The organism is Blastococcus sp. SYSU D00669 (genome assembly GCF_054050715.1).
Window position 1 is genome coordinate 1 of sequence record NZ_JBJGZV010000011.1, and the last position, 56,888, is coordinate 56,888.

55 protein-coding genes and 2 pseudogenes (1 of these 57 running past the window's edge) are annotated in these 56,888 nt (G+C 74.8%); 41 read left to right on the top strand and 16 right to left on the bottom strand.

The annotated features are described in order from the left end of the window. Positions 1-331 (top strand): hypothetical protein (locus tag ACI8AF_RS09790; protein ID WP_456539504.1); only part of this gene is annotated, 331 nt, incomplete at its 5' end. Positions 332-334: 3 nt separating this feature from the next. On the opposite strand, the gene ACI8AF_RS09795 is transcribed toward ACI8AF_RS09790, so the two are convergent. Then, positions 335-481 (bottom strand): hypothetical protein, encoded by a 147-nt coding sequence (locus ACI8AF_RS09795; protein ID WP_456539505.1) that lies wholly within the window; start codon positions 479-481, stop codon positions 335-337. Between the two features lie 137 nt (positions 482-618). Here ACI8AF_RS09795 and ACI8AF_RS09800 point away from each other — a divergent pair, with 137 nt between their 5' ends. From ACI8AF_RS09800 to ACI8AF_RS09810, 3 genes are all read left to right on the top strand, one after another. Further along, positions 619-1,158 carry a putative immunity protein gene (locus tag ACI8AF_RS09800; protein WP_456539506.1) on the top strand — a complete coding sequence of 180 codons (540 nt, stop codon included), beginning with the start codon at positions 619-621 and terminating at the stop codon, positions 1,156-1,158. A gap of 154 nt (positions 1,159-1,312) precedes the next feature. After that, a complete protein-coding gene (locus ACI8AF_RS09805; RefSeq protein ID WP_456539507.1) occupies positions 1,313-2,632 on the top strand; it encodes a C40 family peptidase in 1,320 nt (439 codons plus the stop codon). 71 nt (positions 2,633-2,703) lie between these two features. Next, the gene (locus ACI8AF_RS09810; protein ID WP_456539508.1) at positions 2,704-3,735 is read left to right on the top strand and encodes a hypothetical protein; all 1,032 of its coding nucleotides are present in this window, start codon (positions 2,704-2,706) and stop codon (positions 3,733-3,735) included. Positions 3,736-3,739: 4 nt separating this feature from the next. On the opposite strand, the gene ACI8AF_RS09815 is transcribed toward ACI8AF_RS09810, so the two are convergent. Further along, positions 3,740-4,603, bottom strand: coding sequence for an alpha/beta fold hydrolase (locus tag ACI8AF_RS09815; protein ID WP_456539509.1), 864 nt, complete (start codon positions 4,601-4,603; stop codon positions 3,740-3,742). Between the two features lie 86 nt (positions 4,604-4,689). Here ACI8AF_RS09815 and ACI8AF_RS09820 point away from each other — a divergent pair, with 86 nt between their 5' ends. From ACI8AF_RS09820 to ACI8AF_RS09860, 9 genes and pseudogenes are all read left to right on the top strand, one after another. Further along, positions 4,690-5,787 carry a hypothetical protein gene (locus ACI8AF_RS09820; protein ID WP_456539510.1) on the top strand — a complete coding sequence of 366 codons (1,098 nt, stop codon included), beginning with the start codon at positions 4,690-4,692 and terminating at the stop codon, positions 5,785-5,787. After that, positions 5,784-6,908 (top strand): hypothetical protein, encoded by a 1,125-nt coding sequence (locus ACI8AF_RS09825; protein ID WP_456539511.1) that lies wholly within the window; start codon positions 5,784-5,786, stop codon positions 6,906-6,908. The genes ACI8AF_RS09820 and ACI8AF_RS09825 overlap by 4 nt, the downstream gene beginning before the upstream one ends. Before the next feature lie 17 nt (positions 6,909-6,925). Then, positions 6,926-7,393, top strand: a complete 468-nt coding sequence (locus ACI8AF_RS09830) for a group II truncated hemoglobin (protein ID WP_456539512.1) — start codon at positions 6,926-6,928, stop codon at positions 7,391-7,393. Between the two features lie 125 nt (positions 7,394-7,518). Beyond that, complete coding sequence (locus tag ACI8AF_RS09835; RefSeq protein WP_456539513.1) at positions 7,519-8,271, top strand: ABC transporter ATP-binding protein; 753 nt, start codon at positions 7,519-7,521, stop codon at positions 8,269-8,271. Continuing rightward, the gene (locus ACI8AF_RS09840; protein ID WP_456539514.1) at positions 8,268-9,617 is read left to right on the top strand and encodes an FtsX-like permease family protein; all 1,350 of its coding nucleotides are present in this window, start codon (positions 8,268-8,270) and stop codon (positions 9,615-9,617) included. The genes ACI8AF_RS09835 and ACI8AF_RS09840 overlap by 4 nt, the downstream gene beginning before the upstream one ends. Next, positions 9,614-10,171: pseudogene (locus ACI8AF_RS09845) on the top strand (sensor domain-containing protein); the annotation flags it as partial. The gene ACI8AF_RS09840 and the pseudogene ACI8AF_RS09845, both read left to right, overlap by 4 nt. Positions 10,172-10,217: 46 nt before the next feature. After that, positions 10,218-10,919, top strand: coding sequence for a sensor histidine kinase (locus ACI8AF_RS09850; RefSeq protein WP_456539515.1), 702 nt, complete (start codon positions 10,218-10,220; stop codon positions 10,917-10,919). Then, entirely contained in the window at positions 10,871-11,512 is a 642-nt protein-coding gene (locus tag ACI8AF_RS09855; RefSeq protein WP_456539632.1) for a LuxR C-terminal-related transcriptional regulator, read from the top strand. Before ACI8AF_RS09850 ends, ACI8AF_RS09855 begins: the two co-directional genes overlap by 49 nt. A gap of 120 nt (positions 11,513-11,632) precedes the next feature. Beyond that, positions 11,633-14,140 carry an EAL domain-containing protein gene (locus tag ACI8AF_RS09860; protein WP_456539516.1) on the top strand — a complete coding sequence of 836 codons (2,508 nt, stop codon included), beginning with the start codon at positions 11,633-11,635 and terminating at the stop codon, positions 14,138-14,140. A gap of 55 nt (positions 14,141-14,195) precedes the next feature. On the opposite strand, the gene codB is transcribed toward ACI8AF_RS09860, so the two are convergent. After that, positions 14,196-15,497 (bottom strand): cytosine permease, encoded by a 1,302-nt coding sequence (codB, locus tag ACI8AF_RS09865; protein ID WP_456539517.1) that lies wholly within the window; start codon positions 15,495-15,497, stop codon positions 14,196-14,198. After that, positions 15,494-15,979, bottom strand: coding sequence for a nucleoside deaminase (locus ACI8AF_RS09870; RefSeq protein ID WP_456539518.1), 486 nt, complete (start codon positions 15,977-15,979; stop codon positions 15,494-15,496). The genes codB and ACI8AF_RS09870 overlap by 4 nt, the downstream gene beginning before the upstream one ends. Before the next feature lie 144 nt (positions 15,980-16,123). Here ACI8AF_RS09870 and ACI8AF_RS09875 point away from each other — a divergent pair, with 144 nt between their 5' ends. The 12 genes from ACI8AF_RS09875 (at position 16,124) to ACI8AF_RS09930 (ending at position 28,208) form a co-directional block, all read left to right on the top strand. Then, positions 16,124-17,344, top strand: a complete 1,221-nt coding sequence (locus ACI8AF_RS09875; RefSeq protein WP_456539519.1) for a CpaF family protein — start codon at positions 16,124-16,126, stop codon at positions 17,342-17,344. After that, positions 17,341-18,198, top strand: a complete 858-nt coding sequence (locus ACI8AF_RS09880; protein WP_456539520.1) for a type II secretion system F family protein — start codon at positions 17,341-17,343, stop codon at positions 18,196-18,198. The genes ACI8AF_RS09875 and ACI8AF_RS09880 overlap by 4 nt, the downstream gene beginning before the upstream one ends. Next, positions 18,195-19,136, top strand: coding sequence for a type II secretion system F family protein (locus ACI8AF_RS09885; RefSeq protein WP_456539521.1), 942 nt, complete (start codon positions 18,195-18,197; stop codon positions 19,134-19,136). Before ACI8AF_RS09880 ends, ACI8AF_RS09885 begins: the two co-directional genes overlap by 4 nt. A gap of 31 nt (positions 19,137-19,167) precedes the next feature. Next, positions 19,168-19,368 (top strand): hypothetical protein, encoded by a 201-nt coding sequence (locus tag ACI8AF_RS09890; RefSeq protein WP_456539522.1) that lies wholly within the window; start codon positions 19,168-19,170, stop codon positions 19,366-19,368. Then, positions 19,361-19,771: a TadE/TadG family type IV pilus assembly protein gene (locus ACI8AF_RS09895; protein WP_456539523.1), complete on the top strand. Its 411-nt coding sequence runs from the start codon at positions 19,361-19,363 to the stop codon at positions 19,769-19,771. The genes ACI8AF_RS09890 and ACI8AF_RS09895 overlap by 8 nt, the downstream gene beginning before the upstream one ends. Beyond that, positions 19,768-20,226, top strand: coding sequence for a hypothetical protein (locus ACI8AF_RS09900; RefSeq protein ID WP_456539524.1), 459 nt, complete (start codon positions 19,768-19,770; stop codon positions 20,224-20,226). Before ACI8AF_RS09895 ends, ACI8AF_RS09900 begins: the two co-directional genes overlap by 4 nt. Before the next feature lie 61 nt (positions 20,227-20,287). After that, entirely contained in the window at positions 20,288-20,605 is a 318-nt protein-coding gene (locus tag ACI8AF_RS09905; protein WP_456539525.1) for a hypothetical protein, read from the top strand. Further along, positions 20,553-21,815 carry an RNA polymerase factor sigma-54 gene (locus tag ACI8AF_RS09910; protein ID WP_456539526.1) on the top strand — a complete coding sequence of 421 codons (1,263 nt, stop codon included), beginning with the start codon at positions 20,553-20,555 and terminating at the stop codon, positions 21,813-21,815. The genes ACI8AF_RS09905 and ACI8AF_RS09910 overlap by 53 nt, the downstream gene beginning before the upstream one ends. Positions 21,816-21,873: 58 nt before the next feature. Then, positions 21,874-23,901: a hypothetical protein gene (locus ACI8AF_RS09915; RefSeq protein WP_456539527.1), complete on the top strand. Its 2,028-nt coding sequence runs from the start codon at positions 21,874-21,876 to the stop codon at positions 23,899-23,901. Positions 23,902-23,906: 5 nt separating this feature from the next. Then, positions 23,907-25,262: a hypothetical protein gene (locus ACI8AF_RS09920; protein ID WP_456539528.1), complete on the top strand. Its 1,356-nt coding sequence runs from the start codon at positions 23,907-23,909 to the stop codon at positions 25,260-25,262. Between the two features lie 13 nt (positions 25,263-25,275). Further along, positions 25,276-27,303, top strand: a complete 2,028-nt coding sequence (locus ACI8AF_RS09925) for a hypothetical protein (protein WP_456539529.1) — start codon at positions 25,276-25,278, stop codon at positions 27,301-27,303. An 11-nt stretch (positions 27,304-27,314) separates the two neighbouring features. Further along, complete coding sequence (locus tag ACI8AF_RS09930; protein WP_456539530.1) at positions 27,315-28,208, top strand: amidohydrolase family protein; 894 nt, start codon at positions 27,315-27,317, stop codon at positions 28,206-28,208. Here ACI8AF_RS09930 and ACI8AF_RS09935 read toward each other — a convergent pair. After that, positions 28,132-29,268 carry a sigma 54-interacting transcriptional regulator gene (locus ACI8AF_RS09935; RefSeq protein WP_456539531.1) on the bottom strand — a complete coding sequence of 379 codons (1,137 nt, stop codon included), beginning with the start codon at positions 29,266-29,268 and terminating at the stop codon, positions 28,132-28,134. The two genes, ACI8AF_RS09930 and ACI8AF_RS09935, sit on opposite strands and share 77 nt — an antisense overlap. Before the next feature lie 863 nt (positions 29,269-30,131). Next, positions 30,132-31,463 (bottom strand): phage tail tip lysozyme, encoded by a 1,332-nt coding sequence (locus ACI8AF_RS09940; protein ID WP_456539532.1) that lies wholly within the window; start codon positions 31,461-31,463, stop codon positions 30,132-30,134. Between the two features lie 1,444 nt (positions 31,464-32,907). On the opposite strand from ACI8AF_RS09940, the gene ACI8AF_RS09945 reads away from it, so the two are divergent. The 4 genes from ACI8AF_RS09945 to ACI8AF_RS09960 all read left to right on the top strand — a co-directional run bounded on the left by ACI8AF_RS09945 (position 32,908) and on the right by ACI8AF_RS09960 (position 37,713). Then, positions 32,908-33,282, top strand: coding sequence for a hypothetical protein (locus ACI8AF_RS09945; RefSeq protein WP_456539533.1), 375 nt, complete (start codon positions 32,908-32,910; stop codon positions 33,280-33,282). Positions 33,283-33,421: 139 nt separating this feature from the next. Next, positions 33,422-36,265: a discoidin domain-containing protein gene (locus ACI8AF_RS09950; RefSeq protein WP_456539534.1), complete on the top strand. Its 2,844-nt coding sequence runs from the start codon at positions 33,422-33,424 to the stop codon at positions 36,263-36,265. Positions 36,266-36,349: 84 nt separating this feature from the next. Further along, the gene (locus ACI8AF_RS09955; RefSeq protein WP_456539535.1) at positions 36,350-36,904 is read left to right on the top strand and encodes a hypothetical protein; all 555 of its coding nucleotides are present in this window, start codon (positions 36,350-36,352) and stop codon (positions 36,902-36,904) included. Positions 36,905-37,077: 173 nt separating this feature from the next. Next, positions 37,078-37,713, top strand: coding sequence for a maleylpyruvate isomerase family mycothiol-dependent enzyme (locus tag ACI8AF_RS09960; protein WP_456539536.1), 636 nt, complete (start codon positions 37,078-37,080; stop codon positions 37,711-37,713). A gap of 341 nt (positions 37,714-38,054) precedes the next feature. On the opposite strand, the gene ACI8AF_RS09965 is transcribed toward ACI8AF_RS09960, so the two are convergent. Next, complete coding sequence (locus ACI8AF_RS09965; protein ID WP_456539537.1) at positions 38,055-38,696, bottom strand: QsdR family transcriptional regulator; 642 nt, start codon at positions 38,694-38,696, stop codon at positions 38,055-38,057. Between the two features lie 80 nt (positions 38,697-38,776). Between ACI8AF_RS09965 and ACI8AF_RS09970 the strand changes: the two genes are divergently transcribed. Next, the gene (locus ACI8AF_RS09970) at positions 38,777-39,883 is read left to right on the top strand and encodes an alpha/beta hydrolase fold domain-containing protein (RefSeq protein WP_456539538.1); all 1,107 of its coding nucleotides are present in this window, start codon (positions 38,777-38,779) and stop codon (positions 39,881-39,883) included. Here the strand turns inward: ACI8AF_RS09970 and ACI8AF_RS09975 are convergent. After that, positions 39,842-40,973: pseudogene (locus ACI8AF_RS09975) on the bottom strand (alpha/beta hydrolase fold domain-containing protein). The gene ACI8AF_RS09970 and the pseudogene ACI8AF_RS09975 sit on opposite strands and share 42 nt — an antisense overlap. Before the next feature lie 14 nt (positions 40,974-40,987). Between ACI8AF_RS09975 and ACI8AF_RS09980 the strand changes: the two are divergent. From ACI8AF_RS09980 to ACI8AF_RS10005, 6 genes are all read left to right on the top strand, one after another. Continuing rightward, entirely contained in the window at positions 40,988-41,656 is a 669-nt protein-coding gene (locus ACI8AF_RS09980) for a DUF4142 domain-containing protein (RefSeq protein ID WP_456539539.1), read from the top strand. Further along, a complete protein-coding gene (locus ACI8AF_RS09985) occupies positions 41,653-42,309 on the top strand; it encodes a class F sortase (RefSeq protein WP_456539540.1) in 657 nt (218 codons plus the stop codon). Before ACI8AF_RS09980 ends, ACI8AF_RS09985 begins: the two co-directional genes overlap by 4 nt. Positions 42,310-42,427: 118 nt before the next feature. After that, complete coding sequence (locus ACI8AF_RS09990; RefSeq protein WP_456539541.1) at positions 42,428-42,811, top strand: hypothetical protein; 384 nt, start codon at positions 42,428-42,430, stop codon at positions 42,809-42,811. A gap of 21 nt (positions 42,812-42,832) precedes the next feature. Next, on the top strand, positions 42,833-44,650 hold the full coding sequence (locus ACI8AF_RS09995; RefSeq protein WP_456539542.1) for a sensor histidine kinase: 1,818 nt from the start codon (positions 42,833-42,835) through the stop codon (positions 44,648-44,650). Continuing rightward, positions 44,647-45,279: a response regulator gene (locus ACI8AF_RS10000; RefSeq protein ID WP_456539543.1), complete on the top strand. Its 633-nt coding sequence runs from the start codon at positions 44,647-44,649 to the stop codon at positions 45,277-45,279. The genes ACI8AF_RS09995 and ACI8AF_RS10000 overlap by 4 nt, the downstream gene beginning before the upstream one ends. 100 nt (positions 45,280-45,379) lie before the next feature. Continuing rightward, positions 45,380-45,583, top strand: coding sequence for a hypothetical protein (locus tag ACI8AF_RS10005; RefSeq protein ID WP_456539544.1), 204 nt, complete (start codon positions 45,380-45,382; stop codon positions 45,581-45,583). Positions 45,584-45,586: 3 nt separating this feature from the next. Here the strand turns inward: ACI8AF_RS10005 and ACI8AF_RS10010 are convergent, their stop codons facing one another. From ACI8AF_RS10010 to ACI8AF_RS10045, 8 genes are all read right to left on the bottom strand, one after another. Then, a complete protein-coding gene (locus ACI8AF_RS10010) occupies positions 45,587-46,180 on the bottom strand; it encodes a hypothetical protein (RefSeq protein WP_456539545.1) in 594 nt (197 codons plus the stop codon). Between the two features lie 45 nt (positions 46,181-46,225). After that, positions 46,226-46,528 (bottom strand): hypothetical protein, encoded by a 303-nt coding sequence (locus tag ACI8AF_RS10015; RefSeq protein WP_456539546.1) that lies wholly within the window; start codon positions 46,526-46,528, stop codon positions 46,226-46,228. Positions 46,529-46,625: 97 nt separating this feature from the next. Beyond that, positions 46,626-47,261, bottom strand: coding sequence for a PilZ domain-containing protein (locus ACI8AF_RS10020; RefSeq protein ID WP_456539547.1), 636 nt, complete (start codon positions 47,259-47,261; stop codon positions 46,626-46,628). A 160-nt stretch (positions 47,262-47,421) separates the two neighbouring features. Continuing rightward, positions 47,422-48,666 carry a hypothetical protein gene (locus tag ACI8AF_RS10025; protein ID WP_456539548.1) on the bottom strand — a complete coding sequence of 415 codons (1,245 nt, stop codon included), beginning with the start codon at positions 48,664-48,666 and terminating at the stop codon, positions 47,422-47,424. 14 nt (positions 48,667-48,680) lie between these two features. Continuing rightward, positions 48,681-49,316, bottom strand: a complete 636-nt coding sequence (locus ACI8AF_RS10030) for a septum formation family protein (RefSeq protein ID WP_456539549.1) — start codon at positions 49,314-49,316, stop codon at positions 48,681-48,683. A gap of 137 nt (positions 49,317-49,453) precedes the next feature. Further along, a complete protein-coding gene (locus tag ACI8AF_RS10035) occupies positions 49,454-52,060 on the bottom strand; it encodes a LuxR C-terminal-related transcriptional regulator (protein ID WP_456539550.1) in 2,607 nt (868 codons plus the stop codon). Continuing rightward, complete coding sequence (locus ACI8AF_RS10040) at positions 52,057-52,440, bottom strand: group I truncated hemoglobin (protein ID WP_456539551.1); 384 nt, start codon at positions 52,438-52,440, stop codon at positions 52,057-52,059. The genes ACI8AF_RS10035 and ACI8AF_RS10040 overlap by 4 nt, the downstream gene beginning before the upstream one ends. Before the next feature lie 5 nt (positions 52,441-52,445). Then, positions 52,446-52,928, bottom strand: coding sequence for an SRPBCC family protein (locus ACI8AF_RS10045; protein ID WP_456539552.1), 483 nt, complete (start codon positions 52,926-52,928; stop codon positions 52,446-52,448). A gap of 81 nt (positions 52,929-53,009) precedes the next feature. On the opposite strand from ACI8AF_RS10045, the gene ACI8AF_RS10050 reads away from it, so the two are divergent. The 5 genes from ACI8AF_RS10050 to ACI8AF_RS10070 form a co-directional block, all read left to right on the top strand. Next, on the top strand, positions 53,010-53,867 hold the full coding sequence (locus ACI8AF_RS10050) for an LLM class flavin-dependent oxidoreductase (RefSeq protein WP_456539553.1): 858 nt from the start codon (positions 53,010-53,012) through the stop codon (positions 53,865-53,867). A 10-nt stretch (positions 53,868-53,877) separates the two neighbouring features. Beyond that, the gene (locus tag ACI8AF_RS10055) at positions 53,878-55,137 is read left to right on the top strand and encodes an alpha/beta hydrolase (RefSeq protein ID WP_456539554.1); all 1,260 of its coding nucleotides are present in this window, start codon (positions 53,878-53,880) and stop codon (positions 55,135-55,137) included. 10 nt (positions 55,138-55,147) lie between these two features. Further along, positions 55,148-56,017, top strand: coding sequence for an endonuclease/exonuclease/phosphatase family protein (locus tag ACI8AF_RS10060; protein ID WP_456539555.1), 870 nt, complete (start codon positions 55,148-55,150; stop codon positions 56,015-56,017). Then, positions 56,014-56,397 carry a hypothetical protein gene (locus ACI8AF_RS10065; protein ID WP_456539556.1) on the top strand — a complete coding sequence of 128 codons (384 nt, stop codon included), beginning with the start codon at positions 56,014-56,016 and terminating at the stop codon, positions 56,395-56,397. The genes ACI8AF_RS10060 and ACI8AF_RS10065 overlap by 4 nt, the downstream gene beginning before the upstream one ends. A gap of 153 nt (positions 56,398-56,550) precedes the next feature. Beyond that, positions 56,551-56,888 carry the 5' end (the start) of a putative bifunctional diguanylate cyclase/phosphodiesterase gene (locus ACI8AF_RS10070; protein WP_456539557.1) on the top strand. It continues 2,248 nt past the right edge of the window, so 338 of the gene's 2,586 nt are visible here — the first part of the coding sequence; the start codon lies at positions 56,551-56,553; the stop codon falls past the right edge of the window.

Genomic DNA, 56,888 nt, shown 5'->3' on the forward strand with positions numbered 1-56,888 from the left:
GGTCCGCGCGCTGCCGACGCGCGCGGACCGCGACAGGTACTACTGCGAGCTGGTCGCCGAGCTGTACGGCACGACGCCCGGGGATCAGCTCAGGTTCGCCGTCGGTGTGGTCTCGCAGGCGTTCGCCCTGCGCGCCGCGCTCGGCGATCCCCGCCCGCCCCTGGAGGAGGTCCCGATGCCCTCGTTCGGACGACGGTTCCGCTGCCGCGTGCTGCGCCTGCACGACTGGCGGCTGCACAGCACCGAGGACGGGAGCCGCTACCGCTCGTGCGCCGTCTGCGGCACCGACGACGCCGGCCCGCGGGGGATGACCAACACGATCGGCGCGTGAGGCCTAGGTGCGCGGCGCCTTGCGCGGGTGCAGCAGGCGCTCCACCGCCGCGGTGGCCTGCTTGTCCTCCTTGCGCGCGGCGCGCTTCTCCTTGAGCGACTTGTTGGACTTCTTCGCGGAGTGCGCGTCGTGCGGCGACTTGTCGGCCATGGCTCTCGCTCCCTCGCGGAGGGCCGGATCCGGCTTCCGGTGGCGCGCACGCTACGCCGGACCGGCCCCCACGGGGAGGGGCGGCGCCGCCCTCAGCGCACGGCGCGGCAGCCGGTGACCGCGCGAGGATGACGCCCGTGACCGACGAGCCCGCGACGTTCCCGCTCAGCACGTCCGAGCTGCGCGCGGTCGCCGGCTTCGCAGCGGCGTGCGCGCGGCCGGTCCTGGCGGTCTTCGCAGCCGCCCGCCCCGACGACCGGCGTCCGCGGGAGGCGGTCGACGCCGCGCAGGCGTTCGCCGACGGCGCCGAGCGCACCCGGGTGCTGCGCGACACCGCCTGGGCGGCGCACCGGGCGGCCCGGGAGACCCGCGACGCCGGCCTGGCCGCGGCGAGCGCCGCCGCGCGGGCGGCCGCCGATGCGGCCGGGGCGGCCTTCCTCCACCCCCTGGCGAAGGGCACCCAGGTCCGGCACGTCCTCGGGTCGGCCGCCTCCGCTGCCCGGGCGCTCGAGCTCTCGGCGGGGGGCGATCCCGCCGTCGGCGCGGATTCCCTCACGCGGTTCCGGCTGGTCGCCGGTGCGGTGGTGGTGGACGTCCTCCGGCGCTACCCGCCCGCCCCGAGCGGCGGTGGGCGGGTCGGCGAACTGCTCCGGCACCTGGACGCGGCGCTCCGCTGAATTGCACTCTCGATGAACGCGATGCCGCGGCTTGTCGACACGGCGACTTCGCGCCATTCAGAAAAAGGTTCTCAAGCATTCATCCGAACGGGTCGATCCCATTGTCGGCGCAATTCGCAGAAAGGCGGATCGCGCGCGACGGAGGGAGAGACCGGTGCGGAACGGCAACGGCAGGGGACGGCGCGGCGCGACGAGGACCGCCGGTGTGCTGGTGGCCGCTGCGCTCGGCGTCGGCCTGTCCGCCGGTGTCGCCTCCGCTGCGCCGCGCAACCCGTCCGACGGCGAGATCACCGCCGCCCGGCAGGCCGCCGACGCCGCCGCGGCGCAGATCGGCCAGCTCGCCGCCCAGGTCGCCGCCGCCGAGGCGCAGGTCGACGCCGCGCACGCGGCCGCCAACATCGCCCTCGACCAGTTCCAGGCCACGCAGGCCGAGTACGAGACGGCCCAGGCCGAGGCCGCGGCCGCCGACGCCGCCGCGCAGCAGGCGCAGACCGACCTCACCGCCGCCCGCACCGACGTCGCCGCCTTCGCCCGCGACAGCTACATGTCCGGCAGCACCAGCCCCGGGCTGATCAGCCTGCTCGACTCCGGCAGCCCGGCGCAGATGCTCGAGCGCGCCGCGCTGCTCGACGCCGCCGGCGACCACCGCAGCGACGTCCTGACCCGGGTGACCGTGGTGGAGCAGCAGGCCGCCGCGGCCGCCGGCGCCGCGCGAACCGCGCTCGCCACCGCCGACGCGCTCAAGCAGGAGGCCGAGGCGCAGCTGGCCGAGGCCACCGCGCTGGAGGCCGGTGCCCGCCGGCAGGCCGCCGCCGTGGAGGCGCAGCAGGCCCAGCTCCAGCAGCAGCTCGACGCCGCGCAGCAGACCCTCTCCACCCTGCAGGGTCAGCGCACCGCGGCCGACCAGTCCGCCCGCGACGCCGCCGCGGCCGCCGCGGCTGCCGCCGCCGCCGCTGCCGCCGCCGCGGCCGAGGAGGAGGACGACCCGGCGCCGGCGCCGTCGGGCGGCAGCGGGAACGGCTCCGGCGGCACCGGGGGCGGCTCCGGCGCGGGCGCCCCGTCGTCCTCCGCCGTCGAGACGGCGATCGCCGCCGCGTCGCGCTGGATCGGCACCCGCTACGCCTGGGGCGGCGGGTCGCTCACCGGCCCGAGCATGGGCTGGGGCGTGGATGCCGGCGTCGTCGGCTTCGACTGCTCGGGGCTGACCCGGTACGCCTACCACCAGGCCGGCATCTCCATCGCCCGCAACAGCAGCGCCCAGTACGCGAGCCTGCCCCAGGTGTCGCGCAGCCAGCTGCAGCGCGGTGACCTGGTCTTCTGGGCCACCAACACCAGCAACCCGTCGACCATCCACCACGTGGCGATCTACCTGGGCGGCAACCAGATCCTGGAGGCCCCCGAGAGCGGCAAGACCGTCCGCATCACCTCGATGCGCTGGTCGGGCTTCATCGGCGGGGCGCGCCCCAGCGCCTGACCCGGGAGCCGGCGGGAGCCGGGCATCTGGCGCCCGGCCGGTTCTCCCCTCATGCTGCGGTGGGGGTGGTCATGGGGGCGCACTCGCGGCGGCCGGCCCACCGGCGCGGTGGGCTGCTGCTCGGACTCCTGGTGGTGGTCGCCCTGTTCGTGGGCATCCGCGCCGACTCGCTCGGCGAGCCCTGCACCGGCCCGTGCGGCACGGGGGAGACCGCCGACGTCACCGCCCTGCCGACCACGCCGTCCCCGTCGCCGGCGCAGCCCGAGCCCGCGCCCGACGCCGGGCCCTCGCCCTACGCCGGGGTCGGGACGTGGCTGTCCCGCTACCGGTTCACCCGCGAGTTCGGCGGGACGGCGCCACCGGTCACCCCGGCCGACGTCGACGCGATGGCCGACGCGGGGGTGCAGACGCTCTACCTCCAGCCGGCCGCCGACGACCCGCGCTTCCCCGGCCTGCTGAGCACCGACCTGCTCGGCCAGTTCCTCGCCCGGGCGCACGAGCGCGGCATGCAGGTGGTCGCCTGGTACCTGCCGCGCTTCACCGACGTGGCCGGCGACCTGCGGCGGCTGCAGGAGATCGCCGGCTTCTCCGCCGACGGGCACGCGTTCGACGCGGTCGCGGTCGACATCGAGTTCACCGAGGGGACCGGGCTCGCCGCGCGCAACGCGGCGCTGGTCGACCTGTCCCAGCGGCTGCGCGCCCTGCTGCCCGACGCGGAGCTGGGCGCGATCGTGCTGCCGCCGGTGGTCACCGACGTGCTCAACACCGCCTACTGGCCGCAGTTCCCGTGGCAGGAGCTGCGCGACCTCTACGACGTGTGGCTGCCCATGGCGTACTGGTCGAACCGGTCGGAGGAGGGGTTCACCGATCCGCACTGGTACATCACCGAGAACATCACCCGGGTGCGCGAGCACCTCGGCGAGCCCTGCGCGGTGGTCTCGGTGATCGGCGGCTACGACGTCCAGGAGACCGCCGAGGACTACGCCGCGATGGCGCGGGCCGCGGCGGAGCAGGGCGCCGTCGGCGTCTCGATCTACGACTGGCCGACGACGCCCCCGTCCGCGTGGCCCGCGGTCAGCGGCTACGCCGCGGCGGGCTGCTGACCGCTCACCCCGCCGCCAGCACCTCGCGGAGCCGCACCGCGAACGCCTCCGGGTCGCGCTGCTGGCCGAACTCGCCGCCGAGGAAGCCGCCGTGCCCGCCGGGGAAGACCACGGCCTCCTGCCCCAGGGCCTCGGCGAGCGCGACCGACGTCCGCCCGGTGAGCAGGCCGTCGGACTCGGCGCCGACCGCGACGACGATCCGGGTCGGCGCCGCGCGCAGCGCCGCCAGGTCGGGGCGGTAGGCGGTGATCGCGTTGGAGACGCCGGACAGCAGCGGGTCCTGCCGCGAGCCGTCGTCGTCGACCGGCAGGCCGAAGGCCGCGGGGTCCGGCGCGGACGCGGCCGCGAAGTCGTCGGTGAACTCACCGCGCCACGAGGTCAGCGCGATGAACGCGGCCATGCCGGTGCCCCAGCCCTTGTCGTGGTACGCCGCCTGCACGTCGCGCTCGGCGGCGAACGCCCGGTCAGCGTCGGGCAGCAGCGCGAGCAGCGGGGGCTCGTGCGCGACGAGCGTGCTCACGTCGTCGGGGTGCGCGGTGACCAGGGCCAGCGCGCTGACCGCGCCGCCGCTGCTGGCGAACAGCTCGACCGGCCCGGCGCCGAGCGCGGCGACGACCCGGTGGACGTCGTCGGCGTTCTGCTCGGGGGTGTGCTCGGACCGGCCGTCGTGCCGGGTGCTGCGGCCCAGGCCGCGGGGGTCGTAGGTGACCACCGTGCGGTCGGGGAAGCGGGACGCCAGGCTGCCGAAGCCGGAGGCGTCCATCGGCGCGGCGATCAGCACCAGCGGCGGGCGGCCGTCGGCGGTCGGCAGCGGACCGCGGACGTCGTAGGCCAGGGTCGCCTCGGGGGTCTCGAGGGTGCTCGTCATGCACGGCAGACCCCCGGCTGACCAGGAACTCATCGCTCAAGCGACCTGCAACCGCCGCCCAAGCGCGCCGGCGCACGGTGACCGGCGTGAGCTCCCGATCGCCCGCCGCGCCGGCCCTCCTCGCCGTCGCGGCGCTGTTGTCCGCCTGCGCCCCGGCCGGTGCGGCCGCCGTCGCCGCCGTGGACGTGTCGTTCGAGCGGTTGACCTGGGCCGACGGCGTGGCCGTCGGCCCGGACGGCACGGTCGGCGTCCTGCTGCAGGGCCGGTACGACTCGGGCCTGGCGCAGGTGCGCGACGGGGCGGTGGTGCAGGAGACGTTCGTCGACGACACCGCCCACGCCGTGCAGGCGCTGCCGGACGGGTCGTTCCTCCTCGTCGCCGACGACGACAGCCAGTCCGACCTCCTCCTCGTCGTCGTCCCGCCCGCCGGCACCGCCGACGCGGACGACCCGTACGAGACCCGGCCGGTCGATCCCGACCCCGCGCTGGACGACGCGCAGCCGGTCGCGACGGCGCTCTCGCCCGACGGCCGCACGCTCTACGTCGCGTTCACCGAGCGCGACCTCGACGTCGGCTCGCTGGCCCAGGTGCTCGCCGTCGACGTCGCGACGGGGCGGGTGGTCGCCGCGCGCACCCTGGGCACGGCGACCGTCCGGCCGGTCGGCGTCGCGGCCTCCGACGACGGCGGCACCGTCACCGTCGTCCTCGAGACGGCGGACCTCACCACCCAGGTGTGGCGGCTCGGCCCGGGCCTGGACGGCGCCGACGCCCCGGATGTCGAGGTGGACGGCTACCCGGTGACCCCGCCCGCCGTCGGGCCGGACGGCGAGCTGTATCTGCTCACCGACCCCGGCGCCGAGGGCGGACCGGTGCTGGTGCGGCTCGCGGCCGGCGCGCGGACCCCGGTGGCGATCGCCGACCTGCCCGGCGGGCCGTACGACGAGCCCACGGCGCTGGCCGTCGCCGGCGACGGCGCGACCGTGCTGGTGGCCGCGCGCACCGGCGCCGGGCGCCTGCCGACCTACGCGCTGGTCGACGTCGCACACGGTGAGGTCACCGAGCCGGAGGAGCTCGGCGGGCGCGGCACCGCGCTCGCGGCGGCCGCCGACGGCCGGACGCTGTTCGTCGCCGGGGCCGCGGACGACGACGGCGAGCGGCGCGCCCAGCTGTGGAGCGTCCCGTGAAGCGGCTGCTCCTGCTCGCCGTCGTGCTCCTGACCGCCGCGTGCAGCGCCGAGGGGGAGCACGGCCTCCCCGGCGAGATCCGCTCGACCGACGTGACCGTCCCGTCCCAGCCGTGGGGCGGTGAGTGGATCACCCACGCCACCGGCATCGCCGTGCAGGAGGACGGCACCTGGGTGGTCTTCGAGAACGGCCTCGACGAGACGGCCGTCGTCCGCGTGCGCGACGGGGAGGTCGTGTCGCGGAGCCACCTGGTCGCCCACGGGCTGGCCGGCGTGGTCCGGGCGGACGGCTCGGTCGCGCTGGTGACCGCCGACCCCGACGGCACCGCGCTGCAGGTCGCCGTCGTGCCGCCGGGCGGGGACCCCGACGAGGTCGAGCCGGTGGCGACGCGGCCGGTCGACCCGCCGCTGCACCTCGAGGACGAGTACGCCGACGTGTCCGCCGTGCCGGCCCCCGACGGCCGGGACGTGATCGCGCTGCTCGACCCGGCCGACGGCGGGCCGGTGCTGGTCCGGCTCGACCCGGTCACCGGCGCGGTCGAGGACCGCCACGAGCTGGACGCGTCGCCGGCCTCCTGGGTGCTCAGCGAGGACGGCGAGGAACTGGTGCTGTTCCTCGCCGACGGCGGGGCGACGCAGGTGGTGCGGATGCCGGCCGACCTCTCCGGCGGGCCCGGCGAGCCGGTCGTGCTGCCGGGCGACGCGTGGCTGGCCACGGTGGCGCCCGACGGCACGCTGTACTTCCTGCTGGACGCGGGCGGGGGCCCGGAGCTGCACTCCCTCGCGCCGGACGCGGCGGAGTCGGAGCGGCTGGCCCGGCTGCCGGAGCCGAGCGAGGCGTACCCGCAGGGCGAGTACCGGGACCTCGCGGTCGACCCCGAGGCGGGGTTGGCGTTCCTCGTCGGCTCGGGCGGGGAGGACACCGACCGCCCGGAGCCGTTCCTGCTCGCGGTCGGCCTGGACGGCGGCGAGGTCGGCGAGCCGCAGGTGCTGGCGGGCGACGGCTCGGCGGCCGCGGCCACCGTCGTCGACGGCGCGCTGCTGGTCGTCGGCACCGGGGCGCGGGACGCCTACGAGGACGGCTACGACGCGCTGGTCTGGACCTACGCCTACCCCGCCTGACGGGCCATGCTGACCGCGTGGCGAGCGACGACCCGACCGTCTACGAGTGGGCCGGTGGCCGGCCGGCCTTCGAGCGCTGGCTGGGCCGGTTCTACGACCTGGTCGAGGCCGACGACCTGCTGGCGCCGGTGTTCCACGGCCGGGTCAGCGAGCAGCACCGGCGCGACGTCGTCACCTGGTGGTGCGAGGTGATGGGCGGGCCGGCCGAGTACACCGCCTCGCTCGGCGGCTACGAGCACATGCTCGGCAAGCACCGCGGCCTGCACATCAGCGGCGAGCAGCGGCTGCGGTTCGTCACCCTGCTGTCCCGGGCGGCCGACGACGTGGCGCTGCCCGACGACCCCGAGTTCCGGGCGGCGATCATGGGCTACGCGGAGTGGGGCACCCGGCTGGCGGTGCACAACTCCGGCGACGCGACCGACGTCGTCGAGCACGCGCCGGTGCCGCGGTGGGGCTGGGGCGTCGCCCCGCCCTACCGTCCCTGACGGCGGGGGTGGGCTTTTCCCCACCGTGAAGAGGCTGGTCAGCGCCATGTCCCGGCGCCTCGCGCGTTCCTAGCGTCGTCCCCGGCGGTGCTCCTCCCACGCACCGCGGACGAGAGGACGACGAGATGACCAACCCACCCGCCGCGCTGGAGCTCGCCGGCGTCACCCGGGTCTACGGCCGGCCGGGCACCGAGGTGCGGGCCCTGGACGGCGTCGACCTGGCCCTGGCGCGCGGCAGCTTCACCGCCGTCATGGGCCCCTCCGGCTCGGGCAAGTCGACGCTGCTCAACTGCGCGGCCGGGCTGGACCGGCCGACCGAGGGCACCGTCACCGTGCAGGGGCTGCCGCTGACCGGGCTCGGCGAGGACCAGCTGACCCGCTTCCGCCGGCGCAACCTCGGCTTCGTCTTCCAGGGCCTGAACCTGCTGCCGTACCTGACCGCGCAGCAGAACGTGGAGCTGCCGCTGCGGCTGGCCGGCCGGCGCGTCGACCCCCGCGACGTGCTCGAGGCGCTCGCCGCGGTCGGGCTCGAGGGGCGCGAGCGCCGGCTGCCGGCCGAGCTCTCCGGCGGCCAGCAGCAGCGGGTGGCGATCGCGCGCGCCCTGGTCACCCAGCCCGCCGTGCTGTTCGCCGACGAGCCGACCGGCGCCCTCGACAGCGCCGCCGCCCGCGAGGTGCTGGCGCTGCTGCGCCGCGCCGCCGACCTGCGCGGCCAGACGATCGTCATGGTCACCCACGACCCGGTCGCCGCCGCCACCGCCGACGAGGTCGTCTTCCTCGCCGACGGCCGCGTCGTCGGCACGATGGCCCGCCCGACCGCCGACGCCGTCGCCGGGCAGCTGGCCCACCTTGGCGAGCTGGTGGCGGTGGCCCGGTGACCGGCCTGGCCTGGCGGTCGCTGCGCGCCCGCCGCACGACGTTCGTCGCGACCGCGCTGTCGGTGCTGCTCGGCACCGCCGTGCTCACCGCGTTCCTGACCCTGCTGGAGAGCGGCGTGCAGGACGGGGTGGGCGCCGTCGACCGGGAGACGCTGGTGACCATCGCCTCGGTGGTCGGCGGCTGGGGCACGGTCATCGTGCTGTTCTCGGTGGCCTCGATGCTCGCGCTCACCGTGCGGCGGCGGGCCGAGGAGTTCGCGCTGATGCGGACGATCGCCGCCACCCGCGGCCAGGTGCGCCGGATGGTGCTGGCCGAGTCGATGACCCTCGCCGTCGTCGCGGCCGCGGTCGGCGTCCTGCCCGGCTGGCTGCTCGGCCGGGTCGTGCTCGACCTCCTGCGGGAGGGCGGGCTCGTGGCCGACGACGTCGCGCACACCCTCGGCTGGCTCACCCCGACCTGCGCGCTCGGGGCGGTCCTGCTGGCCTGCGCCGTCGCCGGGGTGCTCGCCGCGCGGTCGGCCACCCGCGGCTCGGCGCAGGAGGCGCTCACCGCCGGCCGGCTGCACCGCGACCGGCTCGGCGCCTGGCGGATCACCGCCGGCAGCGTCTTCCTCTCCGCCGGCATCACCTTCACCGTGCTGACGCTCACCGTCACCGGCAGCAGCAGCGACCCGTACGCCGCGATGCAGACCGCCGGGCCGGCGTCGATCTACTGGTCGGTCGGGCTGGCGCTGTTCGCCCCGCTGCTGCTCCAGGCGGTCGCCGCGCTGACCGCGCCGCTCGTCCGGCGGGCCCTCCCCGACGTCCCCGGCCACCTGGCGGTGCAGCACGCCCGGCGACGGGCCCACGACCTGGCCGGCGTCCTGGTGCCGCTGCTGGTCTTCGTCGGCCCGGCCACCGGCACGCTGTACCTGATGCAGATCGAGAACAGCGTCTCGACCGACAGCCTCACCGGCGACACGGTCGGGCTGATCAACTACCTGGTCGTCGGGATGATCGCCGTCTTCGCCGCGATCATGGTGGTCAACGGCACGGTGGCGGCGGTCGCCGACCGGCGGCGCGAGTTCACCCAGCAGCGGCTGGCCGGCGTCACCCGCGCCGAGCTGGTCACCACGGCCGGCGCGGAGACCGCCGTCCTGCTGGTCACCGCGCTGGTCTTCGGGGTGCTGGCGGCGCTGGGCACGGTGGTCCCGTACAGCATCGCCAAGACCGACGGCTGGCTGCCGACCACGCCGTGGCTGCTCCTCGGCGTCGTCGTGGTCGCCGCCGTCGTCGCCCTCGGGACGGCGGTGCTGGCCACCCGCCGGGCGGTCGCGGGGCCGGTGCTGCGCCCCTCGCCGGGATGACCGAGCAGGCCGGGAGCGTCCCACCACCCGCCGGGCGGTGGGACGCTCTGGCCGTGGACGCGGTCGCCTTCCCCGGTCTGCTGCCGGTGGACGGCGGCGCGTTCCGGCAGCGGCTGCGGCTGGCCGGTCTGGCGCTGGTGTCGCTGCTCGGGGCGATCGGCTCGCTGGTGCTCTTCGTCGTCACCACGATCGGGATCGCGACGACGCCGGCGGTGATCGGCGGCGTGCTGCTGCTGGGGCTGGTGCCGCTGGTCGCCGTCGTCGCGGGGGTGCAGCGGCGGGCGGCGGGCTGGGTGCTGGGGCACGAGCTGACCGCGCGGTACGCGCGGGCGCCGCGCGACCCGGTGCGCCGGCTCGGCGCCTGGGCGCGGGACGGCACCCGCTGGCGCGACTACTCGTTCCTCGCCTACGACGGCACCGGCGGGCTGGCGATGTCGGCGGCGGTCGTGGGCCTGACCGTGCTGCCGTTCTGGTACCTGGCCGCGCCGTGGCTGCTCGGCGGCGGTTGGTGGTGGATGGTGCTGCTCGCCGGCCCGGCGGCGGGGCTGTGGTGGATCCTCACGCCGCTGCTGGTGCGGCCGCGGTTCCTCGGGGGCACACGTGCTCGGCTGGTCGCCGGCCGCCGAGCTGGAGCGCGAGGTGGAGCGGGTGACGGCGTCGCGCGCGGCCACCGTCGACTCCGCCGCGGCCGAGCTGCGGCGCATCGAGCGCGACCTGCACGACGGCGTGCAGGCGCGGATCGCCTCCCTGGGCATGAACCTGGGCCTGGCCGAGGTGCTGCTGCGCAGCGACCCGGACGCGGTCGAGGAGCTGCTGGCCGAGGCCCGGCTGGGCGCGACCACCGCGCTGGAGGACCTGCGCAGCGTGGTGCGCGGCATGCACCCGCCGGTGCTGGCCGACCGCGGGCTGGCCGGGGCGGTGGAGGCGCTGGCGCTGGACGTCGCCGTCCCGGTGACGGTGTCGTCGTCGCTGGACGGCCGGGCGCCGGCGCCGGTGGAGAGCGCGGTCTACTTCGCCGTGGCCGAGGCGCTGGCCAACGTGGTCAAGCACAGCGGGGCGTCGCGGGCATGGGTGTCGCTCGGCCACGAGGACGGCGTGCTGCGCGCGGTGGTCGGCGACGACGGCGGCGGGGGAGCGGACCCGTCGTCGGGGACCGGGCTGGCGGGGGTGGCCCGCCGGATCGACGCCTTCGACGGCACGCTGACGGTCTCCAGCCCGCCCGGCGGGCCGACGACGGTGGGAGTGGAGGTGCCGTGCGCGCTGTCGTCGTCGAGGACAACGCCCTCCTCCGGGACGGCCTGACCCGCATCCTCGAGGCCCACGACATCTCCGTCGACGCGCGGCCCGACGCGCGCGGGCTGGACGGGCGGCTCGACGGGGCCGACGTCGCGATCCTCGACGTGCGGCTGCCGCCGACGCACACCACCGAGGGGCTGGTGGCGGCGGTCGAGCTGCGCCGGTCGCGGCCGGGGTTCCCGGTGCTCGTGCTCAGCCAGTGGGTCGAGCAGCTGTACGCCCGCGAGCTGATGGCGTCGGGGGAGGGGGCGGTGGGCTACCTGCTCAAGGACCGGGTGAGCGACGTCCGCTCCTTCGTCGCGGCGGTGCACGCGGTCGCGGGCGGCGGGACGGTGCTCGACCCGCAGGTCGTCTCCGCCGTCCTGGCCGCGGCCGACCGGCGCCGGGCCACCGACGCGCTGACCCCGCGGGAGCGCGAGGTGCTGGAGCTGATGGCGCAGGGCCGGTCGAACGCCGGCATCGCCGCGGCCCTCGTGGTCACCGAGAAGGCCGTGGGCAAGCACATCAACAACATCTTCGCCAAGCTCGGCCTGGAGATGGCCGGCGACGACAACCGCCGCGTCCTCGCCGTCCTGCGCTGGCTGCAGGACCGCGGCTGAAACCCTCCGCGGCAGCTCCGTCCCCCGTTCGGGTGACCGCGGTGCCGCTGCACCCCGGGTCGACCCCGCCTCCTGCCGAAGCAACCTCCCGTGACCGCTGTGCACGGGAGGGACCGCACGATGGTGCGACCGTCGGACCGCCTGCCCGGTGGCGGGGACGAGCACGTCCTCGGCGACCTGGTGCGGCCGGTCCGGGTCATCGGGCCGGACACGTCGCTGGTCGCCGTCGAGGAGCAGCTGCGCGCTGCCGGGGACGCCCCGTGGCTGGTGATGACCGGTCCCGCCGGCCCGGTCCTGCTGACCCGCGGCTGGCTGGAGCACCTGCAGTCCGGCCCGTACGGCTACGGCCGCATGCTCAACCACCGGCGCCGCGCCGGCGAGGTGGCGCCGGGCGGCACCGTCGTCCTCCCGGCGACGCGCACGGTCGGGGAGGCCGCCGCCGCGCTGGCCGAACGCCGGCGCACCGAGGAGGAGATCCCCGAGGCGATCGTCGTGACCCGCGCCGGTGAACCGGTCGGCGTCGTCCCGGTGGCTGCTCTCTTCGAGCAGCTCGCGGTGCACCACGCGCACCGCGCCGGGCACGACCCGCTGACCGGTCTGCCGAACCGCTCGTTCCTGCAGGAGCAGCTGCAGCCGCCGGGCAGCTTCCGGCCGGGAGTGCTCTTCTTCATCGACCTGGACCGCTTCAAGGACGTCAACGACCACTTCGGCCACGCGGCGGGCGACGAGGTCCTGGTCCAGTTCGCGCAGCGGCTGCGGGCGCTGGCGCGGGCCGACGACCTGGTGGCGCGGCTGGGTGGTGACGAGTTCGCCCTCGTCACGTCCGCCCGCCTCACGCACTCCCAGGCGGAGGACCTGGCGCAGCGCATCCTGCTCGCCGCCGACGCCCCGCTGGTCGTGCGGAGCGGTGACGGCACCGAGGAGCTGGTGACGATCGGGGCGAGCGTGGGCATCGCCCACGCCCCGGCCGCGGACCACGGCCGCCCCGGGGACGCCTTCGACGTGCTCCTCAGCGAGGCGGACACGGCCATGTACCGGGCGAAGTCCCTCGGTCGCGGGAGGGCGGCGGCCTTCGTGCCGGAGCTGCTGGAGGACCGCGAGGCCACCGAGGAGGTGCGGGCCCGGCACCAGCTGGAGCGCCGCCTGCGGGTGGCCGTCGAGACCGGGCAGCTGCGCCTCCAGTACCAGCCGGTGGTGTCGCTGCCCTCGGGGCGGACGACCGGTGTCGAGGCACTGGCCCGCTGGCACGACGACGAGCTCGGCTGGATCCCCCCGGACCGCTTCGTGCCGCTCGCCGAGCGCACGGGGCTGATCGTCGACCTCGGCCGCTGGGTGCTGCGCACGGCCTGCGTCGCGGCGGCGGGCTGGCCGGCCACCGTGTCGGGCGCGTCGCCGACGGTGGCGGTCAACGTGTCCCCGGTCCAGCTGGCGCAGCGCGGCTTCGTGGACGAGGTCGTCGCGGCGCTGGAGCTGTCGGGCCTCGAGCCGCAGCGGCTGTGCCTGGAGATCACCGAGACCGCGGCGATCACGGACCTCGCGGCCACGGCGGCGCGCCTGGACGAGCTGCGCCGGCTGGGGGTGCGGCTGGCGCTCGATGACTTCGGGGCCGGCCACTCGTCGCTCACGCTGCTGCGGCGGCTCCCGGTGGACCTGGTGAAGATCGACCGCTCCTTCGTGGAGCCGGTCGCGACGGACACGGCCGACGCCGTCCTGGTGCGCCTCGTCATCGAGGCCGCGCACAGCCTGGGCAAGCGCGTCTGCGCGGAGGGCGTCGAGACGTTGGAGCAGGCGCAGCAGCTGGTGGCGATGGGGTGCGACTCGGCCCAGGGGTGGTTGTTCGGCCGTCCGGCCGACGTGCCCGCCCTGGCCACGCCGGCCGGTACGCCCCCTGGCGGCTGCGGGACCGGCGCGGCGCCGCTGCCGCTGCACGGCAGCGACGAGATGGTCGTGGTGTCCTCGCCCGGCCGCGCCATCACCTACGCCTCGGCCACCACGGGACCGATCCTGGGCTGGCTGCCGCAGGAGCTCGTCGGGACCTCCGTGTTCGCGCTGATGCACCCCGAGGACGCCGATCGCGTGCGGTCGGGGCTTCCGGTGGTGCGCAACGGCGGCATCGACGGCACGGTGCACCGGGCCCTGCACCGCGACGGCACGGTGCGCTGGCTGCGGACCACCGTGCGGCCGCTGACGGACTCCACCGGCGAGCTGCGGGAGGTCGTGACCGTCTCCCGCGACGTGACCGCGTCCGTCGCGGCCCAGGAGGCGCTGGCCGAGAGCGAGTCGATGTTCCGGCACGCGTTCGACGACGCCCCCATCGGCATGGCGCTCACGGGGCTGGACGGCCGCTTCATCCGCGTGAACCGGGCCTACGCCCGGCTGGTGGGCCGCACGCCCGAGGAGCTGGCCGCGATGACCGTGGCCGAGCTGACCCATCCCGACGACCTGGCGCAGGACGACGCCAACCTCACCGCGGTCCGCACCGGGACCGAGGACGTGCAGGACGTGCGCAAGCGCTACCTGCACGCCGACGGGACGCCCGTCCCGGCCCGGGTGCACGCCGCCGTCGTCCGGGACCGCTCGGGGCGGCCGGCGCACGTGTTCGCGCACGTGCTGGGAGCCGAGCAGTGAACCCGGCGGGCGCGAGGACCTGAGCCCGTCGGCCTCGGCCGCCGAGCCGGCGGGGTCAGGTCGTCGCGGTGTCGAGCGCCGGGCGTCGTCCCCACTGGACGGCGACCACGCCGATGACCGCGACCACGGCGCCGACCACCGGCGGGATGAACCACTCGGCCTCGTTGCTCCACCAGGCGGCGACAGCCGCCACCGCGTACGCGGCGAGGTTGCGCCACTCGACCGCCGGCAGGGCCGACGGCTCGGGCATGCCGTGCCGCCAGCGCGCCAGGAAGTCGCCGATGACGACGCCGCCGAGCGGGGGGATCAGGATGCCCAGCCAGACCAGGTACTCGATGAGGTTGTCGTAGATGCCCGTGATGGCCAGCAGCGTGCCGATGACGACGCCGCCGATGACGAACGGCTTCTTGGACCGGGAGTCGGCGATCTCGGCCCCGGCGACGCCGAAGTTGTAGGCGGTGTTGTCGTTGGTGGTCCACAGGTTGGCGACCAGGAAGACCAGCCCCCAGCCGACCAGGCCGAGCTGGTAGAGGACGAGCACGAAGTCGCCCTCGCCGAAGGCCAGCGCGCCGATCGCGCCGAAGCCCAGCATCAGCAGTTCCCCGATGAAGAAGGCCACGATGCAGGCCCAGAAGCCGGCCGCCGGGGTGCGGGCGAAACGGGTCCAGTTCGGCGCCTGGGTGCCGCCGGAGGCGAACGTGCCGACGATGATCGTGACGGCGGCGGCCAGCGGCAGGGTCTCCGTCGGCTCGATCGCGGTGAGGCCGCCCCAGCCGCCGACCTCCTCCAGCGAGCGCCACGTGACCCACCCGGCGAGGACCAGCAGCAGCGGCACGGAGACCACCGACAGCGCGTACATGCCCTTGTAGCCGTAGTAGGCGGTGACCCCCATGACCGCCCCGCCGGCGACCATGAGCGCGATCTCGGTGCCGCGGCCGGTCCAGTCGAAGGCGCTCGCGGTGAGGCCGGCGAGGGTGGCGACGGTGACCCCGTACCAGCCGACCTGGGTGCCGCCGAGCAGCAGCGACGCGAACTTCGCCCCGACCCGGCCGAGGGTGTAGCGGCACATCATCACCGTGGTCAGGCGGGTGCGGGCGCCGATGCCACCGATGGCGCCGACGTACACCCCGAGGACGGCGCTGCCGAGCAGCAGCACCCAGATCAGCGAGGTGACGTCGAAGGCGGCGCCCAGCTGCGCGCCGGCCAGCATCGTGGGCGTGAAGAAGGTGAAGCCCAGCAGCACGATCGCGACGGAGAACAGCGACTTGCTGGCGTGCCGCGGGACCGGGTCGATCGGGTAGTCGGGATCGACCTCGGCCAGCGGGACGGCGGTGTCGTCGGGAGCCCTGCTGCTCATCGGTGCGCCTCCGTCTCGTCGTCCTCCCCGATGTCCTCGTGCCAGAGGGCGGGGTGCTCGGCGATGAACTCCTCCATCAACTGGATGCACTCGGGGTCGTCGAGGACCAGCACCTCGACGCCGTGCTCGACGAGCCAGTCGTGCCCGCCGGAGAAGGTGCGGGCCTCGCCGACGACCAGCCGGGAGATGCCGAACTGGCGGACCAGGCCGCTGCAGAACCAGCAGGGGGAGAGGGTCGTGACCATCGTGGTGCCGCGGTAGCTGCGCTGCCGGCCGGCGCGGCGGAAGGCGTCGGTCTCGCCGTGCACGGACGGGTCGTCGTCCTGCACGCGGCGGTTGTGCCCGCGGCCCAGCACCGTCCCGTCGCGGCCGATGAGGGCGGCGCCGATCGGGATCCCGCCCTCGGCACGGCCGGCGCGGGCCTCCTCCACGGCGACGGCGAGCCACTGCCGGGCGGTGGCCTCGTCGAGCGGTGCGTTCATCGGCTGCCGTCCTCCCTGTGCGCCTGCTGTGACAGTGGCACGAAACGGGTCCGGTCGCCTGATCGGGTGGACCTGCGGTGCGGTTGTCCACAGAACGTCACCGAGGCCGCCCGCGGACCGATCGGTTCTCTTACAGTCCCGCGCGTGCCGAGCGCCTTGGACGTCGTCGACGGGGAGGTCCGTGAACTGATCCGCCGCCGCGGCCTGGACCCGTTCACCGACCCGGGCCCGGTGCGCGTGCTGGTGCGCGACGTCGTCGCCGACTACTCCGAGCGCTCGCTGACCTCGGCGCTGCCGCCGATCGCCGACGCGGAGTCGGTGGTGCGCGACGTGCTCGACCGGGTGGCCGGGTTCGGTCCGCTGCAGCGCTACCTCGACGACCCGGAGGTCGAGGAGGTCTGGGTCAACGAGCCTGGGCGGGTGTTCGTCGCGCGGCGCGGCCGCAGCGAGCTGACCACGACGATCCTCGAGCCCGGCGAGCTGGCCGACCTGGTCGAGCGGATGCTGCGCACGTCCGGGCGGCGGATCGACATGTCGACGCCGTTCGTCGACGCGATGCTGCCCGACGGTTCGCGCCTGCACGTCGTCATCCCCGACATCACCCGCCGGCACATGGCGGTCAACATCCGCAAGTTCGTGCTGCAGGCGCACAGCCTCGACGAGCTCGTCGCCCTCGGCACCCTCACCGCCCAGGCGGCGCGCTTCCTCGAGGCCGCGGTCGCCTCCGGGCTCAACGTGCTCGTCTCCGGCGGCACGCAGGCCGGCAAGACCACCATGCTCAACTGCCTGTGCGCCGCCATCCCGGCCCGCGAGCGCGTCATCACTGCCGAGGAGGTCTTCGAGCTGCGCGTGCCGCTGCCCGACGTGGTGAGCATGCAGACCCGCCAGCCGAACCTCGAGGGCGCCGGCGAGATCCCGCTGCGGCGGCTGGTCAAGGAGGCGCTGCGGATGCGCCCCTCGCGCATCGTCGTCGGCGAGGTGCGCCAGGAGGAGTGCCTCGACCTGCTCATCGCCCTCAACTCCGGGCTGCCGGGCATGTGCACGCTGCACGCGAACAGCGCCCGCGAGGCGATCGTGAAGATGTGCACGCTGCCGCTGCTGGCCGGCGAGAACATCGGCACCGCCTTCGTCGTCCCGACGGTCGCAGCCAGCGTCGACCTCGTCGTGCACGTGGGCACCGACGCCGACGGACGGCGGCGGGTCCGCGAGGTCGTCGCCCTGCCCGGCCGCGCCGAGGGCGGGGTCATCGAGACCGCCGACGTCTTCACCTCCCGCGACGGCCGGCTGGTGCGCGCCGACGGCTACCCGCCGCACCCGGAGCGGTTCGCGGCTGCCGGCTTCGACCTCGCCGGGCTGCTCCGGTGACGGGCGCGCTCCTGGGTCTGGGGCTCGGCGTCGGCCTGCTGCTGATCTGGCGCAGCGGTTCGCGCGCGCCCAGGCCCCGCACCGACCCCCGGCGGCCCGGCCGGCGGCAGGAGCTGCTCGCCGCGGCCGGGCTGACCGGCATCAACGCCGCCCAGCTGCTGGCGCTGCAGATCGGCCTCGGCCTGCTGGCCCTCGTCGTCGTGCTGCTGACCACCGGCACCGTCACCGTCAGCCTCGCCTTCGCGGTGTTCGGCTTCGCACTGCCCCACGCGCAGGTCCGACGCCTGGCCGGCAAGCGCCGAGCCGACCTGCGGGAGGTGTGGCCCGAGGTCGTCGACAACCTCGCCTCCGCCGTCCGCGCCGGGCTCTCGCTGCCGGAGGCGCTCACCGCGCTGGCCACCCGCGGGCCGGAGGTGCTGCGGCCACCGTTCGCCCGCTTCGCCGCCGAGTACCGGTCGAGCGGTCGGTTCGGGCCCTGCCTCGACCGCCTCAAGGACGACCTCGCCGACCCGGTCGGCGACCGCATCGTGGAGACGCTGCGCGTGGCGCGGGAGGTCGGCGGCACCGACCTCGGCCGCGTGCTGCGCACGCTCGCGACGTTCCTGCGCGAGGACGCCCGGGCGCGGGCGGAGCTGGAGACGCGGCAGGGCTGGGTGGTCTCCGCCGCGCGGCTCGCGGTCGCCGCGCCGTGGGTCGTGCTGCTCCTGCTCGCCACCCAGTCGACGACGCTCGCCGCGTACGACAGCCCGGTCGGGACGGCGCTGCTGATCGGCGGCGGCGTGGTCTGCGTGGTCGCCTACCGGCTGATGCTGCGGATCGGGCGGCTGCCCGAGGACGTGCGGGTGCTGCGGTGAGCGCCGCTGTGCTCGGCATGCTCCTCGGCCTGCTCGCCGCGCTGGGCCTGGTGCTGGCGGTGACCTACGCGCCGCCGTTCCGCGCGGTGCGGCTGGTCGACCGGCTCGCCCCGTACGTGCACGACAGCCCACCGCCCTCTCGGCTGCTCGGCACGGCGACCGAGGCGGGGCTGCTGTCCGCCGTCCGGCGGATCTTCGGCCCGGTGGTCGGCGACGGCGCCCGGCTGGTCGACCGCGTGCTCGGCGGCCGGTCGGCGGTGCGGCGCCGGCTCGACGCGCTCGGCGCCGAGGGCGCGGTGGAGGACTTCCGCATCGAGCAGGTCGTCTGGGGCGGGCTCGGCCTGCTCGGCGCCGCCGCGGTCGCGACGGTCGGCTCCGTGGCCGCGGGCAGCCTCAACGTGCTCTCCGCCGGGCTGCTGTGCGTGGCCGGCCTGGTCGGCGGCGTCCTCGGCCGCGACTGGTGGCTGACCCAGCAGGTGCACAAGCGCGAGGAGCTGCTGCTGGCCGAGTTCCCGGTCGTCGCCGAGCTGCTCGCGCTCGCGGTGACGGCGGGGGAGGGCCCGGCGGCGGCCATCGCCCGGGTCACCCGGCTCTCGGGCGGCGAGCTGGCCCGGGAGCTCGGCTCGGCGCTCGGCCGGGCACGGGCGGGCGTGCCGCTGACCGAGGCGCTGCAGCAGGTCGCCGACCGGACGTCGCTGGACCCGCTCGCCCGGTTCGTCGACGGGCTGCTGGTCGCCATCGAGCGCGGGACGCCGCTGGCCGAGGTGCTGCGCGCGCAGGCGGCCGACGTCCGGGAGGCCGGCAAGCGCCGGCTGCTCGAGGCCGGCGGACGGAAGGAGATCGCGATGATGGTCCCGGTCGTCTTCCTGGTCCTGCCCGTGACGGTGCTCTTCGCATTCTTCCCGGGCCTCATCAGCATCGTCTCGCTGGCGCAGTGAGCCCGCGGGACGCGACAGGAGGGACGACGACATGACACGGGGGCTGTGGGCGGCGCTGGTGGCGCTGGCCGAACGGGTGCGCGGGGACGATCCCGAGCGGGGCGACGTCCCGGGCTGGGTGATGATCACGGTGATGACGGCGGCGCTCGTGCTGGCCATCCTCATCCCCTTCCGCGAGGCGATCGTGACTGCGGTGCAGAACGCGCTGTCCTCCGTCACGAGCGGTGGCTGAGCGGCGGCACCGCCCGGTCGACAACGAGCGGGGCAGTGCCGTCGTCGACGTCGTGCTGGTCTCGTTGCTGGTCCTGGCGCTGCTGCTGGCGGTGCTGCAGGTGGCGGTCTACGTGCACGTGCGCAACGTGGTGACCGCGAGCGCGCAGGAGGGCGCGCGGTACGCGGCCAACGCCGACGTCGACTCCGCCTTCGGTGCGGCGCGCACGGTCGAGGTGGTGGCGCGGGCGACCTCGGTGCAGACGGCGGAGGGGCTGCGGTGCACGTCGGGCGAGGAGGTCGACGCGACCGGGCTGACGCTTGTCGTGGTGCGGTGCTCCGGCTCGGTGCCGACGCTGTTCGCCGCGCTGGGCAACGTGCTGCCGCTCGAGGTGACCGGGCGCGCGGTCAAGGAGGTCCCGTGAGCCGGCTGCGCGAGCGGCTGCGGGAGGAGACCGGCTCGGCGCTGGTCGAGTTCGTGTTCGTGGCGCTGGTGGTGTTCGTGCCGCTGGTCTACCTGGTGGCCGGGTTCTCGGCGGTGCAGCGCGGGGTGTTCGCCTCGACCGAGGCCGCACGGGAGGCCGGCCGGGCGATCGCGACCGCACCCGACGTCTCCACCGGGCTGGCGCGCGCCGAGCGCGCCGCGCAGCTCGCCGTGGAGGACCAGTCGGTGGAGGCGACCGACGTCCGGGTGGCCTACGCGCCGGCCGGCGCCGGGTGCGACGCGGCCGGCGCGTACACGCCGTCGCTGACGCCGGGGGAGGAGTTCAGCGTCTGCGTGACCGTGACCGTGCGCATCCCGCTGCTGCCCGACTTCATCGACGCCAACACCGCCACCGGCCAGTTCGTCGTCGAGCGCGACCGCTACGTCGACGGTTGAATCGCTAGCTCGAACCGTCGGGGAGGGGGCAGTTGGTCACCTGCTGAACGACCGGCTGCGCATGCTGGTGCGCGACGTGGTCGCCGACTACTCCGAGCGCTCGCTGACCTCGGCGCTGCCGCCGATCGCCGACGCGGAGTCGGTGGTGCGCGACGTGCTCGACCGGGTGGCCGGCTTCGGTCCGCTGCAGCGCTACCTCGACGACCCGGAGGTCGAGGAGGTCTGGGTCAACGAGCCGGCTGGCACGCTTCTTGCTGTCGATTGGGACGTCCGGCGTGAGCGTATGGCAGCTGGGGGTGGCTGTGTCCCTGGGACTCGAGATCGCCATGGTGCCCAAGCTCGGCTTGGAGGTGTCCCCGGCCCTCGTCACTTTCGGTGAGCTGCTGATGCTGCCGTTCGAGGCCATGGAGTCGGCGCTGGAGGACGAGCTGAGCGTCAATCCAGCACTCGAGCGGATCGACGGCGACGAGTGCCCGGTGTGCCGCGGCGCGTGGCGCGCGTCCTGCCCGGTCTGCGCGCCGCGTGGACAACGTCGTCCCGGGACTGGGTCTGGTGACTGCGACGACATCGTCGTGCCCGCCGACGAGTCCGATGTCGAGCAACTCGCGCGTGAGGTGCGGGCGGAAGTCGGAGCGGCCGATGTGGCGATCGCCGACTACGTGGTGGCCAGCCTGGACCGTCACGGGATGCTGGACCGGTCCTGCACCGAGATGGCCGACGAACTGGGAGTGGACACGTCCCGGGTCGAACGCGTCCTCGCGGTGCTCCGCCGGACCGGCCCACCTGGCGTGGGGGCCCGCACGGCGAGCGAGTGCCTGCTGCTCCAGTTGGACGCCTGCGGCCTGACGGACGAAAGTGCCGGCTTCGCGCGCAAGGTCATCTCCGACCACCTGACTGCCCTGGCCAGAGGACACTTCGCCGCGATCGCCGCAGCGCTCGGAGCGTCGCCAGCGGAGGTTCGCGGCGTCCTCGCGTTCGTCCGGAGCCGCCTGAGCCCCTATCCGGCCTTCGTGGGCAGCGGGCACGTCACCGGTTATGTCGTACCGGACGTCGTCATCCGGCACGACGACGTGGTGCCCGGCGCGTTCACCGTCGAGCTGGTCGAGCCGGCCGTCATGCGCGTGACCGTTCGCGACATGTGGGCGTCCGGCCGGGTCCCCGCCGATGCCGTGCAGCGCGCCCGGTCGTTCGTCACCCAGGTGCGCAACCGATGGCAGACGCTCGAACGGGTGGCCTCGTGCGTCGTTCGGCACCAACCGGAGTTCCTCCGCCACGGTGCGGCCGGGCTGCGGCCGTTGACGCGGGCGGAGGTCGCCGCGGAGCTGCGCCTGCACGAGTCGACGGTCAGCCGGGCGGTCGCGGACAAGTACGTCCTGCTGCCCGACCGCACGACGGTGCCGCTCGCCCGCTTCTTCGGAGGAAGCGGCGAGGTGGACGAGAAGCTGCGCGTGCTGCTCCAGTCGGCTGCGGAACCGGTGTCCGACCAGCACCTGGCGGATCAGATGCGGGCCGCCGGTTACCCGATCGCCCGCCGGACCGTCGCCAAGCACCGGGCACGGCTGGGTTTCCCTGCCACCGGCCTGCGCTGAAGGCGGGCCCGGATCTTGCAGGGACAGGGGTGTGGGTTCCGACCGCTCCCCTTCGGTGGTGACGACCGCCGATGACGTCGTGCTGGCGTCCCGGCTGCTCGACGTCGTCAACCAGACCGAGCTCGACGAGCTCGTCGACGGCCTGGTCCGCACCACAGCGCCCGGCGGGCACCCGGACGGCCGAGCTCGCCGGGACCTCGCCACATCGCTGAAGCGCACCGCCATCGCCACGGTGCCCGGCCTGGCCCTCGTCCTCCGCGTCGAGCGGCCCGACGCGGTCTCGAGGGTTGCCGCGGCGGCGGCGCGGACCTACGGCGTCGAGCTGGAGGGGATGAGCGCCGAAGACCGGGACTTCGAGGTCGCGCTCCGCTTCGTCCGCCTGGCGCGGTCGGCGGTCGCACGGCTCACGCCCGGCAACGACGCGGCGGTCGCGCTCGCCGGCGCTGCGCGCCGCCACGCGCCCGGGCTGCTCGCACCGACACGGAGCCCGACGGGCACAGCCCCGGTCGACCTCCCCAACCGGAAGGAGAACCAGATGTTCGAGACCGAGACGCGCGATTACTCCCCGCAGGCCGAGTACGACCAGCGCGAGTACGGATCAGGGGGGCGGCCGGCCCAATGGGGCCAGGGCATGGGCGAAGCGGGGGCTTACGACCGTTCCGCCGGTGAGTACGGCGGCCCTCCGTACGAGTCGGGACCGTATCCGGGCGAGTTCGAGGACGGCGGGGAGTTCGAGGACGGCGGGGAGTTCGAGGACGGCGGGGAGTTCGAGGACGGCGGGGAGTTCGAGGACGGCGGGGAGTTCGAGGACGAGGGGCAGGGCGAGGAGCAGTTCCTCCCAGCGCTCGCGGGACTCGTTCCCGTCGTCGGGAAGGCGCTGGGCGGGCTGCTCAGCGGCGGAGGGGGCCAGCTGCTCGGTGGGCTGCTCGGCGGCCTCGGTGGTGGTGGAGGCGGAGACGCGAGGCGACGCCGTCGTCGTGAGGTCCAGGGGGGCTTCGAGTTCGAGGACGGGGAGGCGGCCGCCGTCTCCGAGTGGGAGGAGGAGGACGGCGAAGCGGGACAGGGCGGTGAGGCGGAGGACCAGTTCTTGCTCGAGGTCTTCAACGAGGTGCTCGGCGAGGAGCGCGGGCAGGGCGGGTCCGGCCTGACGCGGGCGCAGGAAGCCGATTTCGCCGCGCGCCTGCTCGAGGTCTCCGACGAGCAGGAGCTTTCCCGCGTCCTCGGCGGGATCGTCAACCTCGTCGGCCGAGGGGTGCAGGGGATCCGGGGAGCGGTCAACTCGCCGCAGGGCCGGGCTGTCATCGACGCGATCAAGCCGCTGGCCCGTTCGGCGCTGCCCGGGCTCGGTGGGGCCATCGGCGGCGCCCTCCTCCCGGGTGTGGGTGGGCAGGTCGGCCAGGCGCTGGGCAGGGTGGCGAGCTCGCTGTTCGAGATGGAGACCTCCGGGATGAGCCCCGAGCAGGAGGACTTCGAGACGGCCCGCCGGCTCGTCCAGTTGACCGCGGCGACCGCTCGCAACGTCGCGACGGCGCCGCCCGGGGTGCCACCCGACCTCGCCGGCGAGCTGAGCTTCTTCCTGGCCTCCCGCCGGTACGCCCGGCCGGTGTATCGCCGCGCCCTCTGGCGGGTCCGGCCGTTCGCCCGCCGGTACTACGGCAGGCGGTACCCGGGGTTCCGCCGCGGGTACCGCTACCGTCCGTACCGATCCTGGGGCGGTTACCGCGGCCCCCGCTACCGGCCGTACCGCGGCCCCCGCTACCGCTTCGGCTACGGAGGTCCGAGCTACAGGCGGTACTGGCCCTATCCAACCCTGCCGGTCACCCCCGGGGTGGAGCCGGAGCCGGAGCCCGAGCCGGAACCCCCGGGACCTCCGACGCCCGGCTACCGCTGGGTCGCCGTACCGATCGGAGCCCCCGCGCCGAGCGTCCTCCCGCCGCCGGTGCAGCCCGCCGCCCCAGAGCCTCCCGGGCCGGACCAGGGTCCGCCCGAACCGTCGCCTGCCCAGAGCGAGTACCGGCAGAACGGGCACAGCGGTCAGCCGGGCACCGGCCGCGCCGGTCGCTGGGTCTGGCGCGACGGCGCCTGAGACCGATGAGCCTCCTACCGTCGTCGACCTGGCTCCTGGAGCAGGAGACCCGCGCGCTGCTGACCCGCTTGGCAGCGATCCGGCCCTTCGTGCTCCAGGAGACCTCGGTCGCGGCGGCGGCCCTGTCCCCCGCCGCGCTCTCGGCGGTGGAGCAGTACCTCGTCACGGGACGGCGGGAGGTCCGCCGCAGGGCGCTCGGGTTCCTGCGCTGGCTCGCCGGTGCGGGCACACGGGCGACGGCGGCCGAGCAGCAGCGTCGGTACACGGAGGTGCGACTGGCGTTCCAGACCGTCGTCGCGCAGTTCGACCTCTTCTCCGAGGTGATCACCCAGCGCAGCGAGGACGACTACGGCGTCCTGCTCTCCGGGCTGGACGTCGCGGCAGCGGATGCCCTGCTACTTCCCGGCGGGTTCTTCGAGGGACCGCCCGTGGCCTGCGCGTTGCACCGGGGGCTCGGAGGCTCCATCCGGCGGGCTCGCACCCGGTTGCCCGGAGGTGGCGACAACCCGGTGGCGATCATCCGGATCCCTCGGGAACGGGTGATCGGGTACGGCATCGCCTCGTCGCTCGTCCACGAGGTGGGCCACCAGGGCGCGGCGCTGCTCGGGCTCGTGGAGTCTCTCCGGCGGCCGCTGGGTGAGATGGCCAGGCGGACCCGGTTCCCCGCCGCGTGGGTCCGCTGGGACCGCTGGATCTCGGAGGTGGTCCCGGACTACTGGGCGATCAGCAAGGTCGGCATCGCCTCGACTCTGGGCTTGGTCAACCTGGTCAGCTTGCCCCGAGGGTTCGTGTTCCGACCGTCCGACGACGATCCGCACCCGATGCCCTGGGTCCGGGTGCTGCTCAGCTGCGCGATCGGCGACCGCCTCTACCCCGACCCGCAGTGGGCTGAGCTCGCCGACGTCTGGCAGCGGCTGTACCCGCTGCTCGGCATCCACCCGGGCATCGCCCGCACGATCCACGACCTGCGCAGCACCATGCCCGACCTCGTATCGATCCTGCTCGAGCACCAGCCCCCTTCGCTCCGGGGGTGGCGGCTCGGCGACGTCCTCCGCAATCCAGAAGTCGACCCGGGGGCGTTGCTCCGCCGCTTTGCGTCCTGGGAGCAGGAACCGCGGCGGATGGCCGACGCGCCGCCGAGCCTCGCATTCGCCGTGCTGGGACAGGCGCGCGCCCAAGACCTGCTGTCTCCGGAGCGCGAGAGCCGGCTGCTGCACCGGCTGATCACGGGGTGGGCCGTCCGGAGCTCGCTCGAGACAGCGCGGTCCGCGGCGCAGCTGCAGCCGGACGTGTTCGTCGGTCAGCCCCGCATCTGGAACGAACCGCACGGCATCCCGCATCTCGCACTGAGTGCAACGTGATTGGAGACAGTCGATGTCCAAGAAGGCCAGTGGTGACGCATTCACGAGGAACTGCGACGCCGATGTCTGCGTGACCGCCTACCCCCAGCGGATAACCATGGGAGGCATCGTCCTCCTGACCGCTGCACCGCCGGATCCCGGGACGTACCACGTCGCCTTCATGGTGGAAGGCCCGGCGCGGTTCTCCGGGAACGAGGGCGGGATCGCCCTGTTGGGAGCCACGACGATCAACGGCGGTCGGGTCGCCTGCGACGCGGACCACCCCGTCCGGGCCGCCCTGGACACCAAGCGGCTCAGCGTCGGTGCGTGGACGGTACGAGCCCGATTCCTCCCGGCCCTCGTCGACGGGGTGTCCGACGGTCCTGAGCACGTCGACGTGGGGTGCGGCGACTCGGAGTGCGACCACTCTCCGTGCTCCGATTCGACGTGCAGCGAACCGGAGTGCGACCACTCTCCGTGCTCCGATTCGACGTGCAGCGAGCCGGAGTGCGACCACTCGGTGTGCCGGTGCATGCCGCGGCGAGCCGCCCAGCTGCTCGAGGGAGGTCCAGCCAAGGGGCACTGGGGCGAGTCCGATCCCATCGAGGTGGTGGACCGGCCCTTCCGGTCGGGGGACGACGTCTCGGTGACCATGCGGCGCACTGCCGTGGCACCGACGGCCGACCAGGTGCTGTGGGTCGCGATCCGCAACAGCACCAGGGCCCTGGGCTTCGAGCCCTACGAGCTCTTCATGGACCGGGTGATGTGCGGCTGGTCGCCGGAGCGAGAAGACCACCGGTGGCCGGGCAAGGAAGGGCACAAGATCCGCAAGAGCCTCCGCAGAACTGCGCTGCCTTTCCCGAACGTCGACCAGTACCGGTTGCTCAAGGCCGCGACCGAGGTCTTCCTCATGTGCCGCTGCGGGGTGGACGTCTCCGAGCTGGACGTCGACCTGGAGGAAGAAGCCAGGCGGCTCAACCGCACCGTGCAGATCGGCGACGTCGAAGCGGAGTTCCGAGCACTCGTGGCACCGCCCGCCGGGGACGATGAAGGTCTTCCGATGCTGCCGTACCTCCGCCTGATCCGGCGGAAGCTCGGTGACGTCCCGGTCGTGGGCTTCGACGACGACGACCGGGCGGCCCAGGCGTGCTACGGCATCCTCGCCAAGAAGCTCACGTCGCCCTGCTTCATCGAGCTGCTGTGGTCCTATTGGCACGAGCGGGCAGGGCTACCTCGTGCGATCAACGCGATCCTGTGGCGCTTCCAGAACCGCACCTCGTCCGGCGACGGGCACGACCCTCTCGCCGGGGTGAACATCGACCCGCTGCGCCCGCTCAACAACCTCCTCTGGGGTCTGTTGCAGGACTCGGGGCACCGGCTCACGGCGGCCCGGCGGATCGACGAGTACCTCCACCTCTACGGTCTCGGCCTCGGCGGCCGGACGTCGGCGCGATTCTGGAGCGCTGACCCCCGCTCCCGATTCGTCGACGCCTTCCACAACCTGCTGACGTTGTGCTCGGAGTTCTACTGCGCAGACGACAACACCACCGTCATCGCGGACGGCTTCGGTGTCCTCAACGCCCTGCGCGAGGTGCATCTCCTGCTCAGCGAGGGCGCCCACAACCAGTACGGCGACCTGCCGTCGACAGCCCGGCAGGAGATGCTCATGCAGCAATGGATCCTCAGCCGGCCGGAGATGCGCGACGTCTTGCCGACCCTGACGATGGTCGCCTACCCGGAGCGGTGGATGGAACGGGTCGAGGCGATGAACCGGTTGCAGGGCTGGTCGGACACCTCGGTGCTGCACTTCCGGGATCTGGCAGTCTTCGGCGAGCAGTTGCTGCTCGGAATCCGCTTCGGGGCCTGGACGCAGGCCGTCGCTCCGGACCAAGCGGCGAACTGGGCCCGCTACTGGCGCGCAGAGGTCCAGGGCTACGTGCACGCCCATCGTGCGGTCACCGGCGTCGATCTCGCGCAGCGAGGCGACCGGCAGCGGTCCTCGGCAGCGCTCACCGGTCGACAGGGATCCTTCCCCCGCCGGTACGGCGCTTCCCGGATCTGAACGGACGCGCCGTGCCAGACGGCACAGAGCCGGCCCGGCGTCCGGCGGTGCGCATCATCGACGCGCACTGCCACGCCGGGTCCGGCGACGGGTTCACCGGGCCGTGGGACACCTGTGCGCCCCTCCGGAAGTACCTACGCCGTTGCGATGAGGCTGGCATCGGTGCGTCCAACCTGCTCGCGGCGTTCCACTCCGACTACGCCGTCGCCAACGAGGAAGTCGGGCGGATCGTGGCCGGCCGACCTGATCGGTTCTCCGCGTTCGCCTTCGTGCACGCCGAACGGGATCGGGGGAGGGTCCTCCGACTCGTCCGGCACGCCGTGGTCGCCTGGGGCTTCTGCGGCATCAAGGTGCACCGCCACGACGCCCGGATCAGCCGCGAGATCTGCGAGGTCGCCCGCCTGCTGCGGCTGCCCGTCCTGTACGACGTGATGGGGGAGGTCGCGACGGCGGACCTGCTGGCGGCGGAGTTCCCGGACGTGGACTTCATCATCCCGCACCTGGGCAGCTTCTCCGACGACTGGGGTGCGCAGCGCTCGCTGTGCACCTTCCTCGCCGAGCGCCCGAACCTGTACACCGACACGTCGGGGGTCCGCCGGTTCGACCTGCTCGAGCGCGCGGTACGTCGGGCCGGACCGCACAAGGTGCTGTTCGGGTCGGACGGCCCCGAGCTGCACCCGGGCCTCGAACTCGCGAAGATCCGCCTGCTCCGCCTCCCACGGGACGCGGAGTCGCTCGTCCTGGGCGGCAACTTCCTCCGGCTCACGCGATCAGCGCGGCGGCGTCACCTGCCTGCCGGCGTCGCCCCGGTGGTCGCGCCCTCGCCGGTCACGACGGCGCGCCGACGTATCCGTTCCCGTGCCCGGTCGGCGGTCGCGAGGCCGTGGCCGCGACCAGAGCCGTGATGTCCTGGACCGTGACCCCCAGCTCCAGGGCACTGCGGATGCTCTCTGCCAGTCGCTGATCGGTCCAGGGCGAGCGCCGGGCCCCTCCGGGCCGCTCGTCGTCGGGTACGTCCCCGACTGTGACGACGCCGTCGCCGACGTGGCGGCAGGCGACCCTGAGCGCGAGGCTCCGCAGCTCCCGGACGTTGCCCGGGTACCGACGGCGGAGCAGGAGGTCGTGAACCGCTTCGTCGAGCTCCGGCTCCACCTGGTTGGGGACCGTCTGTGCGAAGAAGTGCCGGAACAGCGGGACGATGTCCTCGCGCCGGTCCTCGAGGCGGGGCAGGTGCAGCCGGCAGCCGGCGATCCGGTGGTAGAAGTCGCTGCGGAACCCACCCCTGACCTGTTCCAGCTCGAGGTCGCGGTTGGTGGCGCAGATCAGCCGGAACCTGCTCGTGCGCCAGGTGTTGCTCCCGACCCGCTTGAACGTGCCCTCCTGCACCACCCGGAGCAGTTCGGCCTGCAGAGCGACGGGCAGCTCCCCGACCTCGTCGAGGAACAGGGTGCCGCCGTCGGCGAGTTCGAACGCGCCCTCGCGAGGGGTGGAGGCGCCGGTGTAGGCACCCTTCTCGTGGCCGAAGAACTCGCTGCCCGACAGCGACGGCACGATGGTCGAGCAGTCGAGCACGACGAACCGCTTCTTGCCCGGTCGCGGATCCAGGTCGTGGATGAGCTGGGCCACGCGTTCCTTGCCCGTCCCGCTCTCGCCGGTGATCAGCGTCGCCGCATCCGTGAACCGGCCCGCCTCCACGGCGTCGCGGAGGGCGGCTCGCCAGACGGGACTGTCCCCGACGAGGTAGGTGCGCACGTAACGGGAGTCCACAGCCTGCTCCACGGTGCTCCACCGGCGCAGTCGTGCGTCCACATGCCGGGCCGCCCGCACCGGGTCCTCGCACGTGACGACGTCGGAGGCCCCCGCACGAAGCAGCTCCCAGCTCTCCCCGTCCGACAGGCGCTGGGCGGCCAGGGCGAGGACGCGGGCACGACCGCCGTCCGCCAGCTGTCGGATGCAGGCGGTCACCGCCGAGTCGACCTCTGTGAAGGCGACGACCCCGGGACGAGGACCGGCCGCGTCGCCGGAACACGTGCTGCCCGCCGGCCCCTCCCCCAGGTCCGCCCGGACACGACGGGGGTGGAGTCGGATGCCGAGGGTCTCCAGGTCCCGCACTGCCGATCCGAGGGCTCGATCAGGAGCTCCGACGACGGTGAACCAGACGTCCAGCGACCGGGGCGCGCCTGCTCTCGAAACGGCCGGGACGGGAGCCGTGGCCGGCATCCCGGGCTGCTATCGCCGGTTCCTGCGCCTACCCGGGAGGCGGGCGGTGGTCGAGCTCGCACTCCCGGTGTCGGGCACGGTCCGCCCGCGCCGCCCTCTCCGCACCCTCCTGATCCTGGGGCGCCCCAGCGCCTCGTCGACGTGGTCGATCACCCGGCGCGCCGCCCCGCGAGGCCTCCTCTCCTGCTGATAGGAGGCGGTCCGCCGCCCGGGCGACGGTGTCGCGCACTCGGTCTCCTGTCGAACGCAGGAGGAGTCCGCGGCCTCGTCGGAGATCCGCTGCACCCCGGCCGGGCGGACCGCACCGCGTTCTGCCGGTCGCTGCCGGAGGCCTACCGCAGCGGAGGGTGAGGCGTCGACCGTCAGGGGGATGACGTCGGGGAGGGGCCGGAACTCGAGGCCTGCTTCCTCCGTCGGCCGCGTCGTGTCATCCACCACGGCCCCCGGCAAGGCACAGCGGAACTCCCCGATGGCCCGCCACACCTTCTTCCGCGACTTGTACCCGCGCTCCGCCCGCGCCAGGACACGACGCCGGTCGCCCGTCGACTGGACCACCTGCCAGGAGAACAGACCGGAGGGGCGACGGACGATCTCGAACCACACCGCGTTCACGACTCTCGTTCCTCCCTGACGATGCCGGAGGCTCCCGGCCCGGCGGAGCTGTTCCGGTGGATCTGCAGCGCTTGCGCCGCGAGCCGCCTGCGGCGCGTGATCACCGCCAGAGCGGCCGGGTCGTTCCTGGAGCGCCCCAGCACGGCGGCCGGACGCTCGAACTGCAGCAGGACCGCGTCGGACGCCTGGTCGACCGTCGTGCGAGGGGACCGGAGCCGCGCATCCAGCTGGCGGAAGTCGCGGCGCAGTTCGGCGACGAGGTAATCGACCTGGGCGTCGAGGTCGGACAGGATCGCCGAGCCCAGCCGCCGGCCTCGGAACACGTGCCGGAACAGGCCGCGGCGGCGGGTGGGGGAGGTCCACTGGGCCAGACCGACGCCCGGCTGACGCGGGCCCCGTCGTCGGCTCCTGTCGCGATCACGCACCTCGTCGGGCGTGAAGGAGCGCACCCGGCCGGAGAAGTCAGGGGCGCGCATCGGCTGGTGCGTGCTGCTGCCCTCGATGCGGTTGGGCAGGATTCCTGACTCAGCGATCAGGTTGCCGGTGATCCCCGCCGCCGCGGCGGCTGGATAGCCATAGGTACGGGTCAGCAGGGTCATGACGCGCCGGATCCGGTCCTCCAGACCTGGCTGTCCGGTCGGGCTCGCCTGGCAGCCCGGCGAGCCCTGCCGCCCGCGGCACCGGATGACGGCGAAGAAGCGGCTCTGCGGACCGGTCAGATCCAGCCGCCCGTCCGGCCGGGTGTTCAGCCACTTCTCGCCGACTCTCTGGCCCACGTTCCCACCGACGACGCGGATCTGCCCGCGGCGGACGTCGGTGACCACGTCGCAGTGCGTGGCACGCGGCCGGGCATCGCCGATGTTGTCGTACGTGGCACCGCTGTTCGCCCGTGCGGCGCACACCAGGTCGCCGACACGTGGGGCGACCTCGGTGGCCCTGAAGCCCCAGAACGCCTTGGTCCGGTCGCCGGCGAGGCGGTTGCGCCGGGCGATGCGCGTGTAGGTCTGATGGGCCGCCGAGTAGGGGAAGTCGGGGCCGGCGCCCGCCCTCCTCATGACGTAGGACACGAACACCGCGCTCCAGGGGTGCATCGCCTGGAAACCCCGGTCGCGCAGCTGGCCGTCCGTCACCGTGCTGCCGATCCCCACGCGGTAGTACTCGCGCAGGATCGGCGCGGCGCTCGCGGACGTCTCGGTCAGTGGCCGCTGGCCCCGGGGATGCCATCTCTGGAATTCCTGGCTCGCGATCCGGGCGATCGCACCGCAGAGCGGAGGTGCAGGCGAAGGGGGAGTCGAACCTCGAACCATCGACGGTGCTGATCCGGTCATGAGCCCGCCTTCCTGCCGATGCGGGAACCCTCACCGTCGTCGCTGCAAGATCGAGGCCAGGTCGGTTGGGCGAGCACCTCTCTCGCGGACGTGCCGCCCAGACCGCCGGGGCTCCCGGGAAGGTCCCGGAAGCCCCTCCGAACGTCCCGGGGAAGGACTGCCGAGGTCGCTGCACAACAGGTCTGCGGCGATGTCGCCGACGTCGTCGCATGTCCATTCGACTGCGGCCAGGCCCAGTGCTTGGACCTCGGCACATGATCGCCGATGCCGCGCGCCGAGGACGCCGCAATGACACACGACGCCTATGGCGGACCGCGATGCCTGGAACGCTCAGGCAACGCGCTGAAGAGTGTCAGCGGTGACTACACGCGTGAACCCGCAATTCCCCCGTGTGCGTGAGTTCGAGCGCGACATTGCTACCGGTCCCCGCCACTGGGCGTCCCGGGTCCTCGTACCCTGTCCTCTCGGCTCGGATCCTGTCGCCATCACCCGAAGCTCGCTGCCAGGCGTACCAGATAACCCCCGCCGCCCTCGTCCGGAGGGCGTACGAGCGCGAGGTGGTACGAACCGAAGGAGTTGGCGTCCCAGCACCACGGGACCCACGCTTGAGCAGTCCGCGACTCACCAGCGGGAACCATGACGTTGCCCCTTGCGCTCTCCCTGTTGACGAACCAGATCGTGCGCTCGGAATCGTTCTGGATCAGGGTCATTGCCACGGCGTCCTCCACATTGTCTGTTCCCGGGCGACGGATCCTGGCTACCGCAGCATGAGTCTCATCGGGAGACGTCACCGCGTCGTCACTGTGTCGTCACTGCGTTGTGCGAGAAAGTCTGGCTTTATCGATCGGACGATGCTCCATCTCAGGGCCCGTGCCAGACGACGCGACTTTGTGAATGCGCGACCGCTGCGCGACCTCAACGTTGTCCGCGTCGGCTGTGGTACCGCCCGACTTCATCGACGCCAACACCGCCACCGGCCAGTTCGTCGTCGAGCATGACCGCTACGTCGACGGCTGAGCTGACCGCAGTCGGAATGCGCGCAACGTCGGCGGCAGCTACCGGTTCGCGACGTCGTCGATCGCGTTGGGATACGGCGCGAAGTTCCTGCTCTGAAAGGCCATGCACAACGCCTGATCACCGTTATCGTCGGACGCAGCGAGAGCATTCGCGACGGCTGCATGGGGATCTGGGTCGCCGAGTTCCTCCGCCACGAAGACGAACAATTCCTCGTAGTCGTACGGCTCGAAGGGCGGAGGGCATCCTCGCGCCGGCTTGTCCGCAGCGGCGGCAGAAGCCGTTCCCACGGCTGCTGCGAAGAAGATCCCCCCAAGTCCTGTGACTGCCGCTCTGCGATTCCTCTCGACTCCCCGGTCGGTGTGGAGGGCGGCTGACCCGGATGGCCGGAGGGTGATCCGGGTGCACGGTCGAAAGGGGAGTCCCCCGTGTGGGTGACAACGAGAACGGCTTCTTCTCCATTGACCGGGCGAATGGATCCGGCTTGCACTGTGCCGCACCCATTTCCGTGTCGAGAAAGGGCCCTGCCGTGAAACGGCGCATCGTCCTCGTGCTGACGGCTGCCGCGGCGGCATGCATCGTGCCGGCCCCGGCGCAGGCCGGTCAGGGTGGCGAGCCCCACCTCCCGACGCAGGGCAGTTGCGGCATCGGGCGCGGAACGGCCGAGAGCCCGGGTGCGCACTTCGCCATCCGCGCCGACGAAGCGACCGCACCCGGGGCCTCCGACTTCAGGTTCCAACTCGAGCCGAGTGCGCCGTTCCCGCCCCCGTACTGCACGCCTCCCGGAGGGCAGGTCACCGGCTGATCGGCCGGGGTCGGTACGTCGCCGGCTGAGCCGCCCGCTCCGTGATCGCACGTCTTCTCCGGTCGCCCGTCCCAGTGGATACTGGAACCGCTGGTTCCGTTCGCCGACGACGCCGGCGGAGACGTGCAGGAGCCCGACGATGGACGTCACCGACCACCCCGCAGGTCACGACGAGCCCCCCGACCACGGGCACCACATGGAGCTCATGGTCGCGACCGCGCCCGAGTCGTTCACCGCCCAGTCGGAGCCCCTGCCACCGACCGGCTGGACCGCGACGGCCAGCGACGCCTCGGCCGCGTACCCGCCGGGCAACGTGCTCGACCGCAACGCCGGCACGTTCTGGCACTCGCGCTACGAGGGCACCCCCGCGCCGCTCCCGCACTCGCTCACCGTCGACATGCGGTCGGTCCAGGGCATCGGGGGACTGCGCTACCTGCCGCGCCAGGACGGCAACCCGAACGGGACGATCGGGCAGTTCACCGTCGCCACCAGCCGCGACGGCGCGACCTGGTCCGCCCCCGTCGCGATCGGGACCTGGGCCGACAACTCCGCCGAGAAGGTCATCGCCTTCCCGCCGGTCTCCGCCCGGTACGTCCGGCTGACGGCGCTGACCGAGGCCGGCAACCGCGGGCCGTGGTCGTCGGCCGCCGAGATCGTCGTGCTGCGCGGCCTGGTCGGCCCGCCCGACCTGCCGCGGACCGGGTGGACGGCGACCGCGAGCGACGCCTCGAGCGGCTACTCGGCCGGCAACGCGCTCGACGGCGACGCCGTCACGATGTGGCACTCCCAGTTCGCGGGCACACCGGCACCGCTGCCGCACTGGATCACCCTCGACATGCGGTCGGTGCAGGACATCGCGGGGCTGCGCTACCTGCCGCGGCAGGACGGCAACCCCAACGGCACCGTCGGGCAGTATTCGGTGGCCGTCAGCCGGGACGGCGTCACCTTCACCACGGTCGCCACCGGCACCTGGGCCGACGACCCGCAGGAGAAGGCCGCCGTCTTCCCGCCCGTGTCGGCCCGGTACGTCCGGCTGACGGCGCTCACCGAGGCCGGCAACCGCGGCCCGTGGTCGGCCGCGGCGGAGATCGCGGTGCTCGGCCAGATCCCGCCGCCGGTCCTGTCGCGGACCGGGTGGACCGCCGCCGCCAGCGACTCCGCCACGGGCTTCCCCGTCGGCAACGTGCTCGACGGCAGCGCGGCCTCCTTCTGGCACTCCCGGTACGAGGGGACGCCCGCACCGCTGCCGCACACCGTGACCGTCGACATGCGCTCGGCGCGGCCCGTCTCCGGCCTGCGCTACCTGCCGCGGCAGGACGGCAACCCGAACGGCACCATCGGCGGGTACGCGGTCGCCGTCAGCACCGACGGCGTGACCTTCTCGCCGCCGGTCGCCTCCGGCACCTTCGCCGACGCGCCCACCGAGAAGCCGGTCCGCTTCCCGGCGGTCAGCGCGCGGCACGTCCGCCTGACCGCGACCACCGAGGCCGGCGGGCGCGGGCCCTGGTCGTCGGCAGCGGAGTTCCAGGTCCTGGGCGTGAACCCGCAGGCCACCTACGCCGGTCGGTGGGGGCCGACCATCGCCTTCCCGATCGTGCCCGTGTCCGCCGTCCTGCTGCCGACCAACAAGGTGCTGACCTTCTCGGCGTACGCGCCGACGGCCTTCGACATGACCAGCACGGTCACCGCGGTGGCCGTCTACGACCTGGCGACCGGCACCGTCGGCCAGTTCACGAGCATCGACGTCGGCCACCAGATGTTCTGCACCGGCCTGACCCAGCTCCCCGACGGGAAGGTGCTGATCAACGGCGGCAGCAGCGCCGCCGCCACCACGATCTACAACCCGTTCATCGACACCTGGACGCGCGGTCCGCAGATGACCATCCCGCGCGCCTACCAGGGCAACACCCTGCTCTCCGACGGCCGGGTCTTCACCATCGGCGGTTCCTGGTTCGACACCGCCCAGCACAAGCACGGCGAGGTCTGGACGCCCAGCAGCACGACCGGCTCCTGGCGGCGGCTGCCGAACGTGCTGGTCGACGGGATCCTGACCGCCGACCCGGCGGGCGTGTACCGGGCCGACAACCACGCCTGGGTGTTCGGCGTCGCCGACGGCGGCGTGTTCCACGCCGGCCCGAGCAGGCAGATGAACTGGATCACCACGTCCGGCGACGGGTCGATCCGCAGCGCCGGCACCCGCGGCGACGCGCCCGACATGATGAACGGCAACGCGGTGCTGTACGACGTCGGCAGGATCCTGACCGTCGGCGGGGCGCCGGCGTACGACGACAGCCCGGCGACCGCCCGGGCGTACACGGTCGACATCACCGGCGGCCCCGCGGCGCCGGTGCAGGCGGCGCGCGTCGCCGACATGGCCTACCGCCGCTCGTTCACCAACAGCGTCGTCCTGCCGGACGGCTCGGTCGTCGTCCTCGGCGGTCAGGCGCACGCCAAGGCTTTCACCGACACCGGCGCCGTCCAGGTGCCGGAGCTCTGGGACCCCGCGACCGGCCGGTTCACGGTCCTGGCGCCGGAGGCCGTGCCGCGGACCTACCACGGCGTCGCCCTCCTGCTGCCCGACGGGCGGGTGTTCTCGGGCGGCGGCGGTCTCTGCGGGAGCTGCACCACCAACCACCCGGACGCCCAGATCCTCACGCCGCCCTACCTGCTGAACAGCGACGGCTCCGAGCGGGCCCGGCCGAGCATCGTGAGCGCCCCGACGACGGCGGGCCACGGGTCGACGATCACGGTTCGGACCAGCGGCGCGACCCCTCGGTTCGCGCTCGTCCGCACCTCGGCCGTCACGCACTCCGTCAACACCGACCAGCGCCGCGTCCCCCTCGCCGCGACCACCACCGACGGCGTCACCTACACCATGCAGGTCCCGGCCGACCGCGGCGTCGTCCTGCCCGGCTTCCACCTACTCTTCGCCCTGACGGCCGACGGCACGCCCAGCGTCGGCAGGTTCGTCCAGATCCGGTAGGCGGCCGCGCGCGAGAGGGTCGACCGCGGTGCCCGGCGGCAGCACACTGTCCCGCGCCCGCGACAGCCCAGGAGGACGAGCACCGTGGACGACGTCGGTTCCCGACCCCCGGCGGAGCCCCCGCCCGCCGTCGACCCCGGCGCCGAGCCCTCCTCGCGGCGCCGCGTCGTCGTCCTCGTCGTGGTGCTGGCCGCCCTCGTCGCCGCGACCGCGGCCGGCTACGTGCTGACCACCGGTGGGTTCGGCTCGACAGCGCCCGGCGCCGAGCTGGAGGGCCGCTGGTCGGGCACCGGCACGGTGGCCGGCTGCGAGGGCGCCTACTGCGCCCTGACCGAGGAGATCACCCTCGAGATCGACTGCTCCTGGTCGAGCTGCAGCGTGCACGTGTTCGGCGAGCCGGCCGAGCTCCAGGAGGCGGGGAACCGGTTCACCGCGGCCGGGTCCATCCCGCCCTGGGAGCTCGAGTCCTGCGCCGGCGGCGGCCTCTCGACCGGCCGCTGGTCGCTCGACCTCGGCCTCGACGGGGAGACCCTGACGGGCCGGTACACCGAGGGGACCACCTCGCGCTGCGGGCCCGTGGTGTCGACGCCCGTGTCGACGACGGAGACGACCTGGGACTTCGAGCTCACCCGGAGCTGAGTTCGGCAGCAAGGTGTGCCAGATGTGCGTAAGTCCGCGCGCGCCGGGGCCGGTCGGAGCCCCTGTACGGGTGAGACTCGCCGCCAGCGATGACTTCCGGCACCGCTGGCCGTCCTCCCACTGGGCGGCGGGACTCGGCGTCCGCGGGCCGGCAGGACGACGAGAGGAACCAGGTGACCGAGATCAGGCAGGACGTCGACGCGCGCGTTCACACCGAGCGCACCCGACTGCTCCACGTGCTCGACGGGCTGGACGAGGAGCAGTGGGACACCCCCAGCCTGTGTGCCGGCTGGTCGGTGCGAGACCTCGTCGTGCACCTGCTCATGCCGTACGAGGTCTCGACGCCCCGGTTCCTGCAGATGATGCTGCGCGCGAGGTTCGACTTCGACCGCGCCGCCGACCGTTGGGCGACCACGGACACCCGGACACCGGCCGAGGTGGTCGCGGGCCTTCGGGAGACCGCGCACCGCACCTTCAACGTGCCCGGCGCGCCGGTTGAGGCGCCGTTGAGTCATCTGGTCATCCATGCCCAGGACGTCTACCGGCCGCTCGGGGTGCCCTCCCCGACGGACCCGGAGAACGCCCGGGTCGCCCTCGAGCAGCTGACCAGCCCGCGCGCCCGTCGCTCGCTTCCGCCGGGCATCCTCGACGGGCTGGCCTTCTCGGCCACCGACACCGACTGGCGCTACGGCACGGGGGCCCCGATCTCCGGACCGGCCACCGCGCTGCTCACCACGCTCTCGGGCCGGACCGCCGCCCTGCCTGAGCTCGCCGGTGCGGGCGTGACAGAGGTGCGAGCGCGCCTGTAGCCGCCGAGCGCGAGAACGCCAACGCGCAGCACACCACTCACATCGGGCAGCCGGACTTCCGCACAGAAGATCACACCCTGCCGAACTCACCCGGAGCTGACTTCGGCAGCAGGGTGGCGTCGAGGTGGGGAAGTCGCCTCCCTCACCTCCCCAGTCGATCGCCGCTTCTGGGGCGGCGGGCGGAGAACCGCTTCGCACGCGTTTCACCCGCATCGACCGGGCTGCAGCGCGTGCACAGCCGGAGAGGAGCGTGCACGGCGGGCGCGGGACGGCTTGGGGCCTGACCGGAGGTCGCGGCCCTGGGGGTGCTTGTCCACCCAGAAGTCACCTTGCCGCCGAACTCACCCCGAGCTGACGCCTGCCGCCGGTCCGCCGGGCGGGAGGAGCGCGTGCAGCACGCGGCCGGCCCGGTCCGGATCGGGCTGCTCCCCGGTGATGAGGGTCAGGTAGACGTAGGACTCGAGGATGCGGACGACCACGTAGGTGAGGTCGTCGAGCGGGATCTCCGAGCGCACCCGGCCGGCGTCGAGGTCCTCGACCAGCAGCTCGCGCACCTGGGCGAGCAGTCGCGACTGGTAGTCGGTGGCCCGCGTGGTGAGCAGGCGCAGCGCCAGCTCGCCCTCGCTCTCGACGAAGACCTGCATCCCCCGGTTGGCGATCACCCCGTGCACCCACGCGTCGAGCACCGAGGCCACCCGGCTGCGGCCCGGCAGCGCCGTCGCGGGGTCGGCGAGCAGCCGCTCGAACGTGCGGCGGGCCAGCGACCACAGCACCTCGACCAGCAGCTGGTCGCGAGAGCCGACCCAACGGTAGAGCGTGGCCCGGTTGACCCCGAGGTCGCGGGCCAGCAGCCCCATGTCGACGCGCTCCCCGGCGAGGAACGTCCGGCGGGCGCGCTTGAACGCCTCGAGCGCCGTCGGCCGGCCCCCGCCGCCCTCGAGCTGGTCCTGCAGGGGCGTGCGCACGAGCGTCCCGCCCTCCACCGCACCCCTCCTTGACAGCCGGTGTGACCGCCGACACAGTGCCTGCATCATATCGGCAACTTGTCGCACCAAGGGGACACATGAGCGAGATGACGCAGGAGATGGCCAGGGCCCGGCAGGAGGGCCGCCTCGCCGACCCCGACGTGCAGCTGCGCACCGAGCCCCGCGTGCACCCGCGGCTGCGGGACGGGCTCGCGGCGTTCGGCCTGGACGGGCACGCCGCGCCGCCGCCGTTCGACAAGTCCGCCGACCCTGCGGTCATCGCCGAGTTCGTCGGCCAGTCGCACGCCGCGTTCGAGGGCCTGTACGCCGCGCTGCCCAGCGACTGGCCCGACGAGGTGCGGGCCGACGTCACCCACAGCGAGGAGACGATCCGGGGCGTCGAGGGCAACGACATCGCGCTGCACGTGTTCCGCCCGGCCGGGGTCGACGGGCCGCTGCCGTGCACGGTCTACATCCACGGGGGCGGCATGACGATCCTCGAGGCGCACAACGCGGTGCACCGGCGGTGGAGCGAGGACCTCGCCGCGACCGGGATGGTCGTGGTCACCGTCGGCTTCCGCAACGCCTGGACCGCCGAGGGGCTCAACCCCTTCCCGGCCGGCCTCGACGACTGCAGCACCGCGCTCGACTGGATCCACGCCCACCGCGAGCAGCTGGGCATCACCAAGCTCGTGCTGCAGGGCGAGTCCGGCGGCGCCAACCTCGTGCTCGCCACCGTGCTCAAGGCCAAGCGCGAGGGCCGGCTGGACCGGATCGACGGGGTCTACGCGATGGTCCCCTACATCAGCGGCGGCTACGGGTGGGACCGCGACCGCAAGCTGCGCGAGCTGCCGTCGCTCGTCGAGAACGACGGGCACTACATCAACTGCCAGATGATGGACATGCTCGTCGCGGTCTACGACCCGACCGGCGAGAACGCCGAGAACCCGCTGGCCTGGCCCTACTTCGCCACCGAGGCCGACGTCGAGGGCCTGCCGCCGCACGTCATCACCGTCAACGAGCTCGACCCGCTGCGCGACGAGGGCATCGCCTACTTCCGGCTGCTCCAGCGCGCCGGGGTGCCGGTCGTCGGGCGGGTCAACCTGGGCCTGACCCACGCCGCCGACATGTCCTTCCGGGCCGCCGTCCCGGAGTCGTACCGGTCAGCCGTCCGCGACATCCACGGCTTCGTCGCCGACCTCTGACCCGGGGAGCAGGGCCGCGCGCAGCGCGCGGGCCTGCTCGCGCCAGAAGGCGGTGGTGACGCCGGCCCGCCGGAAGGCCATGTCGAAACCGTGGAAGGCGCCGGGGACGACGTGCACCTCGCACGGCACCCCGGCCTCCCGCAGCCGGCGGGCGTGCTCGAGGTCCTCGTCGTGGAACAGGTCGAGGCTGCCGACGCCGATCCAGGCCGGCGGCAGGCCGGTCAGGTCCTCCCGCCGGGCGGCCACCGCGTACGGCGGGGCGTCGGGGCCGCCCGGCCCGCGGCCGAGGTAGGCGCCCCAGCCGTAGCGGGTGCTCTTCGCCGTCCACAGCCGCAGGTGCCGCGGGTCGACGCTGGTCCGGCCGACCGTCCGGTCGTCGAGCATGGGGTGGACGAGCAGCTGGAACGCCGGGCGCACCTCGCCGCGGTCGTGGGCGAGGTGGGCGAGGTTCGCCGCCAGGCCGCCACCGGCGCTGGCGCCGCCGATCGCCACGCGGTCCGGGTCGATGCCGAGCTCGTGGGCGTGGGCGACCAGCCCGGCCAGCCCGGCGTAGACGTCCTCCACGGCGGTGGTCGGGGGCCCACCGGTAGCGGACGGCGGCGACGGTGATGCCGAGCTCGCGGGCGAAGGCGGCGTTGCTGCGGTCGTCCTGCTCCGGGGCGCCGAAGACCAGCCCGCCGCCGTGGATCCAGAGCAGGGCGGGCGCCGGGCCTGCTGTCCCGCCGGCCGGAACAGGCGGAGCGGGACCTCGCCGTCCGGACCGGGGACGGTCAGCTGCTCGACGGTGACGCCCGTCGGTGGCCTGCCCGGCCGCCCGCGCAGGCTGCGCACCACCCGCGCCGAGCGGGGGCCGTACGACAGCCGGGGGAGGAAGCGGGCGATGGCCAGGTCGGGGTGGAAGGGCGTCGCCACGGGGCTCCGTCCGGTCGTCGTCGGCCTCGGCCGGAGGGTATGTGGTGGAACGGCTGGTCCCGCGCCCGGGCAGTTCATCCGATTGCGCGCCATCTTGTGGGTTGGCAGCGAAACCGGCGGGTACCGGCCCGCCATCCGCAACGGTGTGGGGAGCAGACCCGCGCCGCTCGCTGCGAATCCCCCGGAGCCTTCGTGCGCAAGCTGTTGTCCCGTGCTGTCCTCGTCCCCCTCGCCGCCGTCGGCGTCGTCGTCCTGAGCAGTTCCCCCGCCCTCGCCGCGCCGTCCGAGCAGGACGTCACATGGATGCAGGCGGCGCACCAGAGCAACCTGGCCGAGATCGCGGCCGGCAACTCCGCCCAGCAGAAGGCCACCACGCCGGAGGTGAAGCAGCTCGGCGCGATGTTCGTGCAGATGCACACCCAGCTCGACCAGGCGCTGACCCAGGCGGCGCAGCAGCTGGGCGTGCAGCTGCCCTCGGCGCCGACGCCGGAGCAGCAGCAGCAGCTCGCCGCCGTCGAGCAGAACTCGGGCCAGGCCTACGACACGGCCTGGATCGCCCAGCAGATCGGCTCGCACACGAGCACGCTGGCGGCCACCCAGACGGAGTTGAGCAACGGTTCCGACCCGACGGTGCTGGCCCAGGCCCAGGCGGCGACCCCGGTCGTGCAGCAGCACCTCACCGAGCTGCGGACCACCGCCGAGCGGTACGGCGTCCCGACATCGGTGCCCGGCGGCACCGGCGGCCAGGCGGCGGACGGCGGCCTCGGCGGCCTGGTGGGCTGGGGCCTCGTCGGCGTCGGTCTGCTGGCCGTCGGCGCGGGCTCGGTCGGCGTGGCCCGCCGCCGGACGACCGCCGCGTGAGACGCCCGCGCGCCCGGCACCTGGTGCTGGTCGTCGCGGGAGCCGCCGCCGTCGGCTCGGGGCTGGTCGTCCTCTCGACGCCGCCCCGGGTCGACGCCCCGGACATCGCCGCGCCCCCCGCGTCGGCGACCGCACCGACCGTCGTGCCGGCCGCCCCGCCGATCCCCTCGACGCCGGTGCCCACGACGCCGGCGCCGCAGCCCCCCGTGGCTGCGGCGCCGGTCGCCGTCACCCTGCCCGGCAGCGCCGACGTCCCGCTGGTGCCGGTCGGCGTGCTGGACACCGGAGCGTTGGAGCTGCCGGACCGGCCGACCGAGCTCGGCTGGTTCGCCGCCGGCGCGGTGCCCGGCGACCCGGCCGGCACCGCGGTCGTCGCCGGGCACATCGACTCGGCCGAGTACGGCTCCGGGCCGCTCGAGGCGCTCGTCCACCTGGCCGAGGGGGACGTCGTGGAGGTCACCGACGCCACCGGCGGCGTGCACCGCTTCGCCGTCACGTCCCGCTGGTCGGTGCCGAAGCCCGAACTGCCGGCCGACGTGTTCCGCACCGACGGCCCGCCGCAGCTCGCGCTCATCACCTGCGGGGGCACCTTCGACGAGCGCACCGGCGGCTACTCCGACAACGTGGTCGTGCTCGCTCAGCCGGTCGGGTGACGATGCCCGTCCGAACGTCCCGGTGACCCGGGACCGGCGCCCTGGCTCCCGGGTCGCCGCCCGCCCGAACCTCCCCCTGAGCGCGTCCACCCGGGATGCGCCGGAGAGGGGAGATCCCGTGACCACCGACGCTGCGCACACCGCCGGCGCGACCTCGCGCACCCGCATCCTGCAGGTCCTCGCCCTCGCCGCCGGCTTCCTCGTCGTCCTCGCCTTCGCGATGGTGGGCGCCTGGCCGGTCACCGTGCTCCTGGGCCTGCCGCTGCTGGCCGCCGCCGTGCTCGCCGCCCGGCACCCCCGGGCCGCGGCGGTGCTCGCGCTCGTGCCGGCCCTCGCCGTCAGCGTGTGGTGGGTGGTCTACCACGCACGCGAGGGATGGGCGCTGGACGACCCCTGGTCGGAGACCTGGTGGCTGGCGGCCGGCCCGGTCGCCGCGGCAACCGTCGTCGTGGCCGCCCTGGTGGCCGCACCCGGGAGCCGGAACCGCTTCTCCGGCGAGTGATCCGGGCCTAGCTTCCCGGCCATGGCTGAGCTGGCCGTCGTCGGAGGTGGGCTGGCGCAGGCGGTGGTGACCCTCGCCCTGCTCGCCCGCCGGCCCACCCATCCGGTGACGCTCGCGCTCGCCGCCTCCTCGACGGCACTGGTGCTGGGCGCCACCCCGGTGGCCGACCGGTACGCGGACGCGCTCTGGGTGCTCGGCCCGCCGGTCCTGGCGGTGCTGCTCGTGGTCTTCCCCGACGGCGCCCGCGGCCGTGGGTGGCGCCGGGTGCTGCGCTACCAGGTGGCGGCGCTGGCGGCGAGCGTCGTCCTGTGCCTGCTGTGGCCGGTCCCCGACACCTCGCAGCCCGGCCGGGTGGTGGTGTCGGTCCTGCTCGTCCCGTTCCTGCCGATCGCCGCGGCCGGGGTGGTCTCGCTGGTCCGGCTGCACCGGCGTTCCACGGGGGCACGGCGGCAGCGGATCGGCGTCGTGCTCGGGGCGGGGGCGGTGCTCATCGGCCTCTACCTCGCCGCCCTGCCGCTGTACCTGCTCCTCGCGGAGCGCGCGCCGGTGGTCGTCGACCTGCTCGACATGGCGTTCCCGATCGCCTTCAGCCTGCTGCCGGTGGCCATCGGCCTGTCGGTGCTCATGGAGGCCGCGCCCGCGCGTCGCCGGGTGGCGGACTCGTTGTCCCTGTGGGTGCTCACGGCGGCCGCGGCGCTCATCGCCGGTGCGACCTGCGCCGGCGCGGTGGCGCTCCTCACCGGCACCGAGGTGTCTGCGGGACCGCTGGCCGCCGCCGTGCTGGGGGCCGCCGGCGCGGCGGTGCTGGCCGTCGGTCTGGCCCGGCGCGGAGCCGCCCTCGTGCCGACCACCGACGAGCGCGCCGTCGCCGGGCTGCGCGACCTGGCCGCCCGGCTGGCCGGCGCACCCGCGCCGGACGAGGTGCCCGACCGGGTCGCGGCAGCCGTGGGCACGGCGCTGGAACTGCGCGGCACCGCCGTCGAGGCCCGGGTGGGGGAGGGGTACGAGCGGCTCGCCACCTGGAGGGACCCCTCGGGTGCCGCGACGTACCGGCCGCTGGAGCACGCCGGCCAGGTCGTCGGCCGGCTGGTGCTCGTGCCGCACACCGACGGCGTCCCGGTCGACCTCAGCGCGCTCGACGGCCTGCTCCCGCCCGTGGCCGCGGTCGTGGCCGCCGCCCGGCTCACCGCCGAGGTCGAGCACGCTCACGGGCGGCTGCTGCGGATCCGCGACGACGAGCGGTCGCGGCTGCGCGCCGACATGCACGACGAGCTCAGCCCGTCGCTGTCGGGCCTGCGGCTGGCGATCACCGCGGCGCGCGACCGGTTGGCCGCCGGTGACCCGGCCGCCGCCGACGGCCTGCTGGCTCGGGTCGACGAGGAGGCCGCGCGCGCCGGATCGGTGGTCCGGGCGATCCTGGAGGACCTGCGCCCCGACGACCTGGTGCAGCAGGGGTTGCTCGCCGCCGTCCGCCAGCGGGCCTCCGCGCTCAGCCGTCCCGGGTCGTTCGAGGTCGAGGTCCACGCCCCGTCGGCGCTGCCGGTGCTCAGCCCCGAGACGGAGCTCGCGGTCTACCGGACGGTCACCGAGGCCGTCGCCAACGCCGCCCGGCACTCCGGCGGCGAGCGCTGCTCGGTGCGGCTCGCCTGGGTGGACGACGACCTCCTGCTCGAGGTGGCCGACGACGGCGCGGGCCTGCCGGCCGAACCGCGGGTCGGGGTCGGGCTCGGCTCCATGTCCGCCCGTGCACGGGCGCTCGGCGGGGACCTCGAACTGGCGAACGGGGCGTCCGGAGGAGTCCGGGTGCGCGCCCGCTTCCCGGTGGAGGTGGGGCGGTGACCGTGCGGGTGCTCCTGGCGGACGACCACCCGATGTTCCGGGAAGGTCTGCGGGCGATGCTGCACGGCCGTGCTCCGTTCGACGTCGTGGCGGTGGCCGGGACGGGGGAGGAGGCGATCGCCGCCGCCGAGCGGGCGCAGCCCGACGTCGCCGTCGTCGACCTGCGCATGCCGGACGGCGACGGGGTGGTCGCCACCAGCGGGATCCGGCGGGTCAGCCCGCGGACCCGGGTCCTGGTCCTCACCTCGTTCGACGGTGAGCGCGAGGTGACCGACGCCCTGGCCGCCGGCGCGCACGGCTACGTGCTGAAGTCCGCCTCCCCGGAGGAGATCGCCGACGCCGTCACCGCGGTCGCGTCCGGGACGTCCGTCCTCTCCGACGCGGTGCTCGCCGAGGTCGCCCGCCGCTCGGCCCGGCCGAGGTCGCGGCCCTTCCCGGAGCTGACCGACCGCGAGTTCGACGTGCTCGAGGGGCTGGCCCGCGGCCTGGCCACCGAGGCGATCGCGCGCCGACTGGGGCTCAGCGCCAAGACGGTGCGCAACAACCTGTCCAACGTCCTGGTCAAGCTGGGGGCGCGGGACCGCGCGGCCGCCGTCGTGCTCGCGCACGAGCGGGGCGTGGGTACCTGATCCGGCTTTACGGTCTGAACTCGTCCGCAGGCTGCCGATATGGCAGGACATGACGAATCAGACGACTGACGTCGCGGGGGATGTGGCGTCGGTCCGGTACGTGAGCACCACGGTCAAGTGCCCGGCGTGCGTGATGACGCTGGACCTGGACGACGACCGGCCGCGCCTGGGCATGGTCCGCTGGAAGCTGGCCGGCGACGACCGGCTGCTGGTCGGGACGGCGGTGCAGTTCTTCTGCGCCAACGGGCACTCCAGCGAGGAGGACCCGGAGCTGCTGCGGGCCTTCCGCTCCCGGCGCTTCTGACCGCTACCTGCCCTGGAGCGCGTCCAGGGCGCGGCGGGTGCGGTCGTGCACCTCGTCGGTGGTCAGGCCGTCGACGGAGGCGATGAACGACACGAACACGTGCCGGTCGGGTGCGGCGAAGTCGAAGACGCTGCGCGAGGAGGGGAAGACCTCGCGCGTGAGCTGCATCGTGGCCCGGGTCAGCGCGTGCCTGTCCTCGTCGCCGGCGATCGCCGACAGCAGGCCGAACCACGCCCCGAGCCGCCAGGTCAGCGCCTTGGCGAAGGCGATGTTGAACGGGACGCCGATGATCGGGATCGACCCGATCACCTTGTCCCACAGCAGGTCCTGCGCCAGGAAGCCGATGTTGGGCTTGAGGTAGGCCTTCGCGGCCTCGGGGGTGATCTCGCCCTTGCCGTAGACGGCGCGGATCTCGCTCCACAGGTTCGCGTAGAACGGCACGGCGGCCGCGTCGACCAGCAGGGTCACCCCGAAGCCGAAGAACCCGCTCGCGCCCTGCGCCAGCAGGTTGCCCGTCGCCAGGTTCCGCGTCCGCTCGTACACCTGCTCCGCGCGCGCCCGCGCGGCCGGGTCGAGGTCGGTTCCGGCGCTGCTCATGCCGGCATCCTGCCCCGCGCCCGGCGGCGCGGGGCAGGCCGGCTTTCAGACGAGACCGGGCGGGAGCTGCGAGAGCCCCTTCTGGACGTCGTCGAGGTTCATGCAGGGCGTGATCGTCACCTTCGCCTTGCCGGCGAGGAAGAGGGGCTCGGAGATGGCCGGCAGCTGCGAGGAGTCGGTCATGTCGAAGAAGATGAAGGCGGCCCGCTGGCCGTCCTCACCGGCGAAGTAGGCGGCCTCGGGGTGGAGTTGCTGGACGATCTGCTCCACCACCTTGGCCAGGGAGCCGGTGCGGAGCGCCTCGTTGCCCATCTCGGTGTCCATGACGGCCTTGAGCATCATGCGCATGGGGTGCCTCCTGCTCGGTCGGGGAGGCGAACCCTGCTCCCGCCCGCGCCCGGCGGCCAGAGGCCAAGGGCTTCGTGCCCGCTGCCGGGCGGCCGGGTCAGCGGGCGGCGGCGGCGCGCTCGGCGCGCAGCGCCTCGAACACCTTGCGGCGCAGCTGGTCGCCGTCGTTCTCGGGCACGTCCTCGAAGCGCAGCGCCACCAGCCACTGCGCGCCGCGGGTCGTCTGCCAGATGACCTCGCCCGTCAGGTCCACCGAGGTGTGCCCCAGGTCGAGGTTCACCGGCAGGCGGGTGCCGCCCTCGGGCGGCAGGCCCCAGCCGTCGAGCAGCGCCCGCATGCCGGCCTCGCTGAGGTCGACGGTCTGACCGGACATCTGCGAGCCGGCCCACGGGATGGTCACCGGCACCTGGACGCGGGCGCGCACGGCCTTGCGGCGCTGGCTGCGGGTGGCCGGGCCGGTGGGCCGCAGGTGCCAGCGCGGCTCCTCGCCCTCCTCGACCTCGGCGACGCGCGCGGGCAGCGTCCGCTCCTCGTTGGCGCCCACCCAGAAGACCTCGACGGGGTCGTTCTCCTGGATGGCGAGCTGCCAGGCGGCACCCTCACCGGTGGGCCGCACGACCAGCGCCTGCTCGGTCGAGACCTCGACGCACGCGGTCACCGTGATGCCGCGGGTGACCAGCGTGACGTCGGCCTGCGACGACTCCAACGGCCGGTCGGCGTCGTGCTCGCTCATCGACTTCTCCGATCCTGTTCTCCGCCGAACGCCGTCGTCCGCACCTGGGGAGGAACGGCTCGTCGCGGTCCGCGCATGCCTGGTGGCGCACGGTCACTCACTCGATCGGAGGACTTTAGGTCCTCAACCCAGCGCCGGGGCGGGCGCGACGCGCCGGTGGTCACCCCGGCAGCGCGCCCACCTGGCGCGCCAGCGCCGTCCCCCGCCGCAGCAGCCCGTCGACGTCGCCGAGCTCGAGCGGGCGCCACCGCAGCACCCACACGGCGAGGATCCCGTCGCGCACCGCGTACCGCATCGGGTCGCTCGGGGAGTCGAGGGGCAGGCCGCCGGGCGGGGTCGGCGCCGCGGCGCCGGCCGGCAGCAGCAGCGCCGTCCGGCCGCTGTTGCTGTCCGCCAGCGGTGCCTCCGAGTGCAGCGCGAGCCGCGCGGTGGCCGGCAGCCCGGGCAGCCCACCGCGCAGCACCGCCCACGGCGTCCCCGGGACGGGGTTGGTCGGGAACGCCGCGGCATAGGCCGCCGGGTCCTCCGGCTGCCCGCCGAGCGCCTGCACGGCGGCGGCCAGCGTGGGCGGCACCCAGGGGTGCATGGGCGAGCCCGGGCCGGCGGCCGCGGGGAGGGGCTGCTCGAACGGCTGCGGCCGGTGCAGCGGCCGGCAGGCCTCGGCCAGCGCGGCGCCCGCGTCGCGGACCATGTGCACCAGCTCGTCGAGCTCGGCCGCCGTCGAGGCGTAGCCGCTGCGCTTGAGGACGACGGTGCCCAGCCGGTAGCGCAGCTCGAACAGCGGGAACCGCCCGCCCTCGCGGAGCACCGCCGCGGCGGCGCTGCGCACCAGCCGGTCCAGCACGCCGTCGGGCAGCCGGCCGGCGACCTGCAGGGTGAAGCCCCGCAGCCCGTACGGCGCGAGGTCGACCTCCTCCTTGGTCCGCCACCACCCGACCGGCCGGTTGTGGACGACGAACGACGGCAGCAGCGCCGCCTCGGGGGTGAGGCTCGCCGCGCCGGTGCACGGCACGCCGACGTAGACGTTGTCGGCCTCGGTCGAGGAGATGAACCGCCGCACCGACAGGAAGTGGCCCATCGGCACGTTGACGTGCACGCCGAACCAGGTGCCGGCGCCCATCTCGAGGTCGTCGCCCACCGGCCACGGGTAGCGCCAGTGCCACACGCAGACGTCGCGGTCGCCGGACGTGCCGCGGCAGACGTTGAACTGCAGGCCCGCGTCGAGCGGCAGCGCGGCGAAGTAGCCGCTGGCGTTGCCGCTGCCGACGTGCTGCAGGCCGCGGTCGGCGGCCCAGCCGCGCAGGTCGACGGCGGGGTGGCCGCGCTTGGCGTCGGGCACGTCGGCCCGCGACATCGCCGCCCGGCCGAAGACGCGGGTGGAGACGGGGGGCACGGTCGTCGTCATCGCCCGTCCTCCGCTCAGCGCCGCGCACCGGCGAGCGAGCCGGTGGTGGTGGGCACGGTCGGGTCGGTGACCAGGCAGACGACGGCGTGGTCGCCGGCCGCCCAGCTCTCCTGCGTGGGGGTGAGGTAGCCGTGGACGAGCACCGACTGCGCGTAGCCGACGCCGGTGAAGCCGAGGAACGCGGCGTCGCAGCCGGCCGAGGCGAGGGTGGCGATGGTGGCGTCGCCCGGGTACGGCGTCGCCGGCAGGTCGAAGACCGAATAGACCTCGTACACGTGCGGCTCGGTGCACGGCACGGTCGGCACCTCGGTCACCGTGCCGGTCGCCGGCAGCTCGTCCAGGCACTGGCCGAGCGTGAGCGAGAAGACGTCGCCGCCGGCGTCGGTGCCCAGCACCTGCTCGGTGACGGCGTCGGCGATCTCCTCGCCGGTGTCGGACACCTCGGCGCGGACCAGCTGCCAGCCGGCGTAGGCCCCGGCGGCGAGGAGCACCGTGGCGATGGCGCCGGCCACCCGGCCGGTGCGCCGCGGGGCGGGCGACGGCGGGGGCACCGGGGAGAAGCCGGCGGCGGGCGGCTGCCACGGCGGCAGCGGGGCGTCGGTGGTCGGGCCGGCGGGGCCGCGGTCGTCGAGGATGCCGGGCTGGTACATGAGGGTGCGCTCTCCCGTGACGCTCGTGCTGCTCAGGACGTCGTCGACGCTAGGGACGGCGGGAGCGCGCGGGCACCGTGCCGACTACGGCACCGCGGTACGGGGACTACGGCATCGCGCCCCGGCGGGCTACGGGGTCAGGAGGCGACGGGCAGCACGTCGCGCAGCTCGGTACGGCTGTTGATGCCGAGCTTGCCGAACGCCGACTGCAGGTAGCTCTCCACGGTGCGCACCGACAGGTGCAGCTCGCGGGCGATCTCCTGGTTGGTCAGCCGGGCCGCGGCCCGCGACGCCACCTCGTGCTCGCGCGGGGTGAGCCCATCGGGCACCGCGGGTGCACCGCCCGGCGCCGCGGCGGTCCCGATCCGCCGGCGGGCGGTCTGCTGCAGCCGCTGCGCGGCACGCACCGCCTCCCGCCCGGCGGAGGGGAGGGCGAGCGCCGCGGCGGCCGCGTCGGCGGCGAACCCGGGGTCGCCGACCTCGAGCAGGGCCTGCCCCGCGTGCACCAGCGCCGCGGCGTCCTCCTCGGCCAGGCCGTCGGCGAACGCGGCGATGGCCGCGGCCAGCGGCCCGGGCTGCGGCAGCGGCGCCGCGCGCAGCCGCCGCACCGCCTCGGCCGAGCCGCGCCGGGCGGCCGCGGCCAGCAGCAGGACGCCGTCCATCGCCTGCCCGGCCGCCAGGTGCCGCTCGGCCCTGGCCACCATCTCGTCGAGGACGTCGTCGCCGAGCAGCGCCCGCGCGGTGAGCAGGCAGTACCGGGCGGCGACGGCGAGGTCGTAGGGGGCGTAGCGCTGCACCCCGTGCTCGGCGAGGGCGGCGCGGGCCGCGGCCGCGTCGCCGTCGAGCGCCGCGCACAGCGCCAGCCCGGCCAGCACCTGCCCGGTGCTGAGGAACGGGTCGCGCCGCCGGGCCTGGCTCAGCGCCGAGAGCAGCGCCGTCCGCCCGGCGGCCGCCCGCCCGGCCCAGGCGTGCAGCACGCCCTGCGCCGTCTCGACCGCCGCGCCGGCGTGCAGCGCCCGCTGGCCGGCGCCGACCGGCCCCGAGCCGAGCACCTCCAGCGCCCGCGCCCACAGCCCGCACCTCACCGTCGCCAGGAACAGGCCCAGCGAGGCGTGCACCTTCAGGTCGGCGTCGTCGGCGGCGTCCACCGCGGCGCCGACCTCGGCGAGCAGGGCCTGCGCGTCGTGCTGCCGGCCGACGCCCGCCAGGACGGCGGCCAGCAGCGCCGAGCCGATCAGCCACCGCCGCCGGTCGCCGTCCGGACCCTCCGCGTGCAGCCGGGTCAGCGGCTCGACCAGCTCGGCCCCCGCGCCGCCGGCCAGCCGCAGCTCGAAGCCGGGCAGGTCGAGCGAGCGGGCCAGCGCCGGGTCGTCGACCGCGGCGCGCACCGCGGCCAGCGCCGCCTCTCCCCGGGCCGGCCCGCCGTCCACCCAGACCAGCGCCGCCGCCAGCTCCCGCACCAGCGCGACCCGGTCGGGCGGCGGGGTCGCCGGGTCGTCCAGCAGCGCCTGCGCGACCTGCGCGGCGTGCGCGGCCAGGCCCATCCGGCGCAGCGCCCGGGCACGCACGACCGCCGCCTCGGCGCGGTGCGCCGGGTCGCTCACCGTGCCCACCAGGCGCAGCGCGAGCTCGGGGTCGAACAGGGTGTTGGCCGCCCGCGCGGCGCGCACCGCGACGCCGGGGTCGAGCGGTGCCCCGCTCTCCAGCGTCCAGACCGCGAAGGACAGCAGCTGCCGCGGCGGGCCGGCGGTCAGGTCGGCCCCGGCGGCCACCACCCGGTCGCGCAGCACCCGCCGCCGGGTGAACGGCACCCCGCGGCGGACGACGTCGGCGACCAGCCGGCTGGCGATGCGCACCGCCGGCGCCGGCTCGCCGTCGACCACCACCACCCGCGAGCGCTCCAGCCGCTCCAGCGCGGTCGGCTCCACCAGCTCGAGCAGCAGCGCGACCGGCAGGTGCTCGGTGAGGGCGACGACCTCCAGCGCCTCCCGCTCGGCGGGCGACCAGCGGCCGAGGCGGGTGGCGACCAGCGAGGCCGGCCGCGCGCCGGTCGGCCGCTGCCCGGCGGTGAGCGCCCACACCCCGTCGTTCGCCGTCAGCAGCCCCGACTCGAGGTGGTCGTCGACCAGGTAGCGCAGCAGCAGCGGGTTGCCCTCGCTCACCTCGGCCAGGTAGCGCAGCGACGACGCGGCGACCGGCGCGCCCAGGTAGTCGGTGGCCAGGGCGGTCACCTCGTCGTCGGTCAGCGGCGGCACCGGGACGACGGGCAGCAGGTCGTCGCGCCACAGCTCGACGAACGCCTGCGGCATGTCGACGACGTCCACGGCGGTGACCAGCAGGGCCGCGGCGCCGGACTCGGCCAGCCCGGCGAGCACGTGCGCGCTGAGCTCGTCGACCAGCGCGCTGTTGTCGACCACGACCACCGGACGCGCGCCGCCGCTCTCGCGCAGCGCGAGCCCGAGGGCGCGGGTGACGGCGAGCGGGTCGGCGACGGCGTCGTCGGGCAGCGCGGTCAGGTGCGGGTGCAGCGCGCCGAAGGGCACCTCGGCGACCAGCGCCGAACCGCGCACCGTGAGCACCGTCGTCCCGAGCTCGGCGCGCACGTGCTGGGCCAGCGTCGTCTTGCCGGTGCCGGCCTCGCCGGCGACGACGACGCCGACGGTGTCGGCCGCGCGCAGCCGGGCGGCGACGGCGTCGCGCAGCTCCCGCCGCTCGAGCAGCGGCCACGACCGCGGCGCCGTCACGCCGGCCCCACGACGGCGGCGCGCTGCGCCTCCACCCGGGCCCGCACCTCGTCGAGCAGCGCCGGCTCCACGCCGAGCTCGCGCAGGGTGGCCACCAGGTGGTCGCGCATCCGGTCGAAGGACCCGTCGTCGACGCCCAGCCCGGCGTGCGCCCGCGCGACGGCCCGCCCCTGGTAGCGCTGCAGGGAGCCGACCACCGGCGGGCCGTCCAGCGCGACGGTGAGGAAGTCGCGCTGGTGCTCGCGCAGCCGGGTCAGGTCGACGCCGTCGAACCACGGCGCCAGCACCGGGTCGGCGAGCATCCGGTCGTAGAGGATCGTGACCGCGACCGAGAGCGCCGGGGCGCCGCCGATCGCCTCGAACAGCCGGCCGTCCGCCACGCGCGTCAGCCCTGCTCGCGGGCGGCCAGCGCGCCCAGCCGCTCGAGGTCGGCGCGCAGCGCGGCCTCGCGGTCGCGGTGCTCGGGCAGCAGCAGCGCCGCGACCGCCTCCTCGACCCGCGGCATCGAGAGCACCTCGTAGCTCTGCACGATCCGCGTGCCGCCGCCCTCGGGCTCGAGGATCACCCGCCACTCGCAGGTGTCGCGGTACGGCCCCGCCGGCAGCGTGCGCCACACCAGCTCGCGCGGCGGCTCGACGACGTCGACCCGGCAGGTGCGCGCCCAGCGCGACCAGCGCACCCTGTTCGACCCCTGGAACCGGGCACCCGGCGCGGCGGCGGTCGCACCGTCCAGCCAGCGGGCGGCCCGGCACTCACCGCTCCACTCGCCCACCCGCGGGACGTCGGCCAGGACCTCCCAGACCGCCTCGGCCGGCGCCGCGACCAGCGCCTCGACGGTGCCGCGGCGGGCGATGCGGGTTCGGCTCACGGGCGCAGATGGTGGCAGAGGAAGAGCCGGGACGGAGTCCGTGTTGCGCCGGTGCCCGGTCCGCGACGCGAGGAGGCGGTCATGCCCGACTACGCCCACGACCTGCAGTTCGGCTCGTTCCTCACCCCCAGCGGCGCCGACCCGGAGGCGGTCGTGCTGCTGGCACAGGCCTCCGAGCGCGCCGGCCTGGACCTGGTCACCTTCCAGGACCACCCGTACCAGCCCCGGTTCCTCGACACCTGGACGCTGCTGTCCTACGTCGCCGCCCGCACCGAGCGGGTGCACCTCGCGCCGAACGTGCTCAACCTGCCGCTGCGCCCGCCGGCCGTCGTCGCCCGCGCCGCCGCGAGCCTCGACCTGCTCAGCGGCGGCCGCGTCGAGCTCGGCCTGGGCGCCGGCGCCTTCTGGGACGCCATCGAGGCGATGGGCGGCGAGCGGCTGACCCCCGGCCGGGCGGTGGCCGCGACGGCCGAGGCGATCGCGGTCGTCCGCGGCATCTGGGACGTCGACGACCGCACCCCGCTGCGCGTGCCCGGCCAGCACCACGCCGTCGACGGCGCGAAGCGCGGCCCCCGCCCGGCGCACGACATCGCCATCTGGCTCGGCGCGCTGCGGCCGCGGATGCTGCGCCTGGTCGGCCGCAGCGCCGACGGCTGGCTGCCGTCGCTGGCGTACCTGGACGACGACGGCATCGCCGAGGCCCACGCGGTCATCGACGAGGCCGCCGCCGACGCCGGCCGCAAGCCCGCGCAGGTCCGCCGGCTGCTCAACGTCGGCCCCGACGTGCCGGCCGAGCGGCTGACCGGGCTGGCCCTCGAGCACGGGTTCGCCACCTTCGTGCTGGCCACCGACGACGCCGACGAGCTGGCCCGTTTCGGTGCCGAGGTCGCGCCCGCCGTCCGCGAGGCGGTCGCGGCCGAACGGGGCCGCGCCGCATAGGTTCCCGCCCGTGGTCAGCGAAGGGGTGCTCACCGACGAGCGCCGTCCCCGCAGCCGAGGTCGCCGCGCGGTCGTCGTCCTGGGCGTGCTCGCGCTGCTCGCCGTCGTCCTGCTCGGCGGCGCCGGCTGGTACTACTCCGGCGAGATCCACTCCGGGGCGCTCGAGGTCGACCCCGACGACGGCCCGCAGCGCTACGACCTCGTCGTCGACTCCTACACCGACCGCGGCGTGGTGCTCCGCGCCGCCGGCGACGACGTCGACCGGGACCCGCTGACCACCGCGGGCACCTTCGGGCTGGTCTGGGACGGCGGCTCCGCCGTGGTGTCGGGCGAGCCGGAGGACCTCGGCGACGGCCGGGTGCTCCGGGTGTTCGACGGCGCCGTCGGACCCGAGCCCGGCACCCCGGCCGCGCTGGTGGGCCGGGTGTGGGACGACCCGCGGCAGGCCTGGGGCGCGCCGTACGAGGAGGTGGCCGTCCCCTGCGGCGGCGGGGAGTGCCCGGCGTGGTTCCTGCCGAGCACGTCGACCACCTGGTTCGTCGCCGTGCACGGCAAGGGCGCCGACCGCGCGGAGACGCTGCGCGCCGTGGGCCCGGCCGTGACCAGCGCCGGCCTGCCCGCGCTGGTGATCACCTACCGCAACGACCCGGAGGCGCCGGCCGACCCGACCGGGCGGTACGCCTACGGCGCGACCGAGTGGCGCGACCTGGAGGCCGCCGTGCGGTACGCGGTCGAGCACGGCGCGGAGGACGTCGTCCTGTACGGCTCGTCGATGGGCGGCGGGATCGTGGCCGCGTTCCTGCAGAACTCGGAGTCGGCGTCGCTGGTGCGCGGCGTCGTGCTGGACGCGCCGATGCTCGACCTGCGCGCCACCGTGGCGCACGGCGCGGCGCAGCGGGACCTGCCCGTGGTTGGCGGCGTCCCCGACGTGCTCACCGGCACCGCGCAGTGGATCGCCGGCTGGCGCTACGACCTCGACTGGGACGCCGTCGACTACCTGCCCGGCGACTGGCTGACCGTGCCGGCGCTGGTCTTCCACGGCACCGCCGACGACCTGGTGCCGCCGTCCACCACCGAGGAGCTGCGCGCGGCGCACCCCGAGCTGGTCGAGGAGGTGCGGGTCGAGGGCGCCGGGCACGTGCGGGCCTGGAACGCCGACCGCGACGCCTACGAGTCCCGCGAGGTCGCCTTCCTCGTCTGCGTCACCGCGCCCGAGCCGGCGGCGGCCTGCCCCGGCGCCGGTCTGCGCGAGGTCACCCCGTCGCCCTAGGTTCGGCCGGGTGCGAGTTCTCCAGCTGAACGTGTGGGCCCGCAGCGGGCCGTACGAGGTCCGCCGCCGCCTGCTCCGCGCCGAGATCGGGCTGCTCGCGCCCGACCTGGTGTCCCTGCAGGAGGTCGACGCCGGGCCGGGGGAGGGCAACCAGGCCGAGGAGCTGCTCGGCCCGCTCGGCTACGAGGTCGTCTACGAGCGCCGCGACGGCGCGTACCGCGGCGACCCCGGCGTGGCCGTCGCCACCCGGCACCCGGTGCTGGCGCGGCACGTGCTCGAGCTGCCGCACGGCGGGGTGGCGCTCGCCGTCCGCGTCGCGGTGGGCGCGGCGGAGTTCTGGTTCTGCTCGGCGACCACCGGCCACGGCTGGCCGCACCAGGAGGCGCTGCGCGAGGACGTCGTCGTCGCGCTCGACGCCGGTCTCACCGAGCTCGCGGCCGGCGACCGGTACCCGCCGGTCATCGGCGGTGACTTCGACGCGACGCCGGAGCACGCCAGCATCCGCTTCCTCACCGGGAAGCAGAGCCTGCAGGGCCGCAGCACCTCGTGGGCCGACGCGTTCGCCGTCGCGGGGGAGGGGCGGCCGCACACCTGGTCGACCGACAGCCCCTACGTCGCGCCGTTCGCCGCCGCCGTCTTCGCCGAGCCCGACCACCACCGGCGCATCGACTACGTGCTCGTGGGCTCGCCGTTCACCTGGCAGCCGCGGGTGGCGGTCCGCTCGGCGCGGGTGGTGCTGACCGGCGACGCGCAGGCGGCGCCGTCGGACCACTGGGGCGTGCTCGCCGACCTCGACCTCGACGGCATCGCGCTCGGCGGCGGCCGCGGGCTGGAGACGTGGGAGGAGACGGCACGCCTGCTCTGGCCGGACCAGCCGTGAGCAGCGGGTACAGCGGCACCCCGCTGCCGGCCAAGCTCGGGATCCGGGCGGGCAGCCGGGTGCTGCTCGACGGCGTCTCGGCCGGGCTGCCGGTCGACGGACACCGCCGCCCCGGCCGCGAGCCCTACGACGTCGTCCTGCTCTTCGCGCCCGACGCCGCCCGGCTGCACGCCCGCTGGCCGGCGCTCGTGCCGCGGCTGGCGACCGCCGGGCGGCTGTGGGTGTGCTGGCCGAAGCGCAGCAGCGGCGTCCCCACCGACCTCACCGAGGACGTGGTCCGGGACTTCGGGCTGGCGGAGGGGCTGGTCGACGTCAAGGTGTGCGCCGTCGACGCGACGTGGTCGGGCCTCGCCTTCGTCCGCCGCCTGCGCGACCGCTGACCTCACCCCGTCGGGTGAAACCGGAACACCACCGTCCAGACCTCCCGCGCGGCGCCCGATGGGCAGGCAACGCCAGTGCGGTCGAGGGAGTGAACGGTGCGTTCCAGCGGAGTGCGGCTCGGGAGCTGGGCAGTCGCGTGCGGTGCGGTTGCGGTGGTGCTGGCCGTCCACACCGTCGTCTACGGCACCCTGGCATCGCAGGTCGTCTACCTGGCCGTGACGTGGCTGGCCGCCCTGCTGGCCTGGTGGGGAGCGGTGCGGACGGGGCGGCGGCCCGGCACGGTGGCCCTCGCCTGCGGTGTCACGCTGTCCGCGGTCGGCGACCTGGTGTGGCAGCTCGTGTCCTGGACCGGCGGGTCGACCGACGTCTCTTCCGCCGACGTCGCCTACGTCGCCGCGTACGCGGCCGTGGGGGCGGGACTGTGGCGGATGGCCGGTCTCTCCGGGCGCTCCCGCGGCCAGCAGGTCGACGGCTGGATCGACGCGGTCGT

Coding starts and splice junctions, on each gene's coding strand:
- ACI8AF_RS09795 (WP_456539505.1), bottom strand. CDS start 481: ATGGCCGACAAGTCGCCGCACGACGCGCACTCCGCGAAGAAGTCCAAC.
- ACI8AF_RS09810 (WP_456539508.1), top strand. CDS start 2,704: ATGGGGGCGCACTCGCGGCGGCCGGCCCACCGGCGCGGTGGGCTGCTG.
- ACI8AF_RS09815 (WP_456539509.1), bottom strand. CDS start 4,603: ATGACGAGCACCCTCGAGACCCCCGAGGCGACCCTGGCCTACGACGTC.
- ACI8AF_RS09835 (WP_456539513.1), top strand. CDS start 7,519: ATGACCAACCCACCCGCCGCGCTGGAGCTCGCCGGCGTCACCCGGGTC.
- ACI8AF_RS09860 (WP_456539516.1), top strand. CDS start 11,633: ATGGTGCGACCGTCGGACCGCCTGCCCGGTGGCGGGGACGAGCACGTC.
- codB (WP_456539517.1), bottom strand. CDS start 15,497: ATGAGCAGCAGGGCTCCCGACGACACCGCCGTCCCGCTGGCCGAGGTC.
- ACI8AF_RS09870 (WP_456539518.1), bottom strand. CDS start 15,979: ATGAACGCACCGCTCGACGAGGCCACCGCCCGGCAGTGGCTCGCCGTC.
- ACI8AF_RS09890 (WP_456539522.1), top strand. CDS start 19,168: ATGACACGGGGGCTGTGGGCGGCGCTGGTGGCGCTGGCCGAACGGGTG.
- ACI8AF_RS09905 (WP_456539525.1), top strand. CDS start 20,288: ATGCTGGTGCGCGACGTGGTCGCCGACTACTCCGAGCGCTCGCTGACC.
- ACI8AF_RS09910 (WP_456539526.1), top strand. CDS start 20,553: ATGGTGCCCAAGCTCGGCTTGGAGGTGTCCCCGGCCCTCGTCACTTTC.
- ACI8AF_RS09920 (WP_456539528.1), top strand. CDS start 23,907: ATGAGCCTCCTACCGTCGTCGACCTGGCTCCTGGAGCAGGAGACCCGC.
- ACI8AF_RS09925 (WP_456539529.1), top strand. CDS start 25,276: ATGTCCAAGAAGGCCAGTGGTGACGCATTCACGAGGAACTGCGACGCC.
- ACI8AF_RS09940 (WP_456539532.1), bottom strand. CDS start 31,463: ATGACCGGATCAGCACCGTCGATGGTTCGAGGTTCGACTCCCCCTTCG.
- ACI8AF_RS09950 (WP_456539534.1), top strand. CDS start 33,422: ATGGACGTCACCGACCACCCCGCAGGTCACGACGAGCCCCCCGACCAC.
- ACI8AF_RS09970 (WP_456539538.1), top strand. CDS start 38,777: ATGAGCGAGATGACGCAGGAGATGGCCAGGGCCCGGCAGGAGGGCCGC.
- ACI8AF_RS09995 (WP_456539542.1), top strand. CDS start 42,833: ATGGCTGAGCTGGCCGTCGTCGGAGGTGGGCTGGCGCAGGCGGTGGTG.
- ACI8AF_RS10010 (WP_456539545.1), bottom strand. CDS start 46,180: ATGAGCAGCGCCGGAACCGACCTCGACCCGGCCGCGCGGGCGCGCGCG.
- ACI8AF_RS10015 (WP_456539546.1), bottom strand. CDS start 46,528: ATGCGCATGATGCTCAAGGCCGTCATGGACACCGAGATGGGCAACGAG.
- ACI8AF_RS10020 (WP_456539547.1), bottom strand. CDS start 47,261: ATGAGCGAGCACGACGCCGACCGGCCGTTGGAGTCGTCGCAGGCCGAC.
- ACI8AF_RS10025 (WP_456539548.1), bottom strand. CDS start 48,666: ATGACGACGACCGTGCCCCCCGTCTCCACCCGCGTCTTCGGCCGGGCG.
- ACI8AF_RS10030 (WP_456539549.1), bottom strand. CDS start 49,316: ATGTACCAGCCCGGCATCCTCGACGACCGCGGCCCCGCCGGCCCGACC.
- ACI8AF_RS10050 (WP_456539553.1), top strand. CDS start 53,010: ATGCCCGACTACGCCCACGACCTGCAGTTCGGCTCGTTCCTCACCCCC.